This is a genomic window from Bacillus sp. PS217, from assembly GCF_037963535.1.
Taxonomy (GTDB): Bacteria; Bacillota; Bacilli; order Bacillales; family Bacillaceae; genus Bacillus; species Bacillus subtilis.
The window spans coordinates 3,652,614-3,709,714 of the sequence record NZ_CP150157.1 but is presented as its reverse complement, the minus strand read 5'-3'; the positions used below and the strand labels follow the sequence as shown (position 1 = coordinate 3,709,714).

The 57,101-nt window shown below is 43.0% G+C and carries 62 protein-coding genes and 1 pseudogene (2 of these 63 cut by a window edge); 38 read left to right on the top strand and 25 right to left on the bottom strand.

The window, feature by feature from the left end:
- The 3 genes from mbl to flhP form a co-directional block, all read left to right on the top strand.
- A protein-coding gene (gene mbl, locus NSQ83_RS19195) for a cell shape-determining protein Mbl (protein WP_003227776.1) crosses the window boundary here: on the top strand, positions 1-694 show its 3' portion. 308 nt of this gene lie to the left of the window's left edge; the window shows 694 of its 1,002 coding nt (coding positions 309-1,002); its start codon lies beyond the left edge, outside the window; the stop codon is at positions 692-694.
- 162 nt (positions 695-856) lie between these two features.
- Positions 857-1,669: a flagellar hook-basal body complex protein FlhO gene (gene flhO / locus NSQ83_RS19190; protein WP_015251036.1), complete on the top strand. Its 813-nt coding sequence runs from the start codon at positions 857-859 to the stop codon at positions 1,667-1,669.
- A gap of 32 nt (positions 1,670-1,701) precedes the next feature.
- Positions 1,702-2,511 (top strand): flagellar hook-basal body complex protein FlhP, encoded by an 810-nt coding sequence (flhP, locus tag NSQ83_RS19185; protein ID WP_048654785.1) that lies wholly within the window; start codon positions 1,702-1,704, stop codon positions 2,509-2,511.
- Between the two features lie 22 nt (positions 2,512-2,533).
- Here the strand turns inward: flhP and rapD are convergent, their stop codons facing one another.
- Positions 2,534-3,598 (bottom strand): aspartate phosphatase RapD, encoded by a 1,065-nt coding sequence (rapD, locus tag NSQ83_RS19180; protein ID WP_048654784.1) that lies wholly within the window; start codon positions 3,596-3,598, stop codon positions 2,534-2,536.
- A 191-nt stretch (positions 3,599-3,789) separates the two neighbouring features.
- Here rapD and fabZ point away from each other — a divergent pair, with 191 nt between their 5' ends.
- Together fabZ and mscL are read left to right on the top strand one after the other, a co-directional pair.
- Positions 3,790-4,215 (top strand): 3-hydroxyacyl-ACP dehydratase FabZ, encoded by a 426-nt coding sequence (fabZ, locus tag NSQ83_RS19175; protein WP_003221796.1) that lies wholly within the window; start codon positions 3,790-3,792, stop codon positions 4,213-4,215.
- Positions 4,216-4,287: 72 nt separating this feature from the next.
- Positions 4,288-4,683 (top strand): large conductance mechanosensitive channel protein MscL, encoded by a 396-nt coding sequence (mscL, locus tag NSQ83_RS19170; RefSeq protein ID WP_021445844.1) that lies wholly within the window; start codon positions 4,288-4,290, stop codon positions 4,681-4,683.
- Between the two features lie 46 nt (positions 4,684-4,729).
- On the opposite strand, the gene NSQ83_RS19165 is transcribed toward mscL, so the two are convergent.
- Complete coding sequence (locus tag NSQ83_RS19165; RefSeq protein WP_033884936.1) at positions 4,730-5,566, bottom strand: histidine kinase; 837 nt, start codon at positions 5,564-5,566, stop codon at positions 4,730-4,732.
- A gap of 102 nt (positions 5,567-5,668) precedes the next feature.
- Between NSQ83_RS19165 and NSQ83_RS19160 the strand changes: the two genes are divergently transcribed.
- Positions 5,669-5,827: a hypothetical protein gene (locus tag NSQ83_RS19160; protein ID WP_175407070.1), complete on the top strand. Its 159-nt coding sequence runs from the start codon at positions 5,669-5,671 to the stop codon at positions 5,825-5,827.
- Positions 5,814-6,206 (top strand): annotated as a pseudogene (locus NSQ83_RS19155) (class A sortase); the annotation flags it as partial. The gene NSQ83_RS19160 and the pseudogene NSQ83_RS19155, both read left to right, overlap by 14 nt.
- Positions 6,207-6,345: 139 nt before the next feature.
- Here the strand turns inward: NSQ83_RS19155 and NSQ83_RS19150 are convergent.
- Positions 6,346-6,756 (bottom strand): YwpF-like family protein, encoded by a 411-nt coding sequence (locus tag NSQ83_RS19150; RefSeq protein WP_003227794.1) that lies wholly within the window; start codon positions 6,754-6,756, stop codon positions 6,346-6,348.
- A 174-nt stretch (positions 6,757-6,930) separates the two neighbouring features.
- Here NSQ83_RS19150 and ywpG point away from each other — a divergent pair, with 174 nt between their 5' ends.
- The 4 genes from ywpG to ywpJ all read left to right on the top strand — a co-directional run bounded on the left by ywpG (position 6,931) and on the right by ywpJ (position 9,595).
- Entirely contained in the window at positions 6,931-7,314 is a 384-nt protein-coding gene (gene ywpG, locus NSQ83_RS19145) for a DynA interaction protein YwpG (protein WP_014478204.1), read from the top strand.
- Positions 7,315-7,390: 76 nt separating this feature from the next.
- Entirely contained in the window at positions 7,391-7,732 is a 342-nt protein-coding gene (ssbB, locus tag NSQ83_RS19140; protein WP_198878443.1) for a single-stranded DNA-binding protein SsbB, read from the top strand.
- 223 nt (positions 7,733-7,955) lie between these two features.
- On the top strand, positions 7,956-8,732 hold the full coding sequence (gene glcR / locus NSQ83_RS19135) for a transcriptional regulator GlcR (protein WP_003244075.1): 777 nt from the start codon (positions 7,956-7,958) through the stop codon (positions 8,730-8,732).
- A 5-nt stretch (positions 8,733-8,737) separates the two neighbouring features.
- Positions 8,738-9,595, top strand: a complete 858-nt coding sequence (ywpJ, locus tag NSQ83_RS19130) for a phosphatase YwpJ (RefSeq protein ID WP_128747262.1) — start codon at positions 8,738-8,740, stop codon at positions 9,593-9,595.
- Positions 9,596-9,722: 127 nt separating this feature from the next.
- Here the strand turns inward: ywpJ and NSQ83_RS19125 are convergent, their stop codons facing one another.
- Together NSQ83_RS19125 and NSQ83_RS19120 are read right to left on the bottom strand one after the other, a co-directional pair.
- On the bottom strand, positions 9,723-12,491 hold the full coding sequence (locus tag NSQ83_RS19125) for a DEAD/DEAH box helicase (protein ID WP_198878444.1): 2,769 nt from the start codon (positions 12,489-12,491) through the stop codon (positions 9,723-9,725).
- Positions 12,478-14,088, bottom strand: coding sequence for an SWIM zinc finger family protein (locus NSQ83_RS19120; RefSeq protein ID WP_038429758.1), 1,611 nt, complete (start codon positions 14,086-14,088; stop codon positions 12,478-12,480). Before NSQ83_RS19120 ends, NSQ83_RS19125 begins: the two co-directional genes overlap by 14 nt.
- A gap of 203 nt (positions 14,089-14,291) precedes the next feature.
- On the opposite strand from NSQ83_RS19120, the gene NSQ83_RS19115 reads away from it, so the two are divergent.
- The 12 genes from NSQ83_RS19115 to NSQ83_RS19060 all read left to right on the top strand — a co-directional run bounded on the left by NSQ83_RS19115 (position 14,292) and on the right by NSQ83_RS19060 (position 24,780).
- The gene (locus NSQ83_RS19115; RefSeq protein WP_003242876.1) at positions 14,292-14,435 is read left to right on the top strand and encodes a hypothetical protein; all 144 of its coding nucleotides are present in this window, start codon (positions 14,292-14,294) and stop codon (positions 14,433-14,435) included.
- A 233-nt stretch (positions 14,436-14,668) separates the two neighbouring features.
- On the top strand, positions 14,669-15,415 hold the full coding sequence (gene tkmA / locus NSQ83_RS19110) for a protein-tyrosine kinase activator TkmA (protein WP_003227811.1): 747 nt from the start codon (positions 14,669-14,671) through the stop codon (positions 15,413-15,415).
- Positions 15,405-16,121, top strand: a complete 717-nt coding sequence (gene ptkA, locus NSQ83_RS19105; protein ID WP_038427967.1) for a tyrosine-protein kinase PtkA — start codon at positions 15,405-15,407, stop codon at positions 16,119-16,121. Before tkmA ends, ptkA begins: the two co-directional genes overlap by 11 nt.
- A gap of 48 nt (positions 16,122-16,169) precedes the next feature.
- Positions 16,170-16,934 carry a tyrosine-protein phosphatase gene (locus tag NSQ83_RS19100; protein WP_029726032.1) on the top strand — a complete coding sequence of 255 codons (765 nt, stop codon included), beginning with the start codon at positions 16,170-16,172 and terminating at the stop codon, positions 16,932-16,934.
- Between the two features lie 194 nt (positions 16,935-17,128).
- On the top strand, positions 17,129-18,451 hold the full coding sequence (gene uglF, locus NSQ83_RS19095) for a UDP-glucose 6-dehydrogenase UglF (protein WP_198878445.1): 1,323 nt from the start codon (positions 17,129-17,131) through the stop codon (positions 18,449-18,451).
- Between the two features lie 203 nt (positions 18,452-18,654).
- A complete protein-coding gene (locus tag NSQ83_RS19090; protein WP_116315767.1) occupies positions 18,655-19,440 on the top strand; it encodes a YwqG family protein in 786 nt (261 codons plus the stop codon).
- 477 nt (positions 19,441-19,917) lie between these two features.
- Positions 19,918-20,340, top strand: a complete 423-nt coding sequence (locus tag NSQ83_RS19085; protein WP_017696586.1) for a DUF5082 family protein — start codon at positions 19,918-19,920, stop codon at positions 20,338-20,340.
- An 8-nt stretch (positions 20,341-20,348) separates the two neighbouring features.
- Complete coding sequence (locus tag NSQ83_RS19080; RefSeq protein WP_024572843.1) at positions 20,349-20,609, top strand: YwqI/YxiC family protein; 261 nt, start codon at positions 20,349-20,351, stop codon at positions 20,607-20,609.
- 18 nt (positions 20,610-20,627) lie between these two features.
- Positions 20,628-22,634, top strand: a complete 2,007-nt coding sequence (locus tag NSQ83_RS19075; RefSeq protein WP_198878446.1) for a T7SS effector LXG polymorphic toxin — start codon at positions 20,628-20,630, stop codon at positions 22,632-22,634.
- On the top strand, positions 22,634-23,119 hold the full coding sequence (locus NSQ83_RS19070) for a hypothetical protein (RefSeq protein WP_038829861.1): 486 nt from the start codon (positions 22,634-22,636) through the stop codon (positions 23,117-23,119). Before NSQ83_RS19075 ends, NSQ83_RS19070 begins: the two co-directional genes overlap by 1 nt.
- A gap of 184 nt (positions 23,120-23,303) precedes the next feature.
- The gene (locus NSQ83_RS19065) at positions 23,304-23,954 is read left to right on the top strand and encodes a hypothetical protein (RefSeq protein ID WP_198878447.1); all 651 of its coding nucleotides are present in this window, start codon (positions 23,304-23,306) and stop codon (positions 23,952-23,954) included.
- A gap of 109 nt (positions 23,955-24,063) precedes the next feature.
- On the top strand, positions 24,064-24,780 hold the full coding sequence (locus NSQ83_RS19060; protein ID WP_198878448.1) for an endonuclease V: 717 nt from the start codon (positions 24,064-24,066) through the stop codon (positions 24,778-24,780).
- 86 nt (positions 24,781-24,866) lie between these two features.
- Here the strand turns inward: NSQ83_RS19060 and NSQ83_RS19055 are convergent, their stop codons facing one another.
- On the bottom strand, positions 24,867-25,748 hold the full coding sequence (locus NSQ83_RS19055; protein WP_003227833.1) for a LysR family transcriptional regulator: 882 nt from the start codon (positions 25,746-25,748) through the stop codon (positions 24,867-24,869).
- Between the two features lie 122 nt (positions 25,749-25,870).
- Here NSQ83_RS19055 and NSQ83_RS19050 point away from each other — a divergent pair, with 122 nt between their 5' ends.
- Entirely contained in the window at positions 25,871-26,416 is a 546-nt protein-coding gene (locus NSQ83_RS19050) for a flavodoxin family protein (RefSeq protein ID WP_032727010.1), read from the top strand.
- A complete protein-coding gene (locus NSQ83_RS19045; protein WP_032722655.1) occupies positions 26,413-26,634 on the top strand; it encodes a hypothetical protein in 222 nt (73 codons plus the stop codon). Before NSQ83_RS19050 ends, NSQ83_RS19045 begins: the two co-directional genes overlap by 4 nt.
- A 26-nt stretch (positions 26,635-26,660) precedes the next feature.
- Here the strand turns inward: NSQ83_RS19045 and chrA are convergent, their stop codons facing one another.
- Genes chrA through chrS form a run of 3 tightly spaced genes read right to left on the bottom strand, consistent with a single transcriptional unit; the run spans position 26,661 to position 28,277 of the window.
- Positions 26,661-27,197 carry a chromate resistance efflux protein ChrA gene (gene chrA / locus NSQ83_RS19040; protein WP_014665634.1) on the bottom strand — a complete coding sequence of 179 codons (537 nt, stop codon included), beginning with the start codon at positions 27,195-27,197 and terminating at the stop codon, positions 26,661-26,663.
- Positions 27,194-27,787, bottom strand: coding sequence for a chromate efflux transporter subunit ChrB (chrB, locus tag NSQ83_RS19035; protein ID WP_015251064.1), 594 nt, complete (start codon positions 27,785-27,787; stop codon positions 27,194-27,196). The genes chrA and chrB overlap by 4 nt, the downstream gene beginning before the upstream one ends.
- Before the next feature lie 13 nt (positions 27,788-27,800).
- A complete protein-coding gene (gene chrS, locus NSQ83_RS19030) occupies positions 27,801-28,277 on the bottom strand; it encodes a chromate efflux transcriptional regulator ChrS (RefSeq protein WP_014478181.1) in 477 nt (158 codons plus the stop codon).
- Between the two features lie 213 nt (positions 28,278-28,490).
- On the opposite strand from chrS, the gene ggt reads away from it, so the two are divergent.
- Positions 28,491-30,068: a gamma-glutamyltransferase gene (gene ggt / locus NSQ83_RS19025; RefSeq protein WP_339238761.1), complete on the top strand. Its 1,578-nt coding sequence runs from the start codon at positions 28,491-28,493 to the stop codon at positions 30,066-30,068.
- A gap of 4 nt (positions 30,069-30,072) precedes the next feature.
- Here the strand turns inward: ggt and NSQ83_RS19020 are convergent, their stop codons facing one another.
- The 3 genes from NSQ83_RS19020 to cotG all read right to left on the bottom strand — a co-directional run bounded on the left by NSQ83_RS19020 (position 30,073) and on the right by cotG (position 31,964).
- A complete protein-coding gene (locus NSQ83_RS19020) occupies positions 30,073-30,408 on the bottom strand; it encodes a DUF4181 domain-containing protein (protein WP_014481121.1) in 336 nt (111 codons plus the stop codon).
- A 177-nt stretch (positions 30,409-30,585) separates the two neighbouring features.
- Entirely contained in the window at positions 30,586-31,203 is a 618-nt protein-coding gene (locus NSQ83_RS19015; RefSeq protein ID WP_187001926.1) for a flavin reductase family protein, read from the bottom strand.
- Between the two features lie 173 nt (positions 31,204-31,376).
- Complete coding sequence (gene cotG / locus NSQ83_RS19010) at positions 31,377-31,964, bottom strand: spore coat protein CotG (protein ID WP_010886627.1); 588 nt, start codon at positions 31,962-31,964, stop codon at positions 31,377-31,379.
- Positions 31,965-32,104: 140 nt separating this feature from the next.
- Between cotG and cotH the strand changes: the two genes are divergently transcribed.
- The 3 genes from cotH (at position 32,105) to NSQ83_RS18995 (ending at position 35,200) form a co-directional block, all read left to right on the top strand.
- Entirely contained in the window at positions 32,105-33,193 is a 1,089-nt protein-coding gene (cotH, locus tag NSQ83_RS19005; RefSeq protein ID WP_015714831.1) for a spore coat protein CotH, read from the top strand.
- Between the two features lie 127 nt (positions 33,194-33,320).
- A complete protein-coding gene (gene cotB / locus NSQ83_RS19000) occupies positions 33,321-34,463 on the top strand; it encodes a spore coat protein CotB (RefSeq protein ID WP_160221865.1) in 1,143 nt (380 codons plus the stop codon).
- Between the two features lie 59 nt (positions 34,464-34,522).
- Positions 34,523-35,200, top strand: coding sequence for a DUF2642 domain-containing protein (locus NSQ83_RS18995; protein WP_003227857.1), 678 nt, complete (start codon positions 34,523-34,525; stop codon positions 35,198-35,200).
- A 55-nt stretch (positions 35,201-35,255) separates the two neighbouring features.
- Here the strand turns inward: NSQ83_RS18995 and NSQ83_RS18990 are convergent, their stop codons facing one another.
- Complete coding sequence (locus NSQ83_RS18990) at positions 35,256-36,584, bottom strand: arsenic transporter (protein ID WP_080529885.1); 1,329 nt, start codon at positions 36,582-36,584, stop codon at positions 35,256-35,258.
- Between the two features lie 210 nt (positions 36,585-36,794).
- Positions 36,795-37,703: an acetoin biosynthesis transcriptional regulator AlsR gene (alsR, locus tag NSQ83_RS18985; RefSeq protein ID WP_003227859.1), complete on the bottom strand. Its 909-nt coding sequence runs from the start codon at positions 37,701-37,703 to the stop codon at positions 36,795-36,797.
- 157 nt (positions 37,704-37,860) lie between these two features.
- Here alsR and alsS point away from each other — a divergent pair, with 157 nt between their 5' ends.
- The 3 genes from alsS (at position 37,861) to NSQ83_RS18970 (ending at position 41,028) form a co-directional block, all read left to right on the top strand.
- A complete protein-coding gene (gene alsS / locus NSQ83_RS18980; RefSeq protein ID WP_014478171.1) occupies positions 37,861-39,573 on the top strand; it encodes an acetolactate synthase AlsS in 1,713 nt (570 codons plus the stop codon).
- Positions 39,574-39,634: 61 nt separating this feature from the next.
- A complete protein-coding gene (gene budA, locus NSQ83_RS18975; RefSeq protein WP_024572687.1) occupies positions 39,635-40,402 on the top strand; it encodes an acetolactate decarboxylase in 768 nt (255 codons plus the stop codon).
- Positions 40,403-40,500: 98 nt separating this feature from the next.
- Positions 40,501-41,028 (top strand): NAD(P)H-dependent oxidoreductase, encoded by a 528-nt coding sequence (locus NSQ83_RS18970; protein WP_017696598.1) that lies wholly within the window; start codon positions 40,501-40,503, stop codon positions 41,026-41,028.
- 39 nt (positions 41,029-41,067) lie between these two features.
- On the opposite strand, the gene NSQ83_RS18965 is transcribed toward NSQ83_RS18970, so the two are convergent.
- The 8 genes from NSQ83_RS18965 to NSQ83_RS18930 form a co-directional block, all read right to left on the bottom strand.
- Positions 41,068-41,364: a DUF3892 domain-containing protein gene (locus tag NSQ83_RS18965; RefSeq protein WP_003227867.1), complete on the bottom strand. Its 297-nt coding sequence runs from the start codon at positions 41,362-41,364 to the stop codon at positions 41,068-41,070.
- 155 nt (positions 41,365-41,519) lie between these two features.
- Positions 41,520-42,056 (bottom strand): SH3 domain-containing protein, encoded by a 537-nt coding sequence (locus NSQ83_RS18960; protein WP_021480756.1) that lies wholly within the window; start codon positions 42,054-42,056, stop codon positions 41,520-41,522.
- Positions 42,057-42,137: 81 nt separating this feature from the next.
- Positions 42,138-43,055, bottom strand: a complete 918-nt coding sequence (gene rbsB / locus NSQ83_RS18955; protein ID WP_160221864.1) for a ribose ABC transporter substrate-binding protein RbsB — start codon at positions 43,053-43,055, stop codon at positions 42,138-42,140.
- Positions 43,056-43,067: 12 nt separating this feature from the next.
- Positions 43,068-44,036, bottom strand: coding sequence for a ribose ABC transporter permease RbsC (rbsC, locus tag NSQ83_RS18950; RefSeq protein WP_003227873.1), 969 nt, complete (start codon positions 44,034-44,036; stop codon positions 43,068-43,070).
- A 1-nt stretch (position 44,037) separates the two neighbouring features.
- Positions 44,038-45,519: a ribose ABC transporter ATP-binding protein RbsA gene (gene rbsA, locus NSQ83_RS18945; protein WP_029726016.1), complete on the bottom strand. Its 1,482-nt coding sequence runs from the start codon at positions 45,517-45,519 to the stop codon at positions 44,038-44,040.
- Between the two features lie 15 nt (positions 45,520-45,534).
- A complete protein-coding gene (gene rbsD / locus NSQ83_RS18940; protein ID WP_029318753.1) occupies positions 45,535-45,930 on the bottom strand; it encodes a D-ribose pyranase in 396 nt (131 codons plus the stop codon).
- On the bottom strand, positions 45,927-46,808 hold the full coding sequence (gene rbsK / locus NSQ83_RS18935; protein ID WP_029318754.1) for a ribokinase: 882 nt from the start codon (positions 46,806-46,808) through the stop codon (positions 45,927-45,929). Before rbsK ends, rbsD begins: the two co-directional genes overlap by 4 nt.
- A 1-nt stretch (position 46,809) precedes the next feature.
- Positions 46,810-47,790, bottom strand: coding sequence for a LacI family DNA-binding transcriptional regulator (locus NSQ83_RS18930; protein ID WP_029726015.1), 981 nt, complete (start codon positions 47,788-47,790; stop codon positions 46,810-46,812).
- Between the two features lie 783 nt (positions 47,791-48,573).
- Here NSQ83_RS18930 and pgsB point away from each other — a divergent pair.
- The 5 genes from pgsB to pgdS all read left to right on the top strand — a co-directional run bounded on the left by pgsB (position 48,574) and on the right by pgdS (position 52,944).
- Positions 48,574-49,755: a poly-gamma-glutamate synthase PgsB gene (pgsB, locus tag NSQ83_RS18925; protein WP_003227883.1), complete on the top strand. Its 1,182-nt coding sequence runs from the start codon at positions 48,574-48,576 to the stop codon at positions 49,753-49,755.
- Positions 49,756-49,769: 14 nt separating this feature from the next.
- Positions 49,770-50,219, top strand: a complete 450-nt coding sequence (gene pgsC / locus NSQ83_RS18920) for a poly-gamma-glutamate biosynthesis protein PgsC (RefSeq protein ID WP_003227889.1) — start codon at positions 49,770-49,772, stop codon at positions 50,217-50,219.
- Positions 50,220-50,237: 18 nt separating this feature from the next.
- The gene (gene pgsA, locus NSQ83_RS18915; RefSeq protein WP_003243306.1) at positions 50,238-51,380 is read left to right on the top strand and encodes a capsular polyglutamate synthetase PgsA; all 1,143 of its coding nucleotides are present in this window, start codon (positions 50,238-50,240) and stop codon (positions 51,378-51,380) included.
- 14 nt (positions 51,381-51,394) lie between these two features.
- Positions 51,395-51,562, top strand: coding sequence for an extrachromosomal elements maintenance protein EdmS (gene edmS / locus NSQ83_RS18910; protein ID WP_003227896.1), 168 nt, complete (start codon positions 51,395-51,397; stop codon positions 51,560-51,562).
- A 140-nt stretch (positions 51,563-51,702) separates the two neighbouring features.
- Complete coding sequence (gene pgdS / locus NSQ83_RS18905; RefSeq protein WP_038430050.1) at positions 51,703-52,944, top strand: gamma-DL-glutamyl hydrolase; 1,242 nt, start codon at positions 51,703-51,705, stop codon at positions 52,942-52,944.
- A 33-nt stretch (positions 52,945-52,977) separates the two neighbouring features.
- Here pgdS and ywtE read toward each other — a convergent pair whose 3' ends face one another.
- On the bottom strand, positions 52,978-53,838 hold the full coding sequence (gene ywtE, locus NSQ83_RS18900) for a 5-amino-6-(5-phospho-D-ribitylamino)uracil phosphatase YwtE (protein WP_217024077.1): 861 nt from the start codon (positions 53,836-53,838) through the stop codon (positions 52,978-52,980).
- Between the two features lie 155 nt (positions 53,839-53,993).
- Entirely contained in the window at positions 53,994-54,962 is a 969-nt protein-coding gene (gene tagT / locus NSQ83_RS18895; protein ID WP_014478157.1) for a polyisoprenyl-teichoic acid--peptidoglycan teichoic acid transferase TagT, read from the bottom strand.
- Between the two features lie 332 nt (positions 54,963-55,294).
- On the opposite strand from tagT, the gene NSQ83_RS18890 reads away from it, so the two are divergent.
- The gene (locus tag NSQ83_RS18890; protein WP_024571920.1) at positions 55,295-56,668 is read left to right on the top strand and encodes a sugar porter family MFS transporter; all 1,374 of its coding nucleotides are present in this window, start codon (positions 55,295-55,297) and stop codon (positions 56,666-56,668) included.
- Between the two features lie 36 nt (positions 56,669-56,704).
- Here NSQ83_RS18890 and gerBC read toward each other — a convergent pair whose 3' ends face one another.
- Positions 56,705-57,101: the 3' portion of a spore germination protein GerBC gene (gerBC, locus tag NSQ83_RS18885; protein WP_163182242.1), read on the bottom strand. It continues 728 nt past the right edge of the window; 397 of the gene's 1,125 nt are visible here — the last part of the coding sequence; the start codon falls outside the window, past its right edge; its stop codon occupies positions 56,705-56,707.

Here is a 57,101-nt window from a genome sequence, read left to right as displayed (position 1 = left end):
GACGAATATTACATCCGTTGAGCAAAAAGCAATTAAAGAAGCTGCAGAAAAAAGCGGCGGGAAACATGTGTACCTTGAAGAAGAACCTAAAGTTGCCGCTATCGGCGCGGGTATGGAAATATTCCAGCCAAGCGGTAACATGGTTGTAGACATCGGAGGCGGGACGACGGATATCGCGGTTATTTCAATGGGCGATATTGTCACCTCCTCTTCTATTAAAATGGCTGGGGACAAGTTTGACATGGAAATCTTAAATTATATCAAACGCGAGTACAAGCTGCTGATCGGCGAACGTACTGCGGAGGATATTAAGATTAAAGTCGCAACTGTTTTCCCAGACGCACGTCACGAGGAAATTTCCATTCGCGGACGGGACATGGTTTCCGGTCTTCCAAGAACAATTACAGTAAACAGTAAAGAAGTTGAAGAAGCCCTTCGTGAATCTGTCGCTGTTATTGTTCAGGCTGCGAAACAAGTGCTCGAAAGAACACCGCCTGAACTTTCTGCTGATATTATTGACCGCGGCGTTATTATTACCGGCGGAGGCGCGCTCTTAAACGGCCTTGACCAGCTGCTTGCTGAAGAGCTGAAGGTACCGGTCCTCGTTGCTGAAAATCCTATGGATTGCGTAGCCATCGGCACAGGTGTCATGCTTGATAATATGGACAAGCTTCCTAAACGCAAACTAAGCTGATTTCACAAACCTCATTCTGAAAAAGAATGAGGTTTTTTTATGAAAAAGCCTTCACGAAAAGATGTTAAATGACGATAATAGGATAAAATACTGAGTTTTTATTATAGAACGAACGTTCCTATATGACAACTGGAAAAAATGCCATTTTTAGAGGTGGGAAATTTGTTAAAAGGATTATATACAGCAACATCCGCAATGATTGCCCAGCAGCGAAGAACGGAAATGCTTTCAAATAATATTGCTAACGCAAATACATCAGGATATAAAGCTGATCAAGGCTCTATGCGCGCGTTCCCTGAGATGCTGCTCAGCAGAATAGAATCAAAATCTCCGGCCGGGACATCAAGGACGGAAATCGGTTCCGTGAATACCGGAGTATATATGCAGGAGCTCAAGCCTCTCTTTACACAGGGAAGCCTGAAGTCCACAGACCAGCCTACAGACATTGCATTGATCGAAAATCAAGTTCCGATGAATGCGGAAACCAATGAAAAAGCTGCTCTTTTTTATCCGGTTCAAACAGCGGATGGAATCCGTTATTCAAAAAGCAGCACATTTTCACTAAATGAGAACAACCAGCTGACGATCAACGGACGCCCTATTTTATCGACGGATCGCCAGCCAATCACTGTTGATAATGAGAATTTTACTGTGTCTGAAAACGGTACTGTGACAACGAACGGACGCACAGCCGGCCAGATTGATGTCAGAATGGCGGAAGATGTCCGCAATCTCAAACGGGACGGAAATGATTTGTACAGCACGGCGGACGGTAATGATCTGCCAAGCGCAGCCGGAAATAATCAGGTATCCTATTCATTAAAACAAGGCGTCTCAGAGCTTTCAAACGTGGATGTGACAAGCGCCTATACAGAAATGACTGAAGCGTACAGATCGTTTGAGGCGAATCAGAAGGTTATTCAGGCTTACGATAAAAGTATGGATAAAGCAGCAAATGAAATTGGAAAAATTTAAGATAACGGAAGAAAAAACGGGGGACATCAACTATGCTCAGGTCAATGCTAACGGCATCAACAACCTTAAACCAGCTGCAGCAGCAGATTGACACAATCAGCAGCAACCTTTCAAACAGCAACACAACCGGCTATAAGGCAAAAGATACGAATTTTTCTGAGCTTGTCAGACAGCAATTCGATCAGGTTGATGAAAAAAACGAGGAAGTGGCAAAAGCCCGAAAAACGCCGCCCGGCTTGCGCCATGGCGTCGGAGCGATGATGAATTCACGCCTGGTCTCTGATCAAGGAAGCATTCAGAAGACCGATCGCGATCTGGATATCGCATTTACGTCTCCATACCAGTATCTTCAGGTAAATGTAAATGGAAACCGCCAGTATACGAGGGACGGGGCGCTGTATGTAACGCCGTCCGCTGCGAATGCCAACCAGCTGCAGCTCGTCACTGGAAATGGGTATCCCGTACTTGATGAGAACGGCAATACAGTGAACATCGACAGCTCAATGAAGAATATCACCATCAATAAGAACGGCACCTTAACCGCATCTGACGGAAACGCGGTTCAGCGGTTTAATCTTGGCGTTGTCCAAGTGAATAACCCTCAAGAGCTGAAATCCGAAGGGAATAACCTTTTCTCTATTGATAATGCGGCAGCTTTTGAAGAGCTAAACGGCGCTAATAGACAAAACATCGGCATGCAGCAGGGCTCACTTGAGATGTCCAATGTCGATATTTCAGAACAAATGACAGATTTGATCACGTCCCAGCGTTCATATCAGCTGAACAGCAGAACGATCACAATGGGAGATCAAATGCTCGGTTTAATCAATTCAGTCAGATAATAAGAAAATGGGCGTTTTTCAATCAGCCGCGCATGATAAAAAAAGCGGCTTTTTCGAAATCGTCCTTTTTTTTGTAGTATTCCGTAATATCCTCTAACAGCACTTCTAAATCCACCCACGCCTCGATTTTTTCTAATTCAAGCACATATTCGAGCAGCTGCTCATAAGGGTCTTCGGCTGATGTGTAGAGGGCTTCAAGCGTTTTTAATTTTAAATAAATGGTTTGAATGTCTACCTTTTCAGATAATTCTTTTCCTTTTTGAAGGACGGCTTTAGCTTCTGTGATGTTCCCTGTTTTAAAAAGCGCTCTGACAGACTCGTACACACAATGAAGATATGAGACTGGTGAATTCATTTCAAATTCTTGATTCTTTAATACTTTTCTAAAGTAAAGAAGCGCTTCCTGGTCTTTTTTCTCGGTCGCTTTTAAAAAGCCAAGGTTATAATAAGCGTGGCATAGCAGGTTTTCGTCATGTAGTTGCTGGGTTTTCTTAATGATTTCTTTGAAAAGCTGTTCAGCTTTTTCATAGCGTTCTTGATCAATATAATTCACGGCGAGCAAAAGTTTACAGGTGATTACCTTTTTGATATAGCCGAATTGGTGCAAATAGATGTGTAATGCTTTTTTGACGTATTGGATGGAAAGCGGCGGTGATTTCATCAAGTAATAGGCGCCGGCGGTTTGATAATATAAATCAGCGGCTTCAAACGTATTGTGAATGGCGGCCAGGTACTGTTCAGCTTTTTTAAAATGATGTACTGCATGTTTCGGAGCTGTTTTTACCATCTCATATAACCCAGAGAAAAAATACAGATAATATTTCAATTCATCATCCATTTTGTCTTCCAGGCCATATAGGTCATCGAACAATGAATCGAGTCCGTTCTGGTTTTCAAAAAGCAGCTGATGGCGGGCCTGAAACAATTGATAACGCATCCAAAGTTTTGTGTTCTTTTTGATCTTCGGAAGGTGCTGGTCAATTTTCTCTTTCAGTGTGCAAACGTGATTCATTTTGCGTTTGCTCATTGCGGAATACCACTCGTCTAACATGTTTAGCATTCTTTTTTCAATAAACTTCGAAATCATTTTCCTACCTCTTTGCTATTGGTAAAATCTATAATTATCATATCATAACTTTTGACGGCTCTCATTGACAGTTGGTTACATTTTAGCGCGGTTGAAAAAGAGATTAATTCATAATATACTTTTCAAATGTACAGATTGGATCTTTGATGATTGCTATACATACTAATGCAGATGAAGGAGATGTCAAGACAATGCTTGATACTCAGCAAATTAAAGAAATTATTCCTCACCGTTATCCGTTTTTGCTTGTGGATCGGATTACGGAAGTTGAAGAGGGCAAACGGGCAAAAGGCTATAAAAATGTAACCGCTAATGAAGAGTTCTTTAACGGACATTTTCCTCAGTACCCAGTTATGCCCGGCGTATTAATCGTAGAAGCACTCGCTCAAGTCGGAGCTGTTGCGATGTTGATTAAAGAAGAAAACCGCGGCAGACTGGCTTTTTTTGCAGGCATTGATAACTGCCGCTTTAAAAAACAAGTCAAGCCTGGTGACCAGCTTCACCTTGAGGTTGAAATCATTCGTGCCCGCGGTACAATCGGGCGCGGAAAAGGCGTTGCCACAGTTGATGGCGAAGTCGTTTGCGAAGTAGAACTGACTTTTGCCCTCGGAGAATAATTGAAAAAAGGCAGATGGCCAGCGGCACATTTGTCTTTTTTTCTTTACAAATATAGAAAAGCAGGTGATTGTATGTGGAATGAATTTAAAGCCTTTGCCATGCGGGGGAATATCGTAGACCTTGCGATTGGTGTTGTGATAGGCGGCGCTTTCGGAAAGATCGTCACATCTCTAGTAAATGATATCATTATGCCTTTGGTCGGTTTGCTGCTGGGAGGGCTTGACTTTTCAGGCCTGTCGTTTACGTTTGGCGATGCTGTAGTGAAGTATGGCAGCTTTATACAGACGATTGTGAACTTCTTAATTATATCGTTCTCCATTTTTATCGTCATTCGGACTTTGAATGGGTTAAGGCGCAAAAAAGAAGCAGCAGAAGAAGAGGCTGCGGAGGAAGCTGTGGATGCGCAGGAGGAGCTGCTGAAAGAAATCAGAGACCTGCTGAAGCAGCAAGCAAAGTCGCCGGAATAAAAAAGATGCCGTTAGAAACGGCGTCTTTTTTTATCTCAATTTTCGTTTAGGTTTGTTCTATGTCCTTCAGTCCCGCGGGGCTTTCCGTTGTTTCAGCGAGATGAATGAGCATTGAGACAGAGGTGCCTGCATCCGGAGTGCTGGTAATCATCAACTCGCTCCCGCAAAAATGTTTCAGCCGCTGATTGATATTTTTCAATCCGACGCTGCGATCAAAATCCGTTGATAAGAGATCTATTTGTTTTTCCGGAGTTATCCCGGGACCGTTATCCTCTACTTTGATGTGATACTCATTTTTGCTTTGTTTTTTAGCTGTCAGTTTGATCCATCCTCCGCCTCTTTTCTTGCTGACACCATGAAGAACGGCATTTTCCACCAAGGGCTGAATCATTAAAGGCGGAAGGATAAAGTCAATGTCTTCATCTATATCGAAAAGAACCTCAAGCCGATTACCGAATCGCGTCTTTTCTATAGAAAGATAGGAATTGATAATCGAAAGCTCATGTCTGAAGGAACTGATGGCTGATGTATTTTGAAAGTCAAAACTCATTCTTAAATAGTTAGTAAATTCCTCTGTTACCTCCCGGGCCTTTTCAATATCCAAATGAGTGAGAGAAATAATCGTGTTTAATACATTATAAAGAAAATGAGGCTTGATTTGCGATTGGAGAAATGCCATTTCCATTCTAGTGGCTTGATTTGCTGTATGTTTCATCATGATCAGGTTTTGAATACGCGCCATAAATTCAGAGTAATGATAAGGTTTTTGCAAAATGTCATTCGCTCCGGCATGAAAAGCCTTGTATTTGTCATGGCCGATAATGGCAGCTGTAATGATCAGAACCGGAAGATCCACCATGCTGAATCGTTCGCGAATTTTCATACAGACTTCGAAACCAGTCATATCCGGCATCATAAAGTCACAGCTTCAGGCCTTGCACCGGGACAATACGCTTTTGGTGAAACGAAAGCGCCAGCCGGTTAGGTGCTGAACACTGAGAAAATAGAGTTTGAGATTTCTGATTCCTCTGAAGGAAAGCCTGAAGCTACAGATGCCGGGATCGCCATTAAAGCATTCCAATCAAGTGGAGAACGTCGAAAGCACGTGATTCACTTCACAATCAAGGCGGCGGATAACAATTAAAAGTGTCGATCTGGAGCTTCCGATCGTAAAAGGCACAACCAATGAAAATCTTTTGATAGGGGCGGCAACAATGCGCCCGGATCAAAAAATGGGTGAGGGAAATTATCCGTTGGCGGGCCATCATTTGAAGCAAAAGAATCTTCTGTTCGGACCTCTGGAAAACATAAAAACAGGTGCCCAAATTGTCATCACGGATTTTAAAAAGGATTATATCTATTCTGTAACATCTAAAGACATCATATCGGAAATGGGTGCAGATGTAATTGAGGAGACGAACAAAAAAGAGATTACGTTAATCACATGTGACAAGGCGGTCAAAACTGAAGGGCGCCTTGTTGTGAAAGGGGAATTGGTTGATTCTTTTGGCCATACAAATTAAATATGCAAGAGTGAAAGCACGAAAAGAAAAGCTGCCGTTCAAAACGGCAGCTTTTTTCATGCAGAACATATCTATTCAAAATGTCTATTGTGATGTTCTTCGGTTCTGTGTCTGTTTTGGGGAACATGCCCCCTCATATTTATAATTTTTGCTTAAATGCCTCAATGAGTTTTGTTCCTGTATAGCCCTCTTTTACAAGGGACTCGAGAATGGTTTCAGTGCCCTGCTGTTTTCTTGTGACCATTTGTCCGTAGAGTAAAACCTGGATGCTTTCTTCCAGCTTGACGATATTTTTCACTGCTGCTGTCAGCTGGGCGGGGCGATTGCTTTTTTTCGTGATCGTTACAAATACTTTGGCTTCAGATTGGCTGTTTTGAAGCTGTTCAAAAAAAGACAGATGTTCTTTCTGTACAAGCGCCTCAATCAGCCAGTGATTTTCACCGTCTTCTTTATTTATAATCAGTCCGTCAATAAGGGGAAACTGTTCAATTGATTGTTCTTCCTTGTCCACTCGTTCCACATTCAGGTCAACCAGTTTAAAGGTTTTCATTTCTTCTCACCCCGATTACTTCCAAAGTTTTCTTGCCTTCCATTATAACATAAACGTTTTCGAGGAAAAAATCCTGCAATGCTGGGGCTAAAGAATTTTGTATGAGCGAAACATTTAATAATTTCTATTTTTTCATTATACTGTAACTGACTATGGATTACGGAGAGATGTGGTATGAATCAATTTCGTTTAAAAGAAATTTATATTGACGGCGCTCCTTCTGAAAGCCATTTGATTCAAAAGGAAGTAACATATATGTTAAGCCGTAAAGAAGTGTTTGAGGTTCATCTGAACAAAAAAGGAAGAATAAGTTTTTTATACGAAACACAAGATGGCATGGAGCAGTATAAAATCAAGCTGTCAATGCCGGAAAAAAAATTGAGCTTTCAGTGGTTTGCGTGGGATGGCTCTTCCTATGTGCGCATGAATACGCAAAACTGGCTGACAAAGCAAATCTTTTTCCGTTTTTTAAAAAGTACATATTTCTTCAAAGGAAAAAAGCAAAAGATGTTTTTAGCTGAAGGAAAAATGAAAACGAAAGATAAAAACAGAGGCTGAAAGCCATTTTTAAGCGTTTTTCTTTTCTTGTTGCATCATTTACAATACATACAACCGCAAGGAGAGGAGGAATCGCATGTTCAATCAGGTCATGCTTGTCGGACGTCTTACAAAAGATCCTGATCTTCGCTACACTTCCGCCGGTGCGGCAGTTGCACATGTTACGCTCGCGGTGAACCGCAGCTTCAAGAATGCTTCAGGTGAAATCGAAGCTGATTACGTCAATTGCACACTTTGGAGAAAAACAGCTGAAAACACGGCGTTGTATTGCCAAAAAGGTTCTCTCGTCGGCGTAAGCGGACGGATTCAGACAAGAAGCTATGAAAACACGGAAGGCGTTAACGTGTATGTAACAGAAGTGTTGGCTGACACTGTTCGTTTTATGGACCCTAAACCCCGGGAAAAAGCTGCTGATTGACACCCCTGCTCCTCCCGTTATCTATCCATTCACTATTATCCGGATCTTCGCATCATCCCCTCAAAATTGACCAGTCGACCAGACTGGTTCTTTCTTTTTGCCTACTTAGGAAAAATTGGTTCTCTCGACGCATTTTTACTTAAAACCACTTATTAATGTTGAATAAAATCAAATAAAAACTTATAATTACTTATAAATGATTGCTGAGAAAAGGAATGAGGGCGTGTACCAAGAAGAAAGATTAGTAGCGATTTTGGATTTTTTAAAACAGCATAACCGAATTACAACGGAGCAGATCTGTACGCTCCTGCAAGTGTCAAGGGATACAGCGCGACGAGATCTTGTGAAACTTGAGGAACAGAATGCCATCATCCGCACAAGAGGCGGCGCCATTTTGCCGACTGTGCATCAGAAAATTCAAAGCTATTCCGGCCGCCTGAAAACAGTGTCTGAGGAAAAAAATAAGATCGGCAGGCTTGCAGCATCGCTTATTCATGATGGAGACCGGGTGATTTTAGACGCCTCTACAACTGTTCAGGCATGTGCAAAGCATTTGAATGCGGTTGATTGTACGGTAATCACCAATTCGATTAATCTTGCGGATGTGCTGTCCGATAAAGAGGGAATTGAAATTTATCTGCTGGGAGGCAAGCTGGAAAAGGAGCACCGCTTTCTGTACGGGTCCTCTGTGATTGAAAAGCTCTCAAGCTACCATGTTGATAAAGCGCTGATTGGTGTGGTCGGCATTTCCGAACATGGCATTACAATTGCGCATGAAGAGGATGGCATGGTGAAGCGGAAAATGATACAGCAGGCAAAGCAGGTCATCGCGCTTGCAGATCATTCGAAGCTGGGCAGCACCAGTTTTTATCAGTATGCGGAGCTGAATGAAATCGACCTTTTGATTACAGACAGGCTTCCGAATCAGGCATTTTGTGACTTGCTTGACCGAAACGGCGTTGAGCTTCTCGTGACAGAGCAGGATGAAGGAAAGGACTGACAAACGTGAAATTAATTGCGATTGATTTAGATGGAACCTTACTCAACAGCAAGCATCAGGTAAGCTTGGAAAATGAAAACGCACTGCGGCAGGCGCAGCTGGACGGCATTGAAGTGGTGGTGTCAACTGGGCGCGCTCATTTTGACGTCATGTCAATCTTTGAACCGCTGGGGATCAAAACATGGGTCATCAGTGCAAACGGCGCCGTCATTCACGATCCCGACGGCAGGCTTTATCATCACGAAACGATTGATAAGAAACGGGCGTATGACATTCTCTCATGGCTTGAGTCGGAAAACTATTATTATGAGGTATTCACAGGTTCAGCGATTTATACGCCGCAAAACGGCAGAGAACTTCTTGATGTTGAGCTGGACAGATTCAGAAGCGCAAACCCGGAAACAGATCTTTCTGTCCTTAAGCAGGCGGCCGAGGTGCAATACAGCCAATCGGGCTTTGCTTACATTAACTCTTTTCAAGAGCTGTTTGAAGCCGATCAGCCAATCGATTTTTACAATATTCTCGGCTTTTCTTTCTTCAAAGAAAAGCTTGAGGCAGGCTGGAAAAGATATGAGCATGCCGAAGATTTGACGCTTGTCAGTTCGGCTGAGCACAACTTTGAGCTTTCTTCCCGCAAAGCTTCCAAGGGGCAGGCGCTGAAGAGGCTTGCAAAACAGCTGAATATTCCGCTCGAGGAAACCGCTGCTGTAGGTGACAGTTTAAATGACAAATCGATGCTGGAGGCTGCGGGAAAAGGTGTAGCGATGGGCAATGCCCGGGAAGACATCAAATCGATAGCCGATGCTGTCACCTTAACCAATGACGAACATGGTGTCGCACATATGATGAAACATTTGCTGTAGGTATATGTGCTGCTCCAAAAGCGCATCCTGTTGATATAACCGGCGTAACGGATTTTTTGGAGATTCGGCGTGACGGCTATGAACGGAAAAAAGCTGGCTCTATCAGAGCCAGCTTTTTTAGTCATGATCATTGCGCTGTAGCGCTTAATGTAAACAGTTCTTCAAGCTCCTGTGTGGAAAGCTCGGTAATCCAGTTTTCACTTTGGATAATTTGATCGTTCAGGGTTTGCTTGGATTCAAGCATGACATCAATTTTTTCTTCGATTGTTCCCGTCGTAATCATTTTATGAACGTGGACAAAGCGCTCCTGGCCTATGCGGTATGCACGGTCAGTCGCTTGATTTTCAACCGCCGGGTTCCACCATCTGTCATAATGGATGACGTGATTGGCGGCGGTCAAATTAAGTCCGGTGCCTCCAGCTTTGAGTGAAAGAATCAGTGTCGGATATTCTTTCCTTTGAAATTTCTCAACGAGTGTATCCCGCTCTTGCTTGGAGAGACTCCCATTTAAAAATTGCACAGGTTCCCCGAACGTTTTTTCAAGCAGCCGCTTCATCATGTTCCCCATCTGAATGTATTGCGTGAAAATCAGGCAGCTTTCGTTTTGGGAGCGGATCGCTGTCATCAGTTCCAGCAATTTTTCGAGCTTGACTGATCTGCCGGCCAGCAGCTCGGTTTGCTCTTCCTTTAAATAAAGCGCGGGATGATCGCATATTTGCTTGAGCCGTCCAAGCATGCTGAGGATCAGCGCTTTTCGCTGCATGCCGGTCAGGGATGTCATATGGTCAAAAGTGTCTTTGACGAGCTGCTCATAAAGGGATGCCTGCTCGGCTGACAGAGGGATAAATTCTTTTTCTTCCAGCTTCTCAGGAAGATTAAGCGCGACCTCTTCATCCCGTTTCGTCCGGCGGAGAAGGAATGGCCGGATTAATTGCTGAAGCTGTCCGATTCTCTTTTCGTCCCGGTCTTTTTCGATCGGCAGCACATAGCGTTTATGGAAGCCGGTCAAACTGCCGAGGTAGCCTTTATTCATGAAGTCAAAAATAGACCACAGCTCAGTCAGTCGGTTTTCCATCGGCGTGCCGCTCAGCGCGATATGGTGAAGCCCCTTCAGCTTCCTGATTGCGCGTGATTGCTTCGTATGCGCGTTTTTAATATTTTGCGCTTCATCAAGGCAGATCGTGTTCCATGTCACAGAAGAAAGCTCTTCAGTATCAGCATGTGACAGTCCATATGAAGTGAGCACCACGTCTGCGTTTTCATAATGCGCGGCGAAATCATCACCCTTTGGCCGGCGCGGCCCATAATGGAGCGCGACAGACAGATCAGGTGCAAAGGTTTGAAGCTCCCGCTGCCAGTTGCCAAGTACGGATGTCGGCGCAATAATCAAATGAGGCGTTTTTTGCCGGCCGCTTTCCTTCACGTGAAGGAAATAGGCGATCATTTGAATCGTTTTCCCAAGCCCCATATCGTCAGCTAGACAGGCGCCAAAACCGCTTTCCCGCAGAAACAGCAGCCAGTTCATGCCGTATTTCTGATAAGGGCGGAGCGTTCCTTTGAAAGAAGGACTGACTTCGTGCTCCGGCAGGTTTTCCGCGGCAGTGAGCTTTCGAATCAGTGACCTGAGCTGTTTAGACAGATCAAACTGAATGCCGGCAAAAGCGGATGTATCAATCAGGTCCGAATCCTCAAGTCCGCCATCCTGCTGATCCATTAGCTCTCGCGCCAGAATATCAGACATGTGGAGTCCCTCTGATTCTGCTTTTTCCATCAGGCGTTTCATCTGTTTGATAAACTGCGGATCGATTTTAACCCATTGCCCGCGGATATTAACAAGGCGCCTGTTGCTGGCGACAAGCTCATTAAATTCAGCCTCAGTCAGTTCAATTCCATTTGTCGCAAACCGCCAGTTGAAATCAAGCAGTGCATTCATGCCGACAAATGACTCGCCGCGCGGGGAGGACGACACCTTTGCTTTCAGCATCATGTTGCTGTCTCTGACAATCTGCCACCAGGACGGCAGGAGGATTTCTACCCCCATATCGACAAGCGTCTCACTTGCTTCTGACAGGAAGATCCAGGCTTCTTCCTCCGAGATCAGCGTTGTCCCGGAATCAAACGACAGCCACGGAACCGTTCTGTGAAAGCGGTCCTGCTCACGCGCGATTTTATCGCTGTACGCCTGCCACGATTTTTTGAGGCTCTTCAGTCCGTCAAAGAATTCTACAGCACCGCTCTTTTTATCGCGTAAAAACATCTCGATCTTCCATTCGTCTCCGTCAAAGTCCGGTTCATTTAAGCGCAAGCCGACAGTAAATGGAGATTGATCGTCAATCCAGCCAATGCCTTCCAGAAAATCCTCTTCATCAAGAAAATGGCCGCGGAATGTCGTAACCGCAGGCGATTTTTCCTTGATATGTTCCCATTTCTCCCGCAGGTCATCGTCGTACTGGATGTAATCCTGTACGGCAGAGGAAAACCATTCCGCAGTAAAGCCTTCCAGTATATTATCGCGGTCTTTCCAGCGAAAAACACCGTTTGTCCATGCGTCATAGTCAGGCAGAAAATCGCCGTCCGCGATAAATTCATAGATGGTCGATGCCGCCTCGATCAGCGGCTCCGTTTCTTCTGTAAGCTGCACGGAGCTGAATGAGTTGAACGAGTTTTTGCCGAGAAGCTCTACAGTCATCCATGGCGATAGCAGGACAGCAGTCGTCCCGATGAAGCTGAAATCCTCTAGAAAGGTTCCGTAAAATGAGGATTCATGCCATTGGAACAAATGCTTTTTCATATGGCTGTAGGGAAGAGGCTGCTCATTTTCATCAAAGGCTGAGAGCGTAAATGACCCATCTTCCATTTGTTCGACGTGGATGAGAATTTCTTTAAGACTCGCCATCAATCAACTTTCCTTTCTGCAGTTCTTCTTGAAGCGCACGCAGGCGCTTGTAATGCGAGCTCAGCAGCTGAATATACCGCTCCCACACCTTCTGCTTTTTCGCTTTTTTGTACAGGGTGCGCAATTTTTTCAAATACCGGGCGGCTTCCTTGTACGAGTTGCGGTTCTTCTGATCAATGAAAAAAGCCACTTCTCTATGGTAAGCCGGTATAAGCGCCTCAGGGTCGCTCGCTGCAATTTCCTTGAGCATCATTTTATCCATTTCATTGATGGAAAAGCCGACAAGGCTATGAATTTCAATCCACTCGGCATAGCGTTTTTTTTCATATAAATGATGGCTGTATTCTGTGAACGTATACGGCAGACAGCCCGCGGCAAAGCGCTCAAACAGCGCTTGATCATTGGTTTGCTGCACATAGGCATTCAACAGAAGGAACAGCTCGCCGATCACATCGCGAATCTCTTTAAACGGCTTATCCAGCTTCGTATAACCCATCGCAATTGGCTCAATTTGCTGGTACCATGTTTTAAGCCGTTTCCAGTCCTTCTTGGCAGTCATTTCACTCAGCCATTGGAACGTATAAGGGAGCGCTTCCGGTGGGAATTGATCCGCTTCCGCAAAAATAACGTCATCATTCTTTTGCAGGAATTCCAAATGCAGGCGCCCGAATTGCAATTCGGGAGAAAAACGCCGTCCAGCTTCTTTTTTCAATATCTCCTGTTCGCGTGCCACCCATTTTGGCCGCGACAGCAGCGCACTCCAAATTTCACCGAAGACGCGGATGCGTTCATATTGGAAAATTTCTTCTTTCAACAGCAAAGGTCGGATAACATCCGGTGTTTTATCCAAAAACGGATCAAGCGCAAAAGACAGCGCGTACGTTTTTAATTTATCAATAGAGCTGTAGATTGTATCCATCAGCTGTTCAACGTACGGATTGAGGGAATAAAAATCTTGTTCGGGGTTTAGCTTGCCCGCTTCAATCAATGTGAACATGCGAAGCCAAACCGCAATCGCGGAATGAATCTGATACAGGCTTTTCAGCTCCGGCTTGTTCGGCGCATGTTTTTTTAATGCGGACAGGTAGCCGTAATAGAGGCCCTGCATGTTTTGGCTGCCTTCTGGCGTACGTGCCTGCCAGAGAGAAAACTCTGAATCAAAAAAAGCAAGCCAGCTTGAAAGTGATTCTTCATTAGGCAGCACCTTTTCCTGAAACTGGCGGCGGACGAGCTCTTTGCTTTCCTCAAGCTTTTCCCTCTCCAGCCAATACTCTGTAAAAGTACCCACTCGCTCGAACATTGCATATACATATAAAAACACAGCCAGCATATGGCGGCAGATTCTTCCGGACGGACATGAACAGCCGCTTTTGACTATGACAAACAAGTTCAATGTGACCCGCACAGGCACAACATCCTGCACGTAAGCCGTAACTTCCGTCGGACTCACTGCTTGTAAACGATAGACTGAATCCTGCCGATATAAAATAAGGGCTTTTTTGATCAGCTGAACATTTTCCTCATTGTAAGGAAGAAGTTCTTTTAACTGTTCAGCAGATGCCAGCACATCGTCTTTGGAAATCATATTCTGAAGCATGATTATCGCTCCTAACCGAGTCACGTAATAAAAAGATCCAATTTCTCTATTATATCGCAACACATCGGCCTTAAAAAGTTTTTCCTAAAAAAGGACATAAAAAATAGGATGTGTCGAATGATGTATTAGAGATTGCAAATTGATAACCAGCATCATATAATAATCGTGTTTTCAACTTAATGGAAGCTGAAAGGAAAAAAAAGATGAGTGAAAAGAAATTGAATCAAGAAGAATTTCTGAAAATTTTGATGCATGCACATGAAATTGGTGAGCAGTCATCTGAGATGACGACGAAGGAAATGCTTGAAAATTTGATTTCTCATATTAAAAATGGATATGCAACATAAAAATCCCGCACGCCTTTTGCGGGATTTTTTTATGCGAGGTTACGTGACTGCACGAATAAGAGAAAATGAGACAGCGCTGTCAACACAGTAAATATAGCGCTTACATAAAAAAGAGTAACATTTCGTTTTGTGAAAAAATGTCGAATTATGTCACGTGAAAAGCTGGAGAAATGCGGTTTCAACGTTGTATAATCGTAGATGGAAAAGGATGTTATAAGAGATTTGGAGGTATCATGGGAGAATCTACAAGCTTAAAAGAGATATTATCAACGTTAACAAAACGCATACTTTTGATTATGATTGTAACCGCAGCTGCCACTGCTGCCGGCGGACTCATTAGTTTCTTCGCACTTACACCCATCTATGAAAACTCAACTCAGATTCTGGTCAACCAATCGAAAAATGAACGAAAAGAAGTCCAATTTAACGATGTCCAAACCAATCTTCAGTTAATCAATACGTACAATGTCATCATTAAGAGCCCTGCCATCTTAGATGAAGTCATTAAAGAAATGGGCCTGTCGATGACATCCCAAGAACTGAATGACAAAATTACCGTATCCAGCGAACAGGACTCCCAAGTGGTCAACATATCAGTCAGGGATGAAAACGCGGAAACAGCGGCTCATATTGCCAATACTATAGCATCTGTTTTTCAAGACAAAATCACATCTATTATGAATGTTGACAATGTCAGCATTCTGTCAAAAGCCGAGGTTTCAGAACATCCGTCCCCTGTATCGCCAAAGCCGCTTCTAAACATTGCCATCGCGTTTGCGGCCGGATTGGCGGGAAGCATCGGACTGGCCTTCCTGCTTGAGCATTTGGATAATACGATCAAATCGGAAGAGCAGCTCGAATCCTTGCTGGACATACCTGTTTTAGGGACAGTTTCCACCATTGCGAATGAGCAGAAAACAGCAAAGACCTTACAGGGTTTCCAATCTGAAAAAACGGGGAGTGGACATTTTGGCGCTTAGAAAAAACAGAGGCTCGCGGATGCGGAGAAATGTCATTGCGATGACAGAGCCGAAATCCTTGAACTCTGAACAATATCGGACGATTCGCACGAATATAGAATTTGCTTCAGTGGACCGGCAAATGAAATCAGTCATGATTACATCGGCTTGTCCGGGGGAAGGAAAATCAACAACGGCCGCCAACCTGGCTGTCGTATTCGCCCAACAGGGAAAAAAAGTGCTCCTGATTGATGCTGATTTGCGAAAACCAACAGTACATACGGCCTTTTTTCTTGAAAATACGGTTGGCTTAACATCTGTTTTATTAAAAAAAAGCTCTATGGAGCAGGCTGTACAAGCATCGAATGAAAAACATCTTGACGTGCTGACGAGCGGCCCGATCCCGCCAAACCCGGCCGAGCTTCTCTCCTCGAAGTGGATGAAGGAGCTTGCATACGAAGCGTGTGCGGCATATGATATGGTCATTTTTGATACGCCGCCTATTCTTGCCGTAGCAGATGCACAGATTTTAGGCAACGTGGCAGACGGTTCTGTTCTGGTTATTTCAAGCGGGAAAACAGAAAAAGAACAAGCCGCAAAAGCGAAAGAGGCGCTTGAAACGTGCAAAAGCAAGCTTCTTGGGGCGATTATGAACGGCAAAAAGCTTTCGAAGCACTCTGAATACGGATATTACGGAAACAAGGACAATTTCATGCAAAATAAATAACGTGCATCGTGCCCGTTATTTATTTTTGCGAAAAAAGGGGGCTAGGACATGATCGATATTCACTGTCACATTCTTCCCGCAATGGATGACGGGGCAGGTGATTCGGCCGACAGCATAGAAATGGCAAGAGCCGCTGTTCGTCAGGGAATCCGGACGATCATTGCGACACCTCATCATAACAACGGTGTGTATAAAAACGAGCCAGCCGCAGTCAGAGAAGCAGCAGATCAGTTAAACAAACGTTTAATCAAAGAAGACATTCCTTTACATGTGCTTCCGGGACAGGAAATCAGAATCTACGGCGAGGTGGAACAAGACCTTGCCAAACAGCAGCTGCTTTCGCTGAATGATACAAAACACATCTTGATTGAGTTTCCGTTTGATCACGTTCCCCGATATGCGGAGCAGCTTTTTTATGATTTGCAGCTGAAAGGATATATTCCGGTTATCGCCCATCCTGAACGCAACAGGGAAATTCGCGAAAACCCGTCCTTGCTGTATCATCTTGTGGAAAAAGGAGCAGCATCTCAGATTACTTCAGGAAGTCTTGCGGGGACCTTCGGCAAGCAGCTGAAAGCATTTTCTCTCCGGCTGGTTGAATCCAATTTGATCCATTTCGTAGCCTCAGATGCCCATAATGTGAAAACGAGAAATTTTCACACTCAAGAGGCTCTTTATGTTCTAGAGAAAGAATTCGGCTCGGAACTTCCTTATATGCTGACGGAAAATGCAGAGCTTCTCCTGCGGAATCAGACCATCTTCAGACAGCCTCCGCAGCCGGTCAAAAGAAGAAAATTGTTTGGTCTTTTTTAACAGCCGATTCTCATTTCACCACTTTCTTTTTGAGAGCGATATAATAGTGTATTGTATGGTTGAATCACATTTCAGAAATCTGTACAGGCTGTACCCGACAGGCTATGCGGGAGATCATTCGCATTCATGATAGGATGTTCTCATACGATATTACGGAAGCTGCAAAGCAGCAATTTAACTGTTGGAGGGAAACAATGAATATAACAGTCATCGGAACAGGCTATGTCGGTCTTGTGACAGGTGTTTCTCTTTCTGAGATTGGACATCATGTAACCTGCATTGATATTGACGCTCACAAGATTGATGAAATGAGAAAGGGCATTTCCCCCATATTTGAACCAGGTCTTGAAGAGCTGATGAGAAAAAATACAGCTGATGGACGGCTGAACTTTGAAACGAGCTATGAGACAGGCTTGGCACAGGCAGACATCATTTTTATAGCGGTCGGCACACCGCAGAAAAGCGATGGCCACGCCAATCTGGAGCAAATTACAGATGCGGCCAAACGCATCGCAAAGCATGTCAAACGAGATACAGTTGTGGTAACGAAAAGCACAGTGCCCGTTGGGACAAACGATTTGATTAATGGACTGATCACTGAACATCTAGCGGAGCCTGTCAGTATTTCGGTTGCATCCAATCCGGAATTTTTGCGTGAGGGGTCGGCGATCTATGACACCTTTCATGGTGACAGGATCGTGATCGGGACGGCCGATGAGAAAACAGCAAATACGCTGGAGGAGCTCTTCCGTCCGTTTCAAATCCCGATTTACCAAACGGATATCAGAAGCGCCGAGATGATCAAATATGCCTCAAATGCTTTTCTGGCCACTAAGATCAGTTTTATAAACGAAATTTCGAATATATGTGAAAAGGTCGGCGCCGATATTGAAGCAGTCGCGTACGGGATGGGACAGGATAAGCGGATCGGGAGCCAGTTTTTAAAAGCGGGCATAGGCTACGGCGGCTCTTGTTTTCCAAAGGACACAAACGCCCTCGTGCAAATTGCCGGCAATGTCGAGCATGATTTTGAACTGCTGAAATCGGTTATCAAAGTCAACAACAATCAGCAGGCGATGCTGGTTGATAAAGCGCTGAACAGGCTCGGCGGGGTGACGGGAAAAACGATTGCCCTTTTAGGCCTGTCATTTAAACCGAATACGGACGATATGAGAGAAGCGCCGTCAATTGTTATTGCAGACCGTCTCGCTGCGCTCGACGCCCGTATCAGAGCCTACGATCCCATTGCAGTTAGCCATGCAAAGCATGTTCTCCCGCAAGCTGTTGAATATAAAGAGACGATCGAGGAAGCTGTCAAAGGGTCTGACGCCGTCATGATTTTAACCGACTGGGCTGACATTAAAAAATTTCCGTTAGCGGCTTATCAGAATTTGATGGAAACGCCGCTCATATTTGACGGCAGAAACTGCTACACATTGGATGAGGCTTTGGCTGCAGGAGTGGAGTATTATTCTGTCGGACGGAAGGCGGTTGTTCCGTCAGGTGCAATTCAATAGTTGAAAAAGAAAGGCTGGTTGCGCACCAGTCTTTTTTTCATCTATTGCGGGGTGCTGAATACATTTGCTACTATTTAACTATTGTTTGGAAAATTATGCAGAAGTAGGTCTTCTTTAAACATTCGTTTGAAAAACATTAGAAGAAAACCAGAAAATAAAACCTTCCAAAAATAATTGGAGATGCCGGAAAAGGAGAGAATCTGATGAATCATCTGCCCGAAAAAATGAGACCGTACCGCGACTTGCTGGAGAAATCAGCGAAAGAATACGTGAAACTGAATGTCCAAAAAGGGAAAACAGGACGATATGACAGCAAAATTGCCGGTGATCCCTATTTCCCCAAGCATGAAACATACCCGACTGATGAAAATGGACAGCCGATGAAGCTTCTGGCACAGATTAATTTCTCGCACATTCCCCAGCTTGACGGCTACCCTTCTTCAGGTATCCTGCAGTTCTACATTTCTGTTCATGATGACGTCTATGGATTGAATTTTGACGATCGATGTGAACAAAAGAATTTCAGAGTGATCTATTTTGAAAATATCATAGAAAACGAAGACGAGCTTGTTTCTGATTTTTCATTTATCGGCACAGGCGAATGTGATTTTCCGATTTTATCAGAAGCGGCAGTCGAGCCTGTGAAATCTTCGGAATGGGTGCTGCCTACAGATTTTCAATTTGAGCAGTATACGGGCATGGAAACAATGGAGTTCTTTGGTCAGTTCGGCGAGGATGAAGAAGACATTTATAATGAACTGGCTGAAAACGGATTTGGCCATAAAATCGGCGGATACGCTTCTTTTACCCAGCATGATCCACGGGAATACGCATATAAAGAACACACCATCATGCTTTTACAAATTGATTCAGACGATGATATCGATTCAATGTGGGGAGACGTCGGCATCGCCAATTTTTTCATCACACCTGACGATCTAAGGAAAAAAGACTTTTCAAACGTTCTGTACAACTGGGACTGCAGCTAATACAAGCTTTTGATCCAAAGGGTCACACCTGATGCCAATAAGCCAGCACCGTAAGAGGTATTGACTTATTAAATAGCAATGTGGCTGCAATACCGAAAACAAAGAAGGACAGAAAAGGAATGACAACAAAAAAATCATCGGACTGAAAAAACTCACTATCATCACCCTATACCATTTTACAGTAATTACCATAAAATAAGAAGAGACAGATCAACAACATCTGCCTCTTTCAAGTGCCTTTATAACTATGACTTTAGGTGATTTCATTTTAAAAAACGTTTTCATTAGCTGTATAACGAACAAAAACAAGATCAAATACCTACATTTCAAGAGCGTTATATGCCTAAATTAAGCCATTTACCCTATTTAAGCCGCCTTCTGGCTATTTTAAAATATAATATATGGAAATAAAGTATGGAAAAGTCTATCTTCATCAGCCCCTCCATACGACTTTTTGAGTATTAAGAGGTGATTCAGATGGGTTATGAAAGTATGCTGGCGGATATCAAAAGTTCGCTCAACGGAAAAATTTCCGACGTGGAAGACAAGATCGAAAAGCTGAAAAAAGCAAAAAAGGACATAGACACACTGCAAGAAGAGGCAATCACTGAAATCAAAGAAATTGTAAAACCAGAATTGGGCAAGCATTGGACGGGAACAAAAGCCGATGATTTCGACAAGGGAAGAGAAGAGGCGAAATCGGAAGCATCTAAGATTGTGAATGATAAATATAACGAGTATATGGCTTCGATTCAGATGGAGATTATTCAGTTGGAATCTATGAAATTTCTCTATGACAAAGAATTAAAGCTAGCGAATTTTGCTGGTCATACTCTTGCTAAGGGTGAAGAATTCTTGGAGGATGCTGTTAATCAAATTAAATCTATTAAATTGTGGTGATCTTTTTTATGTCAGAAATTAAATTGAAATACGATGCTGTAATCAAAACATTAGAGTCTGTCAAAGATGCGCTTGCTGACGTATCAATCGGCGCCGCGGGGTCCAATGGAAAAAACAAACTCGATTATACGAAAAAATACCATGAGCGTGAGGAGAACATCAAAACCATGCTCGGAGATTATAAAAAAGCGGTACAGAAAAATATCGAGGATACAAAGGATAATGTAGATTCACTCAAAGAGCAGGACGAGGCGATAGCGGTAAAATAGAAAAGAAAGGGCAGTGCGATGAGCAAAGTATTTGAATCTAAATCTTTAATCGAAGAAGCGAAGAGCAGAAAAAAGCAATATGAGACGCTTGAGGAGCAGCTGAATACGCTGAAAAAAGCGTTTCAGGGAGTTGCAGATTTAGGCGATAATTTTAAAGGAAAAGGCGCGGACAATATTAAAGATTTTTTTCAGGGACAGGCGGAAATCGTAGACAGCTGGCTGACGCTTGTCTCTGCTCAAATTGCGTTTTTAAATGGCATTTCAGGAGATATTAAAGATCAAGAACTGAATGATTCATATGTGGAAACTTCTTTTTTGGATCATGAGCTGCCCAATGGAGACCTGAAAGCCTCAGAGATTGTCTCCGCCCATAAAGAAGAAATCGATTCTATTTTGTCAGGCATCAGCGATATTATTGACCTCGACATGTATACGCTTGACGACTATGCAGATAAGATGGGCGATGCCCAAAAAATCAGACGTGACACGATCACAGCTGTCGATAAGCTTGATGAATCCCTGACAACTGAATATCAAAATTTAGAATCTCTGGACAACGCAGTGCTCACCAAATATTCCGTTCTCATGCAGGCCACCAGCAATGGGAAGAGCGCTTCTCCTATGTACTATGACAAAAAAGCCTTCCACAGCAATGAAGTCTACAAAAGCGTCATTGAAGTAGAAAATCAAGGAACAACCTATATCGATGCAAAAACCCAGCAAGCAGAAGCAAGACGGCTCCAGGAAAAAGCCGAGGAAGAAGCAAACAAACCGTGGTACGAAAAAACATGGGATGGAGTTTGCAACTTTACTGGAGAAGTCACTGGCTATTATGATTATAAAAGAGCAACCGAAGGCGTTGATCCGGTTACCGGAGAAAAACTCTCCACCGCAGAGCGTGTGACAGCAGGAGCTATGGCCGCTGCCGGATTCATACCAGTCGTCGGCTGGGCAGGCCGGGCCTTCAAAGGCGGAAAAGCCATCTACAAAACCGGAAAAGCAGCTATCGCTGCTGAACACGCATTAGATGCCTACAAAACAGGCAAATCCTTAGACATTCTCAAAATGACTGAAATGGGCGCATACGGCCTTGTTGCGTCAAACGGATTCTCAGAAGCCGTCACGGGACGGGATATGTTTGGAAACAAAGTGTCTGAGGAGAAGCGGAAGCAAGGGGCGCTCGAAGCAGCATTGAGCTTGGTTGGAGCCGGTGCATTGGCGAAACATATTGATAAAGGCATCCCGCTTGCTAAATCGCCACAAGTAGCAAAAGTTGAAAAAGGGAGAAAGATTCTAGATCAAGTAAAAGAATTCAAAGTGCCGACGAATGTAAAAATTCGTGTCCACAAGACTGTCACACCGGATGGGACAACTTTCCCAATTGTTCACGCTGATGTGAAAACGAAAGCTGTGAAAGATCTTGGGGTTGTGAAGATGGTGGGTAGAGGTAGCAGTGGAAGCACTACCACAAGATTAATTCCAGGGACCCCAGGAAAGGTTACAGGGGGGAGTTCAACTAAATTAGGTAAAAATATGTTTGAGCAAATGGGACTTCCACGTTCAACAAAACGTACTCCATATCAGGCTCAACATATTATCCCGAAGGAGTTTCGAAGTCATCCTGTTTTGAAGAAGTTAGGAATGGATATGGATGATGCGTCAAATGGCTTTTTCTTAAGGGTCCCGGATGATGATATAAGTGCTACTTCACGGCATAAGGGATATCATTCAGTTTATAGTAGTTTTGTGAGAAAAAAATTAGATGAGATTAATGTTAACCAAAGTGTAGACGTCATTGAAAAACAGGTATATGATTTACAACAAAAATTAAGAGAATTACAAGAAAAAGGGTTGCCTCTTTATATGAGGGATGATTATTTAGAAACAGAATTAAAGAAAATAAAGGAGAAAGGATTAGAAGCATATAAATTAGAAAGGAAAGAAGGTAGCTCCTCAAGAAAACCCGTTTGGAAAAGAGGCGGTGGAGCAACAGTTGATCTTTGGGAAAGGTGGTATAACAAGTAATGAATTTTGGAAAATATCATAATCTGGTGGAAGAGGTAGTTGAATTTTCAAAAACCTTCAAGCCTATAAAATCAGTTAATGTATCTAATTTTACTCAAATAATTAATGACCAAGAAAAGGCTGAATACTTGGCTTATGAAGAAGTATATGGAGAAGATGAGTATACATGGAAAGATATAAGGGAAATTGAAATGAGTGAAGTATGGGAGCGGTTTTACGAATTAGAAGATAATCAAAAGCCGGAAAATATAGACGCATTATTAGATATTTTTTCTGAGAGCATCAGACATGCTTCTACTGAATTCAAGACTTTTTTTGAGGATATAGTAGCTGACCTAAACAATTGTGCTATTAATAGAGCAATTAATGGTAATACAAATAATTTTTTTGAAAAGGTTTTTGAAATTTATAAAGCGGGTTATTTCCCGTGTGGTTGGAATGGCGATTATCCTAACGGGAATTTTATCGTTTTTAAAAAAGGTTAAGAGAGGTTTTCAAGAAACGTCAGTCTATGGACACCAAGGGCTGGCGTTTTTGTTTCTCATTGTATACAGCTTTCAATATAGGTTAACGTTAGAAGTGCCTTGTTTACTGATATATTAGAATAGTTTAAACTTCTTTTTGGGTTGTCAATCGGCAGATTTTTTAGAATAATGAAGGAGAAGCGGGATGGGCAGAGACCATATTTCTCAACTACAGCCATTAAAAATCTGTAATGGCTGGTCTGTAGTACTGAACAATTTATGTTCAGAAAAAAGAATGCAAGAAAAATGTGAATTACTAATACTACAAAATGAAAAACGTAAGGCCTTTATTAAGGTAAGTTATGAAAATAATCAATACCATATCAAAGTAGCTGGCTTAAAAACAGATAAGGTTTATGAAGATGAGTCTTTTAATGAGATAGAACAATTATTAGAAGAGTTAGAATATCAAATCTGGAGTGTGGGAAGCGGGGTTTTAGAGGGTTTGCAGCCACTAAGCCAACAGATTCCCAATTATTTAAGGCTAAAGATACCGGCTGGTTGGACTGTTGATTATATTACATTAAAAGATACTGATCCTAAGACGCTAGAGGCAAATGATGATGCTTGGTTATTTGACTTTAATCAAGATCTCCTGCAGATTTCTCATAAGACAAAAAATTTGCTGCTTGACGTAGGGTGGTACCCAGAAGGTGATCCAGCCGGAAGCTATGGGATTGAACTGATAAAAAACGAAGATTGGGAAAATCCTTTAGAGGATATTATGTGTACTGAACTTAAAGAATTAATTAAACAATTGGATTATATTTTTATGAAAGAAATGAAAAATGAATAGTAATAAAAAAGCAGATTATACTATCTGCTTTTTTCAATGATATAATTTGGTGTCATTGCTAGAATCGACATGCAGGACAATTGAGCGCGAAGAGAGGGAAACAAGTAAAATGGAAATACATCAAATACACGATTTTCATCTAAAAGATGAATCGGATTTTGTTCAAACACAACAATCCCTTAGAAATCGTATCAACCTATCCCACACGATCCATCCCAACTCCATCAACACCTGCGCAGGCGTCGATCTCGCCTATTGGGAGCAGAACGGAGAACCATACGGAGTGTGCAGTATTATCGTGATTGACGCTGATACAAAAGAAGTCATTGAAAAAGTGCACAGCATGGGGAGAATCAGCGTGCCGTATGTTTCCGGTTTTCTTGCGTTTCGCGAGCTGCCTTTGATCATCGAGGCGGCGAAAAAGCTGGAGACGGAGCCGGATGTCTTCTTGTTTGATGGCAACGGATATCTGCATTACAATCATATGGGCGTTGCCACCCATGCGGCTTTTTTTCTGGGCAAGCCGACGATTGGGATTGCGAAAACCTATCTCAAAATCAAAGGCTATGATTTCGTGATGCCTGAAAATGAAGTCGGTGCATACACCGATATTCTCATTGACGGCGAGGTATATGGCCGGGCGCTGCGAACGCGGGGGGACGTGAAGCCTATTTTCTTGTCTTGCGGTAATTATATTGATTTAGACAGCAGCTATCAGATCACGATGAGCTTGATCAATCAAGAAAGCAGATTGCCAATCCCTGTCCGCCTGGCTGACCTTGAAACGCATGTTTTGCGAACGTTTTATCAGAAAAATCACATGTAACACTTGGGGCTCTAAGTCATCAAGTGTTTTTTTGTATGTGTGTGCTTTCCTGGTCTCAAAAACCTTGTCGTCCTTGTGGAGAGGTTTTATTTGAATGTTTTCCGTGTCAAATCGATAAAAGCCTTTAATGGCGCAGACATCCATTTGTCCTTATGCCATGCTAATTGAGTGAAAACGGGGCAATCGCTCTGCCAATTGAGTTCTTTCATCCGGCCTGCTGCAATATCATCTTTTACTGTCATTTCAGGCAAGATTCCAATCCCAAGTCCGGCCATCACGCATTGTTTGATGGCTTCTATGCTGACGAATTCCAATTTGTTAGGATAGACACCGGAGTCATGCAAATTGTTCTCAAAGAGCGTGCGGTACGAGCAGCCGTCCTCTGTCAGCAGAAGAGTTTCGTTTTGAAGATCCTTCAATGTTACTGGTAAATCCGCAGGAAAAGGATGGTCATTAGCAGCCACCATTTTGATCTCATCCTGAATCAAAGATTCAACGTGCAGTGCGTCTTCCATCCGGTTTACATCCAAGATGAAGGTGATATCAAGCTGGCCCTGTAAGAGCTGTTCTTTCGCTTGTTCATTGGAGATATATGGTTTGAATATGAGCTTTACTTGGGGAAAAGCCTGTTTAAATTCTTTTATGATAGGCGGCAGGCGGTATGTGCACTGGCTTTCCGTCGCCCCGATTTTTAAGGTTCCGGTTGTTTCTCTTACTTGATTTGTGGCCATTTTCGCTTCTTCTGTTAACGCAATGATCTTCTGTGCATAAGATTTGAACGTTTTTCCTGCTTCTGTCAAGATAAGCCGCTTGCCGAGCCGTTCAAATAAAGGCGTCCCAATTTCTTCTTCAAGTGATTTGATCTGAGAGGTAACGCTTGATTGTGCATAATTAAGCATTTTGGCGGTTAGGGTGAAGTTTACATGTTCTGCCGCCGTAATAAAGGTGATCAGCTGCTTCAATTCCACTTGTTCTCTTCCTTTCTAAATCGGTTTTAGCGATTGTATTAATCGAAATAATCATCTGTATTGATTGATGAATCCATTATAAGATGAAGAAAATCATTCGTAAACAAAGGAGCAGATGCATCATGAAAATTGCGGTTATTAACGGCGGAACTCGGTCTGGCGGAAATACGGATGTTCTTGCGGAGAAGGCTGTTCAAGGATTCGATGCGGAGCACATTTATTTGCAGAAATATCGAATTCAGCCAATTGAAGATCTGCGTCACGCCCAAGGCGGCTTTCGTCCTGTTCAAGATGACTACGATTCTATCATTGAACGGATATTGCAGTGCCATATTCTTGTATTCGCCACCCCAATTTATTGGTTTGGCATGTCAGGGACATTAAAGCTGTTTATTGATCGCTGGTCACAGACGTTGAGAGATCCGAGATTTCCTGATTTTAAACAGCAAATGTCAGTGAAACAGGCATATGTAATAGCAGTGGGCGGAGACAATCCAAAAATAAAAGGGCTGCCGCTGATTCAGCAATTCGAACATATTTTTCATTTTATGGGAATGTCCTTTAAAGGCTATGTGCTGGGAGAAGGCAATCGTCCAGGCGATATTCTTCGTGATCATCAAGCGCTGTCCGCTGCGAGCCGCTTACTGAAAAGAAGCGATGCGATATGAAGTTTTTGCTGTCGGTCATTGCTGGCTTGCTGATTCTTGCACTCTATTTATTTTGGAAGGTCCAGCCTCCTGTTTGGATACAAGTTGAAACCAATTCGTCCGAGTTGAAGCAATCTGTGAGAATGGCAGGAACCACGCTGCAAGTCAAGCACATCATCAAGAGTGACGCAGGAGAAGAAACAGCTGTCATATCAAACGGCATTTCTGGGCCAAAATAAAAAAGCACCTGTCCAGGTGCTTTTTTCTATAAATGAGGGATCACAAGGCCCCCATATAAAAACGCCGCGATAATCAAAAATGCCGGATGCATTTTGAATTTTGTCATGGCAAGGAGCGAAATTCCCGCAATCACGATCGATTGGATCCAGCCGATCGCTTTGATGCCGTCTGCGCCGATTTGCCAGGTAAGAATGAGCATCATGACCGCGATGACAGGCTGGACGGACAGCGTCATGCCTTTGATGACAGGTGATTGGCGGAAGCGCTGGATGATGCGCAGCAGGACGATCAATGCGAGCGCCGACGGTACGACGGTTGCGATCAGGGCAATTAGGAAGCCGGGCCACCCGCCTGCGCTGTAGCCGACATACGCAGCGATTTTCGTGGCGATCGGGCCCGGCAAAGCGTTCGCAAGTGCGAGCATATTTGAGAATTGATCGTTTGAGAGCCAGCTGTATCTGTTTACAACTTCTTCAAACATTAGCGGGATAGACGCAGGTCCGCCGCCATATCCCAGTAGGTTTGCGATAAAAAACGCCATAAATAAATAGATCGATATCATGAGGCTGACATTCCTTTATCTTTTGAATGTTTATTTGTGATTTTGTCTTTCAGTTTAAAATGAAACGCCCCGTACGCTAAGAAAATGATAATGACCAGGCCGGGATTAATCTGTAAAGTTTGCAGGCCGATAAAAGCGATGATAAAAAACAGGATGCCGGTAACCCAGCCGAAACCTTTAAGCGCTTTTTGGCCAAACTCGTACGCCATGATTCCGAGCATTACCGCAATTACCGGCGTGACGGCACCGATCATACCTGCAACAATTGCTGAATGGCTTAACACATTTACAGCCGCAAACAAGCCCACCATCGCAAGACATGTAGGCAGAATGTGGGCGAGGGTCGCCACAACTGCACCTAATGTGCCTTTTAGCTTAAAGCCCAGATAAGCAGCCATTTTGGTGGCAATCGGTCCGGGAAGCGCATTAGCGATTGCTAATATTTCTCCGAATTCATCATCGTCAATCCATTTATATTTATTGACCGCTTCATGGCGGATCAGCGGAATCACGGAAGGTCCGCCGCCGAACCCTAATATGCCGGTGCGAACCATTGCGGCCGTCATATCCCGATAAGGATGGTTTTTCATTCGTTTCTCTCCTTTACAGCTTCATTCCCATACGGCTTTTGTATCGTTTGATCAGCATCTGGCAATCAACACTGACGACGCCTCGCAATGGATACAGCCGTTTTGTTAAGAATTCTTCCATTTCTTGATCGTTGGCAAAGATCCCATGCATATGCAGCTTGCTCGGGCCTGTCATGTGATAAAGGCTGGTGACCGCAGGCTCTTCCTCAAGCTTAAGAGCGACCTCTTCTAAAAATTGCGGTTCTACCTCGACATTGAAAAACACGGAAACATGAATGCCGATTTTAGCGGGATTGATGACAGCGGTGAATTTTTCAATAACACCGGCTTCAATTAATTGGTTGATACGGGCCTGGACGGCGACCCGTGACAAATCGACTCTTTTGCCAAGATCCGTATAAGAAATTCTGCCTTCTTCATGCAAAATCGTGAGAATTTGTTTATCAGTCTCATCAAGTACAAGGTTGGGGATTTGATATTCATGACTCAATTGCTCCACCTGCTTTCGTAGCCTTTTAGCAATCATTTTATCATAAAAGTTACGTATCGAAATAATAATTTTTTATTTGTTTTCGAAATGAATGCAAAAATATCTTGTTATTTGCGAAAAGTAGAAAGTTCGTCAGTTTTTCTGCCGGATCAGTAGATGTGAAAAATCAGGCTCCCTATACTGAAGAAAATTTCTTAAAAAAGGGGACTTGTGATGAACAAATCTGTCATCGGTACAAAGCAAATGGTCGTCAGTCCGCATTATCTCGCTTCTCAAGCCGGAAACCGCATACTGGATAAGGGAGGCAACGCGTTTGACGCCGCTGTTGCGGTGAGTGCTTGTCTTGCGGTTGTGTACCCGCATATGACCGGACTTGGCGGGGATTCCTTTTGGCTGACCTTTCACCAGGAAACAAAGGCAGTAAAAGTCTACAATGGCAGCGGCCGTTCAGGAAAAAACGTAACGAGAGATGTATATAAGGGAAAAAGCGCGATTCCGCTGCGGGGAATTGACAGTGCCATTACCGTGCCGGGAATGGTTGATAGCTGGGATGCGGTCCTGAAGGAGTACGGGCGTCTGTCTCCTGCAGATGTATTGGAGCCCGCACGCGATTATGCCCAAAATGGGTTTCCTGTATCAGCTGATCAGTGTCGTCACACAGAAAAGAATATTGAATTGCTGGCTTCCACGCCTTACACGGCTGACATCTTCACGAGAAGGGGCAAAGCACCTGTCCCGGGAGAGCGGTTTGTGCAAAAAGAGCTTGCAGACAGTCTGAACTTGATTGCTGAAAAAGGAAGAAGCGCATTTTATGAAGGAGATCTCGCTCAGCGGATTGTCTCACATTTACAGAATAACGGCAGTTACATGACAATCGATGATTTTAAAGCGCATCGGGGTGAGTGGGCAGCGCCTGTATCAAGTGATTATCGAGGATACAGTGTGTATCAGGCGCCGCCGAATTCTCAGGGATTTACCGGTTTATTAACACTGAACATTTTGGAAAACTATGATTTCACCCAAATCGAACACAGTTCATTTGAGTATTATCATGTGCTTGTGGAGGCGCTGAAAAAGAGTTTTGTAGATCGGAATGCCTTTTTGACTGACCCTGCGTTTGCTGACATTCCGCTTGAAAGGCTTTTGGATAAAAATTATGCGAAACGATTGGCGGGAGAAATCGGCTATCTGGCAGAACCGGCAGAAAGCAGGCCGGTGGGAAGTGATACGGCATATGCGGCCGTAATTGATGCGGATGGCAACGCAGTGTCATTCATTCAAAGCCTGTACTTTGAATTTGGCTCGGCAGTCACTGCCGGTGATACAGGCATATTACTGCAAAACCGCGGATCATTTTTCTCACTGGATGAAAATCATGTCAACACGCTTGAACCGAGAAAGCGCACCTTCCATACGTTGATGCCGGCTATGGTCTGTAAAGGCGGAAAGCCAAAAATTCTGTACGGCACACAAGGCGGCGAAGGCCAGCCGCAGACTCAGACGGCCATCATTACCCGAATGCTGGACTACGGAATGCATCCACAGCAGGCAATCAGCGAACCGCGCTGGGTATGGGGCAGAACGTGGGGAGAGGAATACGAAGGTCTCAGAGTCGAGGGCAGATTCACAGACAAAACAATCCAAAAACTGAAAGACAGCGGGCATCTCGTGGAGGTTGTCGGTGACTATGATCCGCTGATGGGACAAGCGGCTGCAATCAAAGTTGATGAAGAAGGCTTTCTCCAAGGCGGAGCCGATCCTCGGGGAGACGGAGCGGCTGTGGGGATTTAAATAACTATAGGGTACAAATATAAATCAAAAGCATAAACATAAGGGAGACCTCTACAATGTGGTACATATACTGTTTATCTTCAGGTCTATAATGCCACTCCATAAAAATTCGTATTGAGTCAATCACAATAAAAAATAAAAGAAGCAAATATTCAACGGGAAAAAAGGAGAGTGAAAACACAAACAAAATAAGTAAAGTGATTTCGATCCATTTGTGTGTATTGCTGACATGCTTATATCGCCAGCCGGATTTATCAATACCGTATTTTTTCTTTATAAAAAATTGAGAGGCGAGACTGATGGTAATAGCGATCAGCATTAAAATCCAAAAGTTTGTCATTCCAATTCCTCCTAATCTACCTTTATACGAAGAAAAAGGAAAAACGTTTCATAAAAGAACACCCCGAGCTTACTCTGGGTGTTCTTTTTTTTGATATTTTTTCAGTTATTTACAGGCGATATTTTGTAATCATAAGGTCTTTTTGACTAGTTTCTTCTATTTAAATAGTCCTTCTCTTCAGCTGGGACGAATCAGTGTGAATTCTTCCCCCAGCTTGGCATAGTGATTTCCCGCCAATCGTGAGGCAGGCTTTAATTCATCCGTTAAAATATATCCCTTTTCTGCATCATACACCTTTTCATCTAGGTGGAAGCAGACAACTCTTCCGATGAGCAGATCTGCTGTAGTGATGCCTTGATCATTGTCAAAGGTAATATGCCGCTCTAATTTGCACTCAAAGCGAACGCGGGCTTCCTTAATGCCGGGAACTGAAACAGCTTTGCTTTCAATAGGATGAAGCGAGGTGCGTGTAAGCTCGCTTTCATCCGGCCTTAAGCTTGCAGCTGTTTCATTGATATCTTCAATGATGGCTTCATCACTGACATGAACGACAAATTCTCCGTTCTCCACTGCGTTTCGCGCTGTATCTTTTTGGCGTCCTTCCGTCCTGTTAACAGAAATACTGAGAAGCGGAGGATCTGAGCTGACGACGTTATAAAAACTGAAAGGCGCGGCATTGACCGCTCCTTCTGAAGAAAGTGTTGTCACAAATGCAATGGGGCGGGGAATAACGGTACCTGACAATAGCTTGTATGTGTCTTTGGCACTAAGCTGATCAGCTTGAAATATGTACATAGCAACAACCGCCTTTATCGTTAGGATACCTTGATTATAACGAAATGGTTTAAAGGAAACCAAATGATGCGGGTTGCATATGTTATGTCATGACATATATCTAATACAGGGCAAATAAAAAAATAGGCTTCCGTACCTCCGCCGGCAGCCTATTGAAACAATGAAAACTTAGATTATTTGTATTTCTTTTTGACTACCCAGCAATTGCCGTCTTTCCAGTATTCTTTTTTGCTGTCATAATCATCGTGTCTTTTGTAGTCGTCGCAGTGGTGGTGCGGTTTTTTGTAGTATTTCTTATGGGAACGATAAGATTTTTTGTGTGTGCGGCATGACTTTTTATAGCTGCGAGATTTTTTCTTGTGAGAACAGTATGACTTTTTGTAGCTGCGAGATTTTTTGTAAGAACGGCAAGATTTTTTATAGCTGCGAGATTTTTTGTAAGAACGGTAAGATTTTTTATAGCTGCGAGATTTTTTGTGAGAACGGTACGATTTTTTGTGGCTGCGAGATTTCTTGTGAGAGCAGTATGATTTTTTGTGGCTGCGAGATTTTTTGTGAGAACAGAATGATTTTTTGTGACTGCGAGATTTTTTGTGAGAGCAGTATGATTTTTTATGGCTGCGAGATTTTTTGTGAGTGCGGTGCGACTTTTTATGACTGCGTTTTTTTCCATGAGGCTCTTGGTATAAATAATCCTTTAAACCTTCTTTTTTTGCGGATTTCACCGCTTCTTCGATGTCAGAATGGGAATAGTGGCCCAATTTGAAATCCTCCTTTTAAAAATATGTTAAGGATGAAGATCCTTACTACCCTCATAGTACGCGCGGTTTTAAAAAGTGTATAAGTGTTCCGCTGAGATCTTATAAAAATAAAAGCCTAAAATTTGTAAGGAGGATTATGGATGAAGAATCAATCCAATTTACCGCTTTATCAGCTGTTTGTTCATCCAAAAGACTTGCGTGAATTAAAAAAGGATATATGGGACGATGATCCGGTGCCAGCTGTGATGAAGGTAAATCAAAAAAGGCTGGATATTGATATCGCTTATCGGGGATCACATATCAGAGACTTCAAAAAGAAGTCATACCATATTTCCTTTTATCAGCCGAAAACATTCCGCGGCGCGCGAGAGATTCACTTAAATGCGGAGTATAAAGATCCTTCCTTGATGAGAAACAAATTGTCTCTGGATTTTTTCTCGGAGCTAGGGACACTGTCTCCAAAGGCAGAGTTTGTGTTTGTAAAGATGAATGGGAAGAATGAAGGGGTTTATCTTGAACTTGAATCCGTAGATGAATATTATTTGGCGAAAAGGAAGCTGGCTGATGGCGCGATTTTTTATGCGGTGGATGATGATGCCAACTTTTCTCTGATGAGCGATTTAGAAAGGGAAACGAAAACATCGCTGGAGCTTGGATATGAAAAGAAAACAGGGACTGAGGAGGATGATTTTTATTTACAGGATATGATTTTTAAAATTAATACGGTCCCTAAAGCTCAGTTTAAGTCAGAAGTGACAAAGCATGTGGATGTCGACAAGTATTTGCGCTGGCTTGCCGGTATTGTATTCACCTCAAACTATGACGGGTTTGTCCACAACTACGCATTATACAGAAGCGGGGAAACCGGATTATTTGAGGTGATTCCTTGGGATTATGATGCGACTTGGGGCAGGGATATCCATGGAGAGCGGATGGCTGCCGATTATGTAAGAATTCAAGGATTTAATACACTAACCGCCCGGATATTGGATGAATCCGAGTTTCGCAAGTCCTACAGGCGCCTGTTAGAAAAAACGCTCCAATCTCTTTTTACAATAGAATATATGGAACCGAAAATCATGGCGATGTATGAGCGGATTAGGCCTTTTATCTTGATGGACCCATATAAAAAGAATGATGTTGAGCGTTTTGACCGTGAGCCGGATGTGATCTGCGAGTATATTAAAAACCGTTCACAATACCTCAAAGATCATTTAAGTATTTTATGAATGCGTGAAAATGGGTATTCGCGGAAAAAGCGACAATTAGGCTATTGAATTAGTTCAACAAATAAATGTGACACGTATATATGCAGTATGTTTATCATCTATGTATAAGTGACTAGGAGGAATTTGAATGAGCAAGAGGAGAATGAAATATCATTCAAATAATGAAATATCGTATTATAACTTTTTGCACTCAATGAAAGATAAAATTGTTACTGTATATCGTGGAGGTCCGGAATCTAAAAAAGGAAAATTAACAGCTGTAAAATCAGATTATATAGCTTTACAAGCTGAAAAAAAAATAATTTATTATCAGTTGGAGCATGTGAAAAGTATTACTGAGGATACCAATAATAGCACCACAACAATTGAGACTGAGGAAATGCTCGATGCTGATGATTTTCATAGCTTAATCGGACATTTAATAAACCAATCAGTTCAATTTAACCAAGGGGGTCCGGAATCTAAAAAAGGAAGATTGGTCTGGCTGGGAGATGATTACGCTGCGTTAAACACAAATGAGGATGGGGTAGTGTATTTTAATATCCATCACATCAAAAGTATAAGTAAACACGAGCCTGATTTGAAAATAGAAGAGCAGACGCCAGTTGGAGTTTTGGAAGCTGATGATTTAAGCGAGGTTTTTAAGAGTCTGACTCATAAATGGGTTTCAATTAATCGTGGAGGTCCGGAAGCCATTGAGGGTATCCTTGTAGATAATGCCGACGGCCATTATACTATAGTGAAAAATCAAGAGGTGCTTCGCATCTATCCTTTTCACATAAAAAGCATCAGCTTAGGTCCAAAAGGGTCGTACAAAAAAGAGGATCAAAAAAATGAACAAAACCAGGAAGACAATAATGATAAGGACAGCAATTCGTTCATTTCTTCAAAATCATATAGCTCATCAAAATCATCTAAACGATCACTAAAATCTTCAGATGATCAATCATCCAAATCTGGTCGTTCGTCACGTTCAAAAAGTTCTTCAAAATCATCTAAACGATCACTAAAATCTTCGGATTATCAATCATCCAAATCTGACCGTTCGTCACGTTCAAAAAGTTCTTCAAAATCATCTAAACGATCATTAAAATCTTCAGATTATCAATCATCAAAATCATCTAAACGATCACCAAGATCATCAGATTATCAATCATCAAGATCACCAGGTTATTCAAGTTCAATAAAAAGTTCAGGAAAACAAAAGGAAGATTATAGCTATGAAACGATTGTCAGAACGATAGACTATCACTGGAAACGTAAATTTTAATAGATAATGGAGGAGCATCAGATTAAGTGATGCCCTTTTTCAGTTAAAGGAGGAGAATCGTGAAAGGTTTGAATCAATTCCTTAACACAGATGTTGAGGTTGTCATTTCAGGAGATACAAGGTTTGTCGGCACCCTCATAGATATCGGACAGGATATTTTTGTTATTTTTGATGGCTGCAATTATCTTTATATTCCCTTGTTGCATCTTCATCAAATGAACAAGGCGAAAATAATGACCAGTACTGAGAAGCCATTTTTGATCAATCCGGAAGATCCAATGATAGAGGCAGAAACTCAAGCTTTTTCATATAGAAATACATTAAACAAGGTCAAAGGCCAGTTTATTGAAGTTTATGTAACTGGGGGTCGATCGATCCATGGGTATGTTACAAATGTTTTAAACGATTATATTGTATTTTTCTCACCCGTATTTAAAATACTTTTTATATCTATGCATCATTTAAAATGGTTTACCCCTTATTCAACTGAACAAACACCGTATACTCTTGACAACTCACAATTGCCGGTCGTGCCTTCCAAAGTTCCTCTTGTGCGTAATTTTGAGGAGCAGATCAAAAAAAATATTGGTGAATTGGTCATATTTGATATGGGAGAGGTGCCAGAAAAAGTTGGTCTATTAAAGGATGTCTCTAATAATATCATTGAGCTTATTAACGCAAGTGGAGAGCCAGTCATTTGGAAGTTAAATCATCTAAAGACAATGCATCTTCCCTAGTGTATACAAAACTGCCCTCTTAAAAGCAGAAGGCAGTTTTTCGTTTCATACTGTGCTAAAGAAATAACCAACTGATCCAAAAATATAAACATGTTAACGTAAAAAGAACAGTCAGCGGAATGATGATAATGGTCGTTTTTATATATTCGCCCCATGAAATACTTTCATCATGCTGTTTTAATATATGCATCCAAATAAGCGTTGCTAAGGTTCCCATAGGTAATAATAATGAACCGATATCACTGCCGATAATATTGGCCAAGTAGATGATTTTTGTTGCTGAAGGATTCAGGGTCATTTCAGTTAAGGTAAAAGTACTGATCATTAACGCTGGATGGTTGTTAAAGAGATTAGAAAAAACTGAAGTAGAGATACCTGATGCGAAAGTTGCATGGGCGAGGCTTCCAGAAACCACAGGTTCAAAATAATTCACAAGTAACTCTGTGAATCCAATATTATGCAGACCATAAATTAAGACATACATAGTAAAAGCGAATATAAAAATGTGCCAAGGCGATTTATATAACAAGTCTCTTGGGGAGGTTTTGAAATAAATCCATCTCCAGCTCAACAGGATAAAAGATCCGATGACAGCGACTAGAGGAACAGAAATACCGGTATATGATGCTGCAAATAGACTCATTCTGACGAGAAAAACAAATGCAAGCACAAACAACATGATTTTTGTTTGATTTCGTTCTGGTAAAGGAGCTGATGGCGAATGAAGAGGATGGTACCTTCTATGCCGCAGAGACTGAAAATGGCCCGGTATATCTGGCAGGTTCTTGGGAAGACGTTTATAAAAGAACATAAACAGTAGACAAGTCATAAAAATGAGTCCCATCATACTAGGGACAAACATCATGGCGGTGTGAAGATATAGATCCATTCCAATGATTTTGAGAGAAATTAAATTAACAATATTACTTACGCCAATCGGTGCGCTAGAGGCTGTGGCTATTAAAACACCGCTTAATAAATATGGGGCTTTTTGATGTTTTTTTAAACCTAAATATTTTAGTACAAGCAAAAGGATTGGAGTTGTGATCAAAATGCTCCCATCATTATTCAGGAAAATGGTCATGAGAAAGCAGAGCAAATTGGTTAGCCAAAAAAGCTTGATGCCTGAACCCTTGGATTGTTGGAGCAGTTTTGCAGCCACCCAATAAAAGAAACCAAAGCTTTCTAGTGCAATGGCCATAATCATAGTGGCAAGGATTGTAACCGATGCACCCGTGACTTTTGTTCCGATTTCCCCTAAGTCTGCCAATGACACACTTCCGCACAATAAAACCATTAAAGCGCCAAATGTGGCGGGGATAGCTTCATTTAGTCCTTTTGGTCTCCAGAAAATAAAAATCATTGTTACGAAAAAAGCGAGCAATGTGAATATGCCGGTGAACTCAATAATTTACTTCACCTCTCTATCTTTCATTTTTAAAATCAAACTAATGTCCTGCGCTTACTGATGTCCTTGCCAACTATTTGTACTGTATGTATACGTATACTGATATAAAGTTGTACTAAGCGATTATATTAAATTAATAAAAATTCCATAAGAATCCCAAAAGAAAAAAGAGATTGCAAGTATCGTTCATGTACCTGCATCACTCTCTTTAGTTCTTGTCTGCTGACAATTTGAAATATGAATAAAATGCTTTATAAGCGGATTATGATTGTCTTTGCGGTAAGCGATAACCCATTCTGCATTAAGCTGTATTTGGTCCATTTTTCGATAAGTAACATCCAAATTAAATAATTTTTTGGCTGAGGAAGGAACAAATGTCATACCAATTCCGGCACTGACTAAACCAATCACCATTTGATATTCTGTGGCTTCCTGGACAATGTTGGGTCTGAAGCCCGCTTGTTCACAGAACTGAATAAAATCCATGTATAGAGTAGGCCATGCTTCTTTAGCAACAGTAATAATTGGTTCATCTCTTAAATCCTCAATCGTAATTGATTCCTTAGAAGTCAATGGGTGTTGCTTAGGCAAAGCTAAAACACAAGGGCTGCTTTGGGCGGTTTCGATATGTAAAGCTGTATGCTGTAAGGGAGGATGAAGTATACCAATATCAATGTTGCCCTTTAGTAGCTCCTCCTGCTGCCTAGACGAGGATATTTCACGCAGTTCTATTTTCACAGATGGGAATTTTTTACGATATTCCCGGACAATCGGCGGCAGAAATTCATATGTAGCTGATCCGACAAAACCGATTACGAGAAGGCCTTGCTCGCCGCGGGCCGTCCGCTGTGCCAGTTCAATTCCTTGTCCGATTTGCATCAATGCCATGCGGCAATGATTTAAAAAGATTTCTCCTGCTGCGGTAAGCTCGACAAATCGTTTTGTCCTTTTCAGAAGCGTAACTCCGACTTCTTCCTCCAGCTGTTTGATCTGCTGGCTGAGAGGAGGCTGCGTCATGTTCAGCCGCCGGGCAGCCTTTCCGAAATGAAGCTCTTCGGCTACTGCGATAAAGTATTGAAGATGGCGAAGCTCCATTCAATATGCATTCCTTTCCATAGGTTAATAATTCGTATTACATATTAATCATAAGGCGAATCGATATTGGAGGTCAATTTCCAAAGAGTGTATAGTGAAACTTATCACAAGATATTTAAAATTTTACGTTTAAAATGCATAATAAGGAGTGAGGGTGTTGACAAAAGCAACAAAAGAACAAAAATCCCTTGTAAAAAACAGAGGGGCGGAGCTTGTTGTTGATTGCTTAGTGGAGCAAGGTGTCACACATGTATTTGGCATTCCAGGTGCAAAAATTGATGCGGTATTTGACGCTTTACAAGATAAAGGACCTGAAATTATCGTTGCCCGGCACGAACAAAACGCAGCATTCATGGCCCAAGCAGTCGGCCGTTTAACTGGAAAACCGGGAGTCGTGTTAGTCACATCAGGACCGGGTGCCTCTAACTTGGCAACAGGCCTGCTGACAGCGAACACTGAAGGAGACCCTGTCGTTGCGCTTGCTGGAAACGTGATCCGTGCAGATCGTTTAAAACGGACACATCAATCTTTGGATAATGCGGCGCTATTCCAGCCGATTACAAAATACAGTGTAGAAGTTCAAGATGTAAAAAATATACCGGAAGCTGTTACAAATGCATTTAGGATAGCGTCAGCAGGGCAGGCTGGGGCCGCTTTTGTGAGCTTTCCGCAAGATGTTGTGAATGAAGTCACAAATACGAAAAACGTGCGTGCTGTTGCAGCGCCAAAACTCGGTCCTGCAGCAGATGATGCAATCAGTGCGGCCATAGCAAAAATCCAAACAGCAAAACTTCCTGTCGTTTTGGTCGGCATGAAAGGCGGAAGACCGGAAGCAATTAAAGCGGTTCGCAAGCTTTTGAAAAAGGTTCAGCTTCCATTTGTTGAAACATATCAAGCTGCCGGTACCCTTTCTAGAGATTTAGAGGATCAGTATTTTGGCCGTATCGGTTTGTTCCGCAACCAGCCTGGCGATTTACTGCTAGAGCAGGCAGATGTTGTTCTGACGATCGGCTATGACCCGATTGAATATGATCCGAAATTCTGGAATGTCAATGGAGACCGGACAATTATCCATTTAGACGAGATTATCGCTGACATTGATCATGCTTACCAGCCTGATCTTGAATTGATCGGTGACATTCCGTCCACGATCAATCATATCGAACACGATGCTGTGAAAGTAGAATTTGCAGAGCGTGAGCAGAAAATCCTTTCTGATTTAAAACAATATATGCATGAAGGTGAGCAGGTGCCTGCAGATTGGAAATCAGACAGAGCGCACCCTCTTGAAATCGTTAAAGAGTTGCGTAATGCAGTCGATGATCATGTTACAGTAACTTGCGATATCGGTTCGCACGCCATTTGGATGTCACGTTATTTCCGCAGCTACGAGCCGTTAACATTAATGATCAGTAACGGTATGCAAACACTCGGCGTTGCGCTTCCTTGGGCAATCGGCGCTTCATTGGTGAAACCGGGAGAAAAAGTGGTTTCTGTCTCTGGTGACGGCGGTTTCTTATTCTCAGCAATGGAATTAGAGACAGCGGTACGACTAAAAGCACCAATTGTACACATTGTATGGAACGACAGCACATATGACATGGTTGCATTCCAGCAATTGAAAAAATATAACCGTACATCTGCGGTCGATTTCGGAAATATCGATATCGTGAAATATGCGGAAAGCTTCGGAGCAACTGGCTTGCGCGTAGAATCACCAGACCAGCTGGCAGATGTTCTGCGTCAAGGCATGAACGCTGAAGGTCCTGTCATCATCGATGTCCCGGTTGACTACAGTGATAACATTAATTTAGCAAGTGACAAGCTTCCGAAAGAATTCGGGGAACTCATGAAAACGAAAGCTCTCTAGCACTCTGCGCATCACGACACTGTTTTATGAACAGCACTAAATAAAAGGAGTGAAGGGAAATATGAAACGAGAAAGCAACATTCAAGTGCTCAGCCGTGGTCAAAAAGATCAGCCTGTGAGCCAGATTTATCAAGTATCAACAATGACTTCTCTATTAGACGGAGTATATGACGGAGATTTTGAACTGTCAGAGATTCCGAAATATGGAGACTTCGGTATCGGAACCTTTAACAAGCTTGACGGAGAGCTGATTGGGTTTGACGGCGAATTTTACCGTCTTCGCTCAGACGGAACCGCGACACCGGTCCAAAAAGGAGACCGTTCACCGTTCTGTTCATTTACGTTCTTTACACCGGACATGACGCACAAAATTGATGCGAAAATGACACGCGAAGACTTTGAAAAAGAGATCAACAGCATGCTGCCAAGCAGAAACTTATTTTATGCAATTCGTATTGACGGATTGTTTAAAAAGGTGCAGACAAGAACGGTAGAACTTCAAGAAAAACCTTACGTGCCAATGGTTGAAGCGGTCAAAACACAGCCGATTTTCAACTTCGACAACGTGAGAGGAACAATCGTAGGTTTCTTGACACCAGCTTATGCAAACGGAATCGCCGTTTCTGGCTATCACCTGCACTTCATTGACGAAGGACGCAATTCAGGCGGACACGTTTTTGACTATGTGCTTGAGGATTGCACGGTTACGATTTCTCAAAAAATGAACATGAATCTCAGACTTCCGAACACAGCGGATTTCTTTAATGCGAATCTGGATAACCCTGATTTTGCGAAAGATATCGAAACAACTGAAGGAAGCCCTGAATAAAAGAAAAAAAGAAAGCCCCTTTTACAGGGCTTTCTTTTTATTTGGCTCTTTTCCTGATTTTAGATAAAATAACATCAAAACAGTAAAGGTGTGGTCTGATGAAAATATTGGTTTTGGCAGTTCATCCTCATATGGAGACCTCAGTTGTCAATAAGGCGTGGGCTGAGGAATTGAGTAAACACGACAATATCACAGTACGTGATCTTTATAAGGAATACCCGGATGAAGAAATAGATGTTGCGAAGGAACAGCAGCTGTGCGAGGAATACGATCGGATTGTCTTTCAATTCCCGCTATATTGGTACAGCTCTCCGCCGCTCTTGAAAAAATGGCAGGATCTTGTGCTGACTTACGGCTGGGCTTTTGGTTCAGAAGGAAATGCCTTGCATGGCAAGGAGCTGATGCTGGCTGTATCAACAGGGAGCGAAGCGGAAAAATATCAAGCGGGCGGAGCAAATCATTACTCGATTAGTGAGCTATTGAAACCATTTCAGGCCACGAGTAATCTGATCGGCATGAAGTATCTGCCTCCATATGTGTTCTATGGCGTGAATTATGCAGCTGCAGGGGATATTTCTCACAGTGCAAAACGGTTAGCCGAATACATCCAGCAGCCTTTTGTTTAAAAGAAAGCCCTGTCGAACATACGGCAGGGCTGTATTTGTTTAAAAATCCGGCAGCTCAGACAGGTTATTTTCCTTGATGCCGTCCGGTTCACTTCGCAAAATGTCACGCCCGTATTTATGGAAGACATCAACATGAGCGAGTTTTCCTGATTTTGCTTCTGACAGCGCAGTAGGATAGTCGAGCTCTCTTCCTGTATTGGTTTTCACTGCGATAATATTGTCTTCCTCATTTCTTCTAACCGCAATAATTTCTTCTTTTCCAGATGGAACATTTTCTTGATCGACAGTTGTTTGCCGGGCTTTATACGATTCATATGCTGCTTCAAATTGATCCATATTTACACCTCCGCTTTTTAGCGTGAACAAAAATGTTGATGATCATGTAAGGTTTCGACACAGCATACGACAATATTTCCTGAGAAATATCTTGGGAATGTGACAAATCAATTCATAATAAAAGGGATTCCGCATTTATGCGGAATCCCTCTCAGTTATTTTGTCATGTGTAAATCCTTTGTTTTCATATAACCTGTCGCACCGCCGTAATCAACGAATACCCAATCAAAATCAAAACCGCCTTTATTCGTTTTACTCCAGCCTAAAAAAGAAACGCTTGTGTCTGCTGGAAGAGTCTTAATGCTCTTTCCATCAGCGGATGTATATACTTTTGTTTTTGTTTTGGTTTTTACCGTTGTCGCTGCTTTTACAATGTAATGAGTGGAGACAAATCCTATTTTTCCGTTTTTATACTGAACCTTTGCCCAGTCAGCATTTGAGAAGGAAATCAGCTTTAGGCTATCTCCTAAGTGCAGCGTATCGGCTTTTTGGCTTGATGCGGAAGGCTTCGTTCTGACATTTAGAGCCTCTGCTGATACCAAATAAGAGTCAATCGGATAACTGTATAAATCATCAATGCTTACCGTTGTTTCTGGCTGTTGAGCATGGATCGTTCCAGCGCCTCCAGCCGCCGCCGCAGTCATTCCAGCCGCAAGTGCTAATGTTGAAAAAAGTTTTGTTGGTTTGTTCATGCCGTTCCTCTCCTCACGTAAGAGAAATAATTCATTCTATATCTCTATTCACGTTATCGCAGGTTCCTAAACATCAGACAATTATTTTTGTGTTTCTAGTTTGAGAGGCGCGGATATTGTTTTTTGCACTTTTTTCCCGTGCAAAATATCATCTGCTGCTTCTGTAGCCAATTTACCGATTAATTCAGGCTGCTGAGCGACGGTGGCTGACAGCTTTCCGTTTTTAATGGAAGCGAGCGCATCTTTATTGCCGTCAAAACCGATCACCAATATGTCTTTCCCCGAGCTGTTAATTGCCTCGAGAGCACCGAGCGCCATTTCATCGTTGTGAGCAAAAACAGCTTGGATATCAGGATGTCCCTGCAGCAGGTTTTCCATGACAGTCAGGCCTTTCGTGCGGTCAAAGTCAGCTGATTGTTTTGTGACAACTTGGAGTTTTTGGTCTGCGATGTTATGGAATCCTGAGCCGCGTTCCCGTGTGGCAGATGCGCCGGGGACGCCTTCAAGCTCTGCCACCTTTGCTCCTTTTCCAAGTTTGTCGGCAATAAACGTCGCGGCCATTTCACCGCCTTTTACATTATCGGAAGCAACGAGGGTTTCAACTTTTCCTTGTTCGGCAGATCGATCGATTGTTATGACGGGCACACCGACTGCGTTTGCAGATTCTACTGCCGTTGAGATCGCCGAAGAATCAGTCGGGTTGATTAATAATGCATCAACACCTTGCTGAATTAAATCTTCCACGTCACTTGTCTGTTTCGATGAATCATTTTGTGCATCAACAATGATGACTTTCATTCCCCGTTTTTTAGCTTCTTTTTCGATACCCTTTTTTAATGAGACAAAAAAAGGATTATTAAGCGTTGAGACGGACAAGCCAATGGTGAATTCCTTTTTGTTCCCCGAGTTTGACGGCTTTGCCCATTGGGGAGGCTCAAGCGAACAGGCGGTTAACAAAAATAATGATAACGTTAAAATGACGGATACAGCCTTTTTCATGTGAAAACCCTCCTAAGCTGACTTCTTGCGGTCTAATAATACCGCAATTAAGATAACAATCCCTTTGACAACCAGCTGATAAAATGATGAAACGCCAAGCAGATTAAGCCCGTTATTAAGTGTGCCGATGATCAGCACCCCGATTAACGTGCCGACAATGCGTCCTCGGCCGCCGGAAAGACTTGTCCCTCCTAAGACGACTGCCGCGATAGCATCAAGTTCGTACGATTCTCCCGCAGTCGGCTGGGCCGAATGCAGGCGGGAAGTCAATATGGCACCTGCAAGAGCGGATAAAAGCCCGGCTAAAGAATAGATCATCACTTTCACGCGCGTCACTTTGATGCCTGAAATGAGCGCGGCTTTTTCGTTGCCGCCGATAGCGTACGTTCGGCGTCCGAATGGTGTTTTATGAAGAAGCACCCAAAGGATGACAAAGGCAAGAACCATCGTAATTGCCGGTACAGGAATGCCTAAAAAGTAACCGCGTCCGAACATCTGAAAAGCGTAGTTTGTGCCAAGTCCGGTAATCGGATTTCCATCTGTATACACTAGCGTCAGTCCGCGAAACACAGTCATGGTCGCAAGCGTGGCGATAAAGGGTGCCATTTTTCCTTTAGTAATCAATAATCCGTTGATCATGCCTAGTACGGCACCAATGATACAGCCAAGGATGATCGCGAGAACCGGATCGACACCGGACACAATCATCCCCGCAACTAAAGCACTGGACAGGGCAAGAATAGCGCCGACAGAAAGATCAATGCCGCCTGTCAAAATGACAAAGGTCATCCCGAACGCGATTAATCCGTTAATGGCGACCTGGCGAAGCAGGTTTAAAATATTCAGCGGTTCAAGAAAGCTGGGATTTAAAATAGATACAATGATAACGAGAATAAATAAACCAAGAAACGGGCCGAGTTTTTGCATGACTCCGTCGAAGTGAATCCGTTTTTGTTCTGTTTGCAGTTGTTCCGTTTTCATATTACCGCCCTCCCGTGGCAAGTGTCATAATTCGTTCTTGTGTTGCTTCTCGCGCATGGATTTCTCCGCTGATTCTGCCTTCATGGACAACGATAATCCGATCGCTCATTCCCAGAATTTCAGGCAGCTCTGATGACACCATGATGATAGCGACGCCGCGTTCGGTCAGCTCATTCATCAGCGTATAAATCTCTCGTTTGGCGCCAACATCCACACCTCTTGTTGGCTCATCCAAGATAAGCACTTTCGGTCCGATGCCGATCCACTTGGCTATCACCACTTTTTGCTGGTTTCCTCCTGATAAATGGCGTGCGTGCGTTTCCGGTGATGCTGTTTTGATAGTGAGGCGTTTGATTAACAGATCGACAAATTCAGCCTCCCGCTTATGATCAATGAGGCCCTTTGGTGAGAAGCTGGACAGATTGGGCAGGGCAATATTTTCGCGGATCGAGGTGTCGAGCAGAAGCCCTTCATCCTTGCGATTCTCTGTAATAAAGCCGAGACCTTTTTTCACGGCTTCCTGCGGGTTCTTAATAGCCGTTTTTTTCCCAGCGATCCATATCTCACCCGTGTCCAGCCTGTCAACACCGAACAGCGCTCTCATCATTTCTGTCCGGCCGGCTCCCATTAATCCTGAAACACCGACGATTTCACCGGAACGAACATAAAAGCTGACATCTTCAAAACTCCCTTTTACGGAGGCATTTTTCACCTCGAATACTTTATCACCGAGAGAAGGAGTGCGTTTTGGATATCGTTCAGTCAGCTCCCGTCCGACCATTTTTTTGACGACTTCATCAAAATCAGTTTCTGAGATGTTTGTTGTATCTACCGTTTTTCCGTCACGCATGATGGTAATTCTGTCGCAAATCGCAAAAATTTCTTCCATGCGATGCGAAATATAGACAATGGAGACGCCGTTCTTTTTTAACGCTGTAATGACCTCGAAGAGCTTGCTGATTTCACGTTCAGTCAACGCTGCGGTCGGTTCATCCATAATGATGACCTCGGCATTTGTCATAAGCGCTTTTGCGATTTCGATCATTTGCTGCTGTCCGACGGAACATTCGCCGGCTTCTTGATCAAGAGAAAGAGAGACGGAGAGTTTGTCAAATTGCTCTTTTGCTAGCGCTTTCATTTTTCTTGTTTGTAAGACGCCCAGCTTGGAGGATATCTCTTTACCGATAAATAGATTCTCAAGAACGGTCATTTCCGGCCAGATATTCAATTCCTGATGGATAAAGGCTATTCCATGCTGTTCCGCTTCTTTTGGATTGGAAAAATACGTTTCGTTTCCGTTTATGCTGATTTGACCTTTATCTGCTTTGTGCAGGCCTGTCAAAATGTTCATAAGCGTGGACTTGCCGGCGCCGTTTTCTCCCATTAATGCGTGAACCTCGCCAGGCATGAGCTGAAAGGAAACACCTGACAGCACCTGGTTTTTTCCAAATGCTTTATGAATGTCTTTCATTTTAATCTGCATGTTTCATCCTCCTTTCTAGAAAAGCACACCCGCCTGCAGAATGCAGTTGGCATATGGTGTGAATTCTCCTGTTCTTATGACTGCCTTTGCTTCTTTTGTCAGCAGCTTAAACTCCTCGTGAGAAAGGTATTCAATCTCTTGTTCAGAGAAAAGATTTTCTAGAAATTTCGCATTCTCCTGATTGGATGCTTTTATGTCAGCTGCAGCAATGACTTTTTCGACCGCCATTTCCTCAGCCAGTACTGCCGCTGTATCTTGGAAAGCCGGAAGGCCCGGCTTCAGTGAAAGATCAATTTTCAAAACGCCGTCGGGAACCGGCAGTCCGGCATCCGCGATGACAATTTTATCAGTGTGGCCAAGGTCTGCTAAAATCTTGGCAAGATGGCTGTTCAGTATACCGTGTTTTTTCATGACAGCAGCTCCTCTACTTCATTTCTTGTCGGCATTCCGCCTTGGGCCCCGAAGGAACAGACAGAAAGGGAAGCGGCACGATTGGCAAACCGCAATGCGGCTTCAATATCTTTTCCCTCAGCCAGGGCCACGGCAAAGGCTGCGTTAAACGTATCACCGGCTCCGGTTGTATCAACGGGCTCTACAGGGAAGGACGGGATGAGCACTTCTTTGCTGCCAGCCGAATAGCGGACGCCTTGTTTTCCTTCCGTAATAAAGAGCTTTGCCGGATAAAGCGCCAAAGCTTCAGAAATGGTAAGCTCAGGGAATAAAATCGAAGCCTCGTGTTCATTCGGCGTCAGATAGGTGGCGTGATCAATTGTTTCCTGCTTGAGCGGGCGGGCCGGTGCCGGGTTTAGCATGATCGGAATATCGTGAGAATGGCAGTATTTGCACACCTCATCAACCGTTTCTTCTGGGATTTCCTGCTGAATCAGCACCATATCGACCTTTTCAATCTGTTCGAGCGCGTTTAACGCATACGCTGGGGTGATGTCATCGTTCGCGCCTTTGACAACGACAATGCTGTTGTCGCCTTCAGCAAGCACAATATGAGCGGTTCCGCTTTCTGTATGTGTAACCGGTTCCATATAGTTAGTGCAAACGCCGTTAGCTTTGAGATTATTCAAAATAGCTGTTCCATAATGATCGTCTCCGACCTTGCCGACCATAAACACTTGAGCCCCAAGTCTGGCTGCGGCAACGGCCTGATTTGCTCCTTTGCCGCCCGGCACAGTCTGAAATGACGTGCCAAGAACCGTTTCACCGGCTTTTGGGCGTTTGTCCGAGGTGACCACTAAATCCATAGAACAGCTACCAATCACACAAATATTACGCATCTTAATCTTCCTTTCTTGTCGTCTTTCTTCCTATATAGGTGACAGGCATTTGAATTGCCGTTTCTGCCAGCGGCTGTTTTTTGATGATACCCAAAAGCAGTTTGGCAGCTTCTCTCCCCATATCATATGCGGGCTGTTTAATTGTAGAAAGTGGCGGGAACAGAAGTCCGCTTTGCGGAATGTCATCATAGCCGATAATTTGAATGTCCTCCGGCACGTTTTTTCCGCGCCGCAATGCTTCATGTAAAACGGCAGCGGCTTGAATATCATTACTCGCGATCACACCATCTGTCGCTGGATAAGCGGCAAACAGCTCCTTCGCCATCGATTGTGCATCTTTAATTGAAAATGAAGCTGTCTCAATGACCTGAAAATCAACTTCAGCCTGCTTTAAGATTTCCAAAGCGCCGTTAAATCGGTCTTGAGCGGTCGGCAGGTGAGCGGGTCCTCTCAAGAGCGTAATGCGCTGGCTTTTTCCGTGAATGATAGCCTGAGCGGCTAACTTTCCTCCTGTATAGCCGTCACTGGACACAGAAGGAGCCCCTTCAAGTGTTCTGTCCAGAAAAACAACTGGATAATTCATGCCGCTGTATTCCTCGAGATCCGGGTAATTTGTTGCGGCAATAATGCCTGCGACATGATTTTGCTTAAAGGTTTGAAGGTATTCAAGTTCTTTTTTCAATTCCTCGTCACTGTTGCCGAAAATAAGGCGATAGCCTTCCCGGTTCAATTCATCCTCCGCACCGCGGGCAAGCTGGGGGAAGAAAGGGTTTGTGATATCCGGGAGCAAAAGTCCGATCAGTCGGGATTCTCTTTTATATAGAGATCTGGCGACTTCATTCGGGTAATAGTTCAGCTTCGCCATCGCCGCTATGACACGCGTTCGCGTTTCTTCGTGTACATAGCCATTCTCATTCAGGACGCGGGAAACCGTCGCAACTGAAACGCCCGCCGCTCCGGCGACATCTTTAATTGTAGCCAAAACAGCTCCTCCTTGTTTATGTAACCGTTTACATAGATAGATTATCATGAACAATCCAAAGTTAGCAATAAAAATATCAAAAGAAATCTACTTGTAAATTGTATATATAATTGAAAAATTTAAGGTTTTCACTCTTTTTTTGACAAAGTCTTCACAAATATGGATGAAGATTTCTTGAACAAATATTAAGTTTTATTAAAATTGTTTCAAAGTCATGCGTTTAGACCTGTAAATGGTGAGAAACAGAAAAGACTATCATCCCAGAAAATGTTTAATTATGTTAGAGAATTCGGACTCGTATGTTTAGCGTTTTCATCTCGAACCTCCTTAGTCATTTTGGAATGGGCCTCATATTGCTTATTCCATGCAGAAAGGATGACATTATGACCTTGTCCTTAAGAAACAGGATAAAACTATTTTGTGTTCATAAGAACCGGAAACACGCATGATAGCAGGAGATGCTTGATAACACAGGCTGAAAAAAAGATTGATTTGAAATGCATATTAAACACAAACACCAGGGTGTGACTATACGTCCAGAAGGATATCAGGGGAAAAATGAAAGCGCATTCTCTTCGATTTTTAAAAAAAGTGATGAGGTATAAGTCCTGCTGTTTTCCAAAAATAGAAAACAGTTTGTAGGTATAAAATCTCTTTCAAAAGAGAAGTTTGGCTTAGTCGATTAGGGAAGATTATGTTACATAATGCCGATTGAGAATTCATAGTGATTCTATATACTGATGAATGAATTTACAACAATATAGAAGGAGATGTCGAAAAGCAATGTGGTTACTCATTATAGCCTGTGCTGTCATACTGGTCATCGGAATATTAGAAAAACGACGACATCAGAAAAACATTGATGCCCTCCCTGTTCGGGTGAATATTAACGGCATCCGCGGAAAATCGACTGTGACAAGGCTGACAACCGGAATATTAATAGAAGCCGGTTACAAGACTGTTGGAAAAACAACAGGAACAGATGCAAGAATGATTTACTGGGACACACCGGAGGAAAAGCCGATTAAACGGAAACCTCAGGGGCCGAATATCGGAGAGCAAAAAGAAGTCATGAGAGAAACAGTAGAAAGAGGGGCTAACGCGATTGTCAGTGAATGCATGGCTGTTAACCCAGATTATCAAATCATCTTTCAGGAAGAACTTCTGCAGGCCAATATCGGCGTCATTGTGAATGTTTTAGAAGACCATATGGATGTCATGGGGCCGACGCTTGATGAAATTGCAGAAGCGTTTACCGCTACAATTCCTTATAATGGCCATCTTGTCATTACAGATAGTGAATATACCGAGTTCTTTAAACAAAAAGCAAAAGAACGAAACACAAAAGTCATCATTGCTGATAACTCAAAAATTACAGATGAGTATTTACGTAAATTTGAATACATGGTATTCCCTGATAACGCTTCTCTGGCGCTGGGTGTAGCTCAAGCACTCGGCATTGATGAAGAAACAGCATTTAAGGGAATGCTGAATGCGCCGCCAGATCCGGGAGCAATGAGAATTCTTCCGCTGATCAGTCCGAGCGAGCCTGGGCACTTTGTTAATGGGTTTGCCGCAAACGACGCTTCTTCTACTTTGAATATATGGAAACGTGTAAAAGAAATCGGTTACCCGACCGATGATCCGATCATCATCATGAACTGCCGCGCAGACCGTGTCGATCGGACACAGCAATTCGCAAATGACGTATTGCCTTATATTGAAGCAAGTGAACTGATCTTAATCGGTGAAACAACAGAACCGATCGTAAAAGCCTACGAAGAAGGCAAAATTCCTGCAGACAAACTGCATGATCTAGAGTATAAGTCAACAGATGAAATTATGGAATTGTTAAAGAAAAGAATGCACAACCGTGTCATATATGGCGTCGGCAATATTCATGGTGCCGCAGAGCCTTTAATTGAAAAAATCCACGAATACAAGGTTAAGCAGCTCGTAAGCTAGGGGGAAATGCAAACATGTTCGGATCAGATTTATACATCGCACTAATTTTAGGTGTACTACTCAGTTTAATTTTTGCGGAAAAAACAGGGATCGTGCCAGCAGGACTTGTTGTACCGGGATATTTAGGACTTGTGTTTAATCAGCCGGTCTTTATTTTACTTGTTTTGCTAGTGAGCTTGCTCACTTATGTTATTGTGAAATACGGTTTATCCAAATTTATGATTTTGTACGGACGCAGAAAATTCGCTGCCATGCTGATAACAGGGATCGTCCTAAAAATCGCGTTTGATTTTCTATACCCGATTGTACCATTTGAAATCGCAGAATTTCGAGGAATCGGCATCATCGTGCCAGGTTTAATTGCCAATACCATTCAGAAACAAGGTTTAACCATTACGTTCGGAAGCACGCTGCTATTGAGCGGAGCGACCTTTGCTATCATGTTTGTTTACTACTTAATTTAATGTAAGGTGTGTCAAACGATGAAAAAAGAACTGAGCTTTCATGAAAAGCTGCTAAAGCTGACAAAACAGCAAAAAAAGAAAACCAATAAGCACGTATTTATTGCCATTCCGATCGTTTTTGTCCTTATGTTCGCTTTCATGTGGGCGGGAAAAGCGGAAACGCCGAAGGTCAAAACGTATTCTGACGACGTACTCTCAGCCTCATTTGTAGGCGATATTATGATGGGACGCTATGTTGAAAAAGTAACGGAGCAAAAAGGGGCAGACAGTATTTTTCAATATGTTGAACCGATCTTTAGAGCCTCGGATTATGTAGCAGGAAACTTTGAAAACCCGGTAACCTATCAAAAGAATTATAAACAAGCAGATAAAGAGATTCATCTGCAGACGAATAAGGAATCAGTGAAAGTCTTGAAGGACATGAATTTCACGGTTCTCAACAGCGCAAACAACCACGCAATGGATTACGGCGTTCAGGGCATGAAAGATACGCTTGGAGAATTTGCGAAGCAAAACCTTGATATCGTTGGAGCGGGATACAGCTTAAGTGATGCGAAAAAGAAAATTTCGTACCAGAAAGTCAACGGGGTAACGATTGCGACGCTTGGCTTTACCGATGTGTCCGGGAAAGGTTTCGCGGCTAAAAAGAATACGCCGGGCGTGCTGCCCGCAGATCCTGAAATCTTCATCCCTATGATTTCAGAAGCGAAAAAACATGCGGACATCGTTGTTGTGCAGTCACACTGGGGCCAAGAGTATGACAATGATCCAAACGACCGCCAGCGACAGCTTGCAAGAGCCATGTCTGATGCGGGAGCTGACATCATCGTCGGCCATCACCCGCACGTCTTAGAACCGATTGAAGTATATAACGGAACCGTCATTTTCTACAGCCTCGGCAACTTTGTCTTTGACCAAGGCTGGACGAGAACAAGAGACAGTGCACTGGTTCAGTATCACCTGAAGAAAAATGGAACAGGACGCTTTGAAGTGACACCGATCGATATCCATGAAGCGACACCTGCACCTGTGAAAAAAGACAGCCTTAAACAGAAAACCATTATTCGCGAACTGACGAAAGACTCTAATTTCGCTTGGAAAGTAGAAGACGGAAAACTGACGTTTGATATTGATCATAGTGACAAACTAAAATCTAAATAAACGGAGTGATAAAGATGAAATTTGTCAAAGCCATCTGGCCGTTTGTTGCCGTAGCCATCGTGTTCATGTTTATGTCAGCTTTTAAATTCAATGATCAGCTGACAGATCAGGAAAAACAGAAGATTGATATGGAAATGAATAAAATCCAACAGCAGGAAGAACCGGTAAACGCCAATAAATAATTCAAAAAAGAGAGTGTCTGAGGAGACACTCTCTTTTTATTTGCCCAGCATATTCATTCTGTAAAAATATTAAAAAGTCTCTTAACATATTCAAAAAAATACCGATGTTAAAACTGCAAAAAGAGGAGGAGATAATAAAAGTGAACACACTGGCAAACTGGAAGAAGTTTTTGCTTGTGGCGGTTATCATTTGTTTTTTGGTTCCAATTATGACAAAAGCGGAGATTGCGGAAGCTGATACATCATCAGAATTGATTGTCAGCGAAGCAAAAAACCTGCTTGGATATCAGTATAAATATGGCGGGGAAACGCCGAAAGAGGGTTTCGATCCATCAGGATTGATACAATATGTGTTCAGTAAGGCTGATATTCATCTGCCGAGATCTGTAAACGACCAGTATAAAATCGGAACAGCTGTAAAGCCGGAAAACCTGAAGCCGGGTGATATTTTGTTTTTCAAGAAAGAGGGAAGCACCGGCACTGTTCCGACACATGACGCCCTTTATATCGGAGACGGCCAAATGGTTCACAGTACACAGTCAAAAGGGGTTATCATCACCAATTACAAACAAAGCAGCTATTGGAGCGGAACTTATATCGGGGCGAGACGAATCGCTGCCGATCCGGCAACGGCTGATGTTCCTGTCGTTCAGGAGGCCGAAAAATATATCGGTGTCCCATATGTGTTTGGCGGAAGCACGCCGTCAGAGGGCTTTGATTGCTCGGGGCTTGTGCAATATGTGTTTCAACAGGCACTTGGCATTTATCTGCCGCGATCAGCCGAACAGCAGTGGGCAGTGGGCGAGAAGGTAGCCCCTCAGAACATAAAGCCTGGTGATGTCGTCTATTTCAGCAATACGTATAAAACGGGAATTTCACATGCAGGCATTTATGCGGGCGCAGGCAGGTTCATTCAGGCAAGCCGGTCAGAAAAAGTAACCATTTCCTATTTGTCAGAGGATTACTGGAAATCGAAGATGACGGGTATTCGCCGATTTGACAACCTGACAATCCCGAAAGAAAATCCGATTGTTTCCGAAGCGACGCTTTATGTCGGAGAAGTGCCTTACAAACAGGGCGGAGTAACACCTGAGACAGGATTTGATACAGCTGGATTTGTCCAATATGTCTACCAGAAAGCAGCTGGCATTTCCCTGCCTCGATACGCAACAAGCCAGTACAATGCCGGAACTAAGATTGAGAAGGCGGACCTGAAGCCGGGAGACATTGTGTTCTTTCAATCAACAAGCTTAAATCCCTCCATCTATATCGGAAACGGACAAGTTGTTCATGTCACATTATCAAACGGCGTGACCATCACCAATATGAACACGAGCACATATTGGAAGGATAAATACGCAGGAAGTATACGGGTGCAATAAAAGAAAAAGACTCCAATCTCTGGAGTCTTTTCTTTATGCATATTGTCCTGAAAGAAGCTGGTCTATAAAGTAGGCCACACCATTTTCGTCATTGCTTTTTGTGACAAAGGTGCTTTTTTCTTTTAATTCATCAATCGCATTTTCCATGGCGATACGGTGTCCGGCGACTTCAAACATGGACAAATCGTTTGGACTATCGCCGATCGCATAGATATCCTGTGTTTCAATTCCGTATAGGTCAGCCAGCTTTGTTAACGCGCGTCCTTTTCCTGACGAGGCCGGCAGGATTTCGATAATATGTTTTCCTGAAGAGGTTTGCGCCAGTTTTTTATGATGCTTCAGTTCTTCCTTCGCTTGTTTCAGCTTGTCCATATCAAAGGAGAAGCAAAGAAGCTTATAAATGTTTTCACCGCCGTCAAAAACCGATTCGATATGAGGGATTGGTTTAATGCCAAACTGTTTGAATTGAGTCATGGCTCCCTGCCACAATTCATCCGCCTGCTCGTTTGGGTTTGCGCTCTTTAGAATGTCAAGCTCCGCGTGCAGCTTAGCTTCGCCGTCAAAAGGAGAAAGCAGATGGTCATCTGTATATACCTCAAAGTAAATGTTTTTTGAAAGTAAGTAATCAGCAATCGCTTTACCGGCTTCCTGATCCATTAATGTCCGGCTGATCAAACGGTAACCCGTGTCGTGGATCGTACCGCCATTAGCTGCAATGATAGGGATGTCCAAGTCATCCAGCAGCGCTTTTACATCAAATGTCGCTCTTCCCGTGCAAATGGTGACGAGGATGCCGGCATCAACGGCCCGCTTGATCGCCTCTCTGTTTTCCGCAGAAATGACGCTTTCTTTATTCAGTAATGTTCCGTCTAGATCAATCGCAATACATTTCATATGTAGGGGAACCTCCTTAAAAATGAAGCTGCTTCGTGTAGTATGTTCAGCTTGCCTGTGAAACATAATCCATATAAATTAAGGCTAAACGTTACTTTGATAATTTTCAACAAGGAAATATGTAAAACGGGATGGCGTAATCGCCATCCCGTTCATTATACACCTAAATCGTTTTGCAGCTCTTCTTTAACTTCCTGCAGCTTTTGCTGATTCAATTTGAAATAATAGACTCCGGCAGGTTCATAATCATAACCCGTCAGCTGAATAGACTCAACTGATTTCAATGAAGTGATGAACGGGAACAGGCCGATGGCATCTTTAAGGGATAAGTTCATTTTTAAATTTTGCCCCATCGTATCCACAATATCATCATATGCCGGAATTGAGCTCAATGATTTTGATTTATCTATAATGGCGCTCAGCACTTCCATTTGTCTTTGCCCGCGTAAAAGGTCACTGTCCGCTTTACGTGTTCTTACGTAAGCGAGCGCTTCTTCCCCATCAAGCGTATGTGTTCCTTTTTGAAGAACGACTTTACCTTTTGTATCTTTTTTGATTTGCTGAATGACTTTATCGCTTTTTACAGTTACTTTGACGCCATTTAACTCGTTTACGACGTCTTCAAAAGCCGTGAAATTGCTTTCTACGACATAATCGACTGGAATATCCAGCATTTCTTCAACTGTTTTCACAGTTAAGTCAACGCCGCCGTAAGCGTGAGCATGTGTGAATTTATCATACCCGTGGCCTGGGATGTTTACATAGGCGTCACGCGGAATGCTCAGCATTTTAGCTGTTTTTTCTTTCCGATTAAATGTAACCAGCACATTCGCGTCACTTCTTGCCTGATCGACGGTCTCGCCGTTTTTCTCCCTGGCATCAATTCCTAAGAGCAATACAGAAAAAGAATCTTTTCCAGGATCAAATTCTTTGATCCGTTTTACAGATTGTTCTCCGCGTGCAAGGCTGACATGAGCTTCCTTAGAAGCATTGTTCAGCTTTACAAAAGCATAGGCGCCGACAGAGCCTGCCGCAATGACTAAAAAAGCCATTAATCCTGCAACAACTTTCACCCATTTTTTTAGTTTTCTTTTTTTCTTTCTGCGCTGTGATCGTTCTTCCATATATCAATACCTCACGTTTCTTTAATATTTGAAGCGTACCATTCTATTTGCCATGGGGCAACTACTCGAAAGACATTTTTCGATAAATATTCCTATATTTATAAGTTCTTGTTTTTGAAAATTGATAACGATAATGTGCTGAATCACCTTATATTGGACGCCGCAGCAGGTAAAATGTTTCGGCGACATTGAAAAAAATACAAGTAAATGATTGGAAAACTTATGATCAGCAAAATAAAAAGGTTTAATGGCCGGAAAAAGAGGCTAAAAGATTTCTAAAAAAATCCCACAGACAATGTCATTGCAGCTGATGGAGAAAGGGAGTCATCTTTATGAAAAAGCAGTCAAATATATGGCTTTATTTTTTCGGAGCTCTTGGAGGCGCGTTATATGGCTATGATACCGGAGTGATTTCCGGAGCTATTTTATTTATGAAAAAGGAGTTAGGCTTAAACGCGTTTACAGAAGGTCTTGTTGTCAGCTCCTTGCTGGTTGGGGCGATATTGGGCTCAGGAGCGGCCGGCAAGCTGACTGACCGTTTCGGAAGAAAAAAAGCAATTATGGCAGCCGCGCTGCTGTTTTGTATAGGCGGTCTTGGTGTGGCACTGGCCCCAAATACGGGAGTCATGGTGCTGTTTCGCATCATTTTGGGACTTGCAGTCGGAACATCGACGACAATCGTGCCCCTTTATTTATCTGAACTGGCGCCAAAACATAAACGTGGGGCGCTGTCATCACTGAATCAGCTGATGATCACGGTCGGCATCCTTCTTTCTTACATTGTCAATTACATATTTGCAGATGCCGAAGCGTGGCGCTGGATGCTTGGATTGGCTGCTGTGCCGTCATTGCTCTTGCTCATTGGCATTTTGTTTATGCCGGAGAGCCCGCGTTGGCTGTTCACGAATGGCGAAGAAAGCAAAGCGAAGAACATTCTTGAAAAATTGCGTGGCACAAAAGATATTGATCAGGAAATACATGATATAAAAGAAGCGGAAAAGCAGGATGAAGGCGGCCTGAAGGAGCTGTTCGATCCATGGGTGCGCCCAGCGCTTATTGCCGGTTTGGGACTCGCTTTTTTGCAGCAATTTATCGGAACGAATACGATCATCTACTATGCGCCAAAGACCTTTACAAACGTCGGATTCGGAAACTCCGCTTCGATTTTAGGCACGGTCGGAATCGGCACAGTCAATGTTGTCATGACATTAGTAGCGATTAAAATCATCGACAAGATTGGAAGAAAGCCGTTACTGCTATTCGGGAATGCGGGCATGGTGATCAGCTTGATCGTTCTCGCTTTAGTAAATCTCTTTTTCGATAACACTCCGGCTGCCTCATGGACGACCGTCATTTGTTTAGGCGTGTTTATCGTTGTCTTTGCGGTCAGCTGGGGACCGGTTGTGTGGGTGATGCTTCCTGAATTGTTCCCGCTTCACGTCAGAGGAATCGGGACCGGTGTTTCGACCTTAATGTTGCACGTTGGGACACTGATTGTTTCATTAACCTATCCAATATTAATGGAAGCGATCGGAATCAGTTATTTATTCCTGATTTATGCTGCGATCGGTATCATGGCGTTCTTATTTGTCCGATTTAAAGTGACAGAGACAAAGGGAAAAAGCCTTGAAGAAATTGAGCAGGATTTACGGGACAAAAACGGACAGGGAGGATCGGCCGGAAAACAGCAGACTGTCGGAACATAAAAAAGGGTGCGCGATCATGCGCACCCTTTTGATTGCTTACTTTCCCACCGTGCCAAAGTTAATGATTTTAAAAGAAATATCGTACTTAAAATCAGTCTCAGAAAATATTTCCTCCCAATGCCCTTTTACTTTATTCCAGTAGTCAGGGTGTTGAATCCTTATGTGGTCTGATAAAAAGACCGGATCGGTTTTATACTCGTGCTGCAGTTTATCCATCACCTGCTTTACATCTCGTTCAAGCTTTTTTTCAAAAATGTTTTCCAGCCTGTGCAAATAACTTTTGCTAAAGGAGTTTTCATTCGGGTTTTGGTCTTCTGTCAGGATGCCCTTCGTTTTAACAGAAATATGAAAGATAGGCTTTCCGTTTTCAATGATAGGCTTAATTTTGGTTTTCGACTTTTTGATTTCAAACGTAATCGGATGTCCTTTATCT

Coding starts and splice junctions, on each gene's coding strand:
- flhP (WP_048654785.1), top strand. CDS start 1,702: ATGCTCAGGTCAATGCTAACGGCATCAACAACCTTAAACCAGCTGCAG.
- rapD (WP_048654784.1), bottom strand. CDS start 3,598: ATGATTTCGAAGTTTATTGAAAAAAGAATGCTAAACATGTTAGACGAG.
- fabZ (WP_003221796.1), top strand. CDS start 3,790: ATGCTTGATACTCAGCAAATTAAAGAAATTATTCCTCACCGTTATCCG.
- mscL (WP_021445844.1), top strand. CDS start 4,288: ATGTGGAATGAATTTAAAGCCTTTGCCATGCGGGGGAATATCGTAGAC.
- NSQ83_RS19165 (WP_033884936.1), bottom strand. CDS start 5,566: ATGAAAATTCGCGAACGATTCAGCATGGTGGATCTTCCGGTTCTGATC.
- NSQ83_RS19150 (WP_003227794.1), bottom strand. CDS start 6,756: ATGAAAACCTTTAAACTGGTTGACCTGAATGTGGAACGAGTGGACAAG.
- ywpG (WP_014478204.1), top strand. CDS start 6,931: ATGAATCAATTTCGTTTAAAAGAAATTTATATTGACGGCGCTCCTTCT.
- ssbB (WP_198878443.1), top strand. CDS start 7,391: ATGTTCAATCAGGTCATGCTTGTCGGACGTCTTACAAAAGATCCTGAT.
- NSQ83_RS19125 (WP_198878444.1), bottom strand. CDS start 12,491: ATGGCGAGTCTTAAAGAAATTCTCATCCACGTCGAACAAATGGAAGAT.
- NSQ83_RS19120 (WP_038429758.1), bottom strand. CDS start 14,088: ATGCTTCAGAATATGATTTCCAAAGACGATGTGCTGGCATCTGCTGAA.
- NSQ83_RS19115 (WP_003242876.1), top strand. CDS start 14,292: ATGAGTGAAAAGAAATTGAATCAAGAAGAATTTCTGAAAATTTTGATG.
- tkmA (WP_003227811.1), top strand. CDS start 14,669: ATGGGAGAATCTACAAGCTTAAAAGAGATATTATCAACGTTAACAAAA.
- NSQ83_RS19100 (WP_029726032.1), top strand. CDS start 16,170: ATGATCGATATTCACTGTCACATTCTTCCCGCAATGGATGACGGGGCA.
- uglF (WP_198878445.1), top strand. CDS start 17,129: ATGAATATAACAGTCATCGGAACAGGCTATGTCGGTCTTGTGACAGGT.
- NSQ83_RS19090 (WP_116315767.1), top strand. CDS start 18,655: ATGAATCATCTGCCCGAAAAAATGAGACCGTACCGCGACTTGCTGGAG.
- NSQ83_RS19085 (WP_017696586.1), top strand. CDS start 19,918: ATGGGTTATGAAAGTATGCTGGCGGATATCAAAAGTTCGCTCAACGGA.
- NSQ83_RS19080 (WP_024572843.1), top strand. CDS start 20,349: ATGTCAGAAATTAAATTGAAATACGATGCTGTAATCAAAACATTAGAG.
- NSQ83_RS19075 (WP_198878446.1), top strand. CDS start 20,628: ATGAGCAAAGTATTTGAATCTAAATCTTTAATCGAAGAAGCGAAGAGC.
- NSQ83_RS19070 (WP_038829861.1), top strand. CDS start 22,634: ATGAATTTTGGAAAATATCATAATCTGGTGGAAGAGGTAGTTGAATTT.
- NSQ83_RS19065 (WP_198878447.1), top strand. CDS start 23,304: ATGGGCAGAGACCATATTTCTCAACTACAGCCATTAAAAATCTGTAAT.
- NSQ83_RS19060 (WP_198878448.1), top strand. CDS start 24,064: ATGGAAATACATCAAATACACGATTTTCATCTAAAAGATGAATCGGAT.
- NSQ83_RS19050 (WP_032727010.1), top strand. CDS start 25,871: ATGAAAATTGCGGTTATTAACGGCGGAACTCGGTCTGGCGGAAATACG.
- NSQ83_RS19045 (WP_032722655.1), top strand. CDS start 26,413: ATGAAGTTTTTGCTGTCGGTCATTGCTGGCTTGCTGATTCTTGCACTC.
- chrA (WP_014665634.1), bottom strand. CDS start 27,197: ATGATATCGATCTATTTATTTATGGCGTTTTTTATCGCAAACCTACTG.
- chrB (WP_015251064.1), bottom strand. CDS start 27,787: ATGAAAAACCATCCTTATCGGGATATGACGGCCGCAATGGTTCGCACC.
- ggt (WP_339238761.1), top strand. CDS start 28,491: ATGAACAAATCTGTCATCGGTACAAAGCAAATGGTCGTCAGTCCGCAT.
- NSQ83_RS19020 (WP_014481121.1), bottom strand. CDS start 30,408: ATGACAAACTTTTGGATTTTAATGCTGATCGCTATTACCATCAGTCTC.
- NSQ83_RS19015 (WP_187001926.1), bottom strand. CDS start 31,203: ATGTACATATTTCAAGCTGATCAGCTTAGTGCCAAAGACACATACAAG.
- cotH (WP_015714831.1), top strand. CDS start 32,105: ATGAAGAATCAATCCAATTTACCGCTTTATCAGCTGTTTGTTCATCCA.
- cotB (WP_160221865.1), top strand. CDS start 33,321: ATGAGCAAGAGGAGAATGAAATATCATTCAAATAATGAAATATCGTAT.
- alsR (WP_003227859.1), bottom strand. CDS start 37,703: ATGGAGCTTCGCCATCTTCAATACTTTATCGCAGTAGCCGAAGAGCTT.
- budA (WP_024572687.1), top strand. CDS start 39,635: ATGAAACGAGAAAGCAACATTCAAGTGCTCAGCCGTGGTCAAAAAGAT.
- NSQ83_RS18970 (WP_017696598.1), top strand. CDS start 40,501: ATGAAAATATTGGTTTTGGCAGTTCATCCTCATATGGAGACCTCAGTT.
- NSQ83_RS18965 (WP_003227867.1), bottom strand. CDS start 41,364: ATGGATCAATTTGAAGCAGCATATGAATCGTATAAAGCCCGGCAAACA.
- NSQ83_RS18960 (WP_021480756.1), bottom strand. CDS start 42,056: ATGAACAAACCAACAAAACTTTTTTCAACATTAGCACTTGCGGCTGGA.
- rbsB (WP_160221864.1), bottom strand. CDS start 43,055: ATGAAAAAGGCTGTATCCGTCATTTTAACGTTATCATTATTTTTGTTA.
- rbsC (WP_003227873.1), bottom strand. CDS start 44,036: ATGAAAACGGAACAACTGCAAACAGAACAAAAACGGATTCACTTCGAC.
- rbsA (WP_029726016.1), bottom strand. CDS start 45,519: ATGCAGATTAAAATGAAAGACATTCATAAAGCATTTGGAAAAAACCAG.
- rbsD (WP_029318753.1), bottom strand. CDS start 45,930: ATGAAAAAACACGGTATACTGAACAGCCATCTTGCCAAGATTTTAGCA.
- rbsK (WP_029318754.1), bottom strand. CDS start 46,808: ATGCGTAATATTTGTGTGATTGGTAGCTGTTCTATGGATTTAGTGGTC.
- pgsB (WP_003227883.1), top strand. CDS start 48,574: ATGTGGTTACTCATTATAGCCTGTGCTGTCATACTGGTCATCGGAATA.
- pgsC (WP_003227889.1), top strand. CDS start 49,770: ATGTTCGGATCAGATTTATACATCGCACTAATTTTAGGTGTACTACTC.
- pgsA (WP_003243306.1), top strand. CDS start 50,238: ATGAAAAAAGAACTGAGCTTTCATGAAAAGCTGCTAAAGCTGACAAAA.
- edmS (WP_003227896.1), top strand. CDS start 51,395: ATGAAATTTGTCAAAGCCATCTGGCCGTTTGTTGCCGTAGCCATCGTG.
- ywtE (WP_217024077.1), bottom strand. CDS start 53,838: ATGAAATGTATTGCGATTGATCTAGACGGAACATTACTGAATAAAGAA.
- tagT (WP_014478157.1), bottom strand. CDS start 54,962: ATGGAAGAACGATCACAGCGCAGAAAGAAAAAAAGAAAACTAAAAAAA.
- NSQ83_RS18890 (WP_024571920.1), top strand. CDS start 55,295: ATGAAAAAGCAGTCAAATATATGGCTTTATTTTTTCGGAGCTCTTGGA.